Origin of the sequence: Limnohabitans lacus (assembly GCF_030053395.1) — a bacterium.
Taxonomy (GTDB): domain Bacteria; phylum Pseudomonadota; class Gammaproteobacteria; order Burkholderiales; family Burkholderiaceae_C; genus Limnohabitans_A; species Limnohabitans_A lacus.
In genome coordinates this window covers 1-55,696 of the sequence record NZ_JASGBH010000011.1, presented here as the reverse complement: position 1 = coordinate 55,696, position 55,696 = coordinate 1, and the positions used below count along the sequence as shown (strand labels likewise).

Here is a 55,696-nt window from a genome sequence, read left to right as displayed (position 1 = left end):
AACGGGTGCTGCGGGTGTTTTGCCACCGACTTCAAAGAAGGTGTACGACAAAGTGATCGTGGTCACGTCCTTGGACAACTTGGGGTCGATCACGAAAGCCACGGGCCAACGTTTCTTTTCCCCGGGCTCGAGGGTGTACTGGTTGAAACAGAAACACTCGAGCTTGTTGAAGTGACTGGCAGCCTGGTTCGGCGCGTAGCTGGGAATGGCCTGCGCCGCCATGCGACGGTTCTGGACATTTTGGAACTCGTACATGACCGTGTTGAGTTCGCCAGGGTGCACCTGGATCGAACGCTTTTCAGGCTTGAAGTCCCATGGTCCGCGTGCATTGGCATCGAACTCGACTGTGATGACACGGCTCTTGTCAATTTGCGTATTGGATGGCAATTTGACTTGCGCACCTGCTGTGCCGTTGCCGGGCACCAAACGCTCGGAAATCGACAAGATGTTGATCCCGGTCATTTCGCAAATGTGCTTGTAGATCGGAATCAGCGCGTACCCAAAGCAGAACATACCGGCGGTCACCACCGCCAGTTTGCCCACCATCTTCAGGTTTTCGCCGCGCAGATTCATCTTGTCAACTCAACGCTGCAACAGGAGCAACTTGGCCACGAAACCGACCAGGATGGCCAGTGCCACCGAGGCCAAAATCAGGCCCAGGCGCACATTGCTTTTCTTTTGCTCGGGTGTCATGGCCACAATCATCAACCGATCACACGGGTCGCAGTCGCGTCCAGCTTGGGCGGATTTTCAAAAGTGTGGAAAGGTGCTGGCGAGGGAACTTCCCACTCCAGGCCTTCGGCGGCTTCCCAAGGCTTCTGTGGCGCTTTCTCGCCTTGACCACGCATGGCAGGCACCACGATGAACAAGAAGAAGTAAACCTGAGCAAAACCGAAGAAGAAGGCACCCACGGATGCGATCATGTTGAAGTCGGTGAACTGCATAGGGTAGTCGGCATAGCGACGTGGCATACCGGCCAGACCCAAGAAGTGCATCGGGAAGAAGGTGACGTTGAAAGAAATCAGCGACCACCAGAAGTGAAACTTGCCACGGCCTTCGCTGTACATCACACCGGTCCACTTAGGAGCCCAGTAGTAAAAACCTGCGAACAAGGCAAACAAGGAACCGGCCACCAACACATAGTGGAAGTGGGCCACCACGTAGTAGGTGTCTTGCATCTGGATGTCGATGGGGGCCATGGACAAAATCAGACCGGTGAAACCACCCATCGTGAACACGAAGATGAAGCCCACCGCAAACAGCATGGGGGTTTCAAACGTCATCGAACCGCGCCACATGGTGGCGATCCAGTTGAAGATCTTCACAGCAGTGGGCACGGCAATCAGCATCGTGGCGTACATGAAGAACAGCTGGCCAGTCACAGGCATGCCGGTCGTGAACATGTGGTGAGCCCACACGATGAAGGACAAAATCGCGATGGAGGAAGTGGCATACACCATGGAGGCGTAACCGAACAGTTTCTTGCGCGAGAAGGCGGGCACGATCTGGCTGATGATGCCGAAGGCCGGCAAGATCATGATGTACACCTCAGGGTGACCGAAGAACCAGAAGATGTGCTGGTACATCACGGGGTCACCGCCACCGGCGGGGTTGAAGAAGCTGGTGCCAAAGTGGCGGTCAGTCAGCGTCATGGTGATCGCGCCAGCCAACACAGGCATCACAGCGATCAGCAGGTAAGCGGTGATCAACCAAGTCCATGCGAACATGGGCATCTTCATCAAGGTCATGCCAGGGGCGCGCATGTTCAAGATGGTCACGATGATGTTGATCGAGCCCATGATGGACGAAGCACCCAAGATGTGCATGGCAAAAATACCAGCATCCATGGAAGGACCCATTTGCAGGGTCAACGGTGCGTACAGGGTCCAACCGGCAGCGGGTGCGCCACCAGGCATGAAGAACGAACCCACCAGCATCAAAGCGGCGGGGATCATCAGCCAGAAGCTGAAGTTGTTCATGCGGGCAAAGGCCATGTCCGAAGCGCCCACTTGCAAAGGCAGCATCCAGTTTGCAAAGCCCACGAAGGCGGGCATGATCGCACCGAACACCATGATGATGCCGTGCATGGTGGTGAATTGGTTGAACAACTCGGGGTTGACGATCTGCAGGCCCGGCTGGAACAGCTCAGCGCGGATCAGCAAAGCCAAGACACCGCCCACCATCAACATGGCAAAGCTGAACAAGAGGTACAAGGTACCAATGTCTTTGTGGTTGGTCGCGTAGACCCAACGACGCCAGCCCGCAGGTGCGTGCCCGTGGTCGTCGTGGGCATGATCGTGATGGTCGAGAACGGCACTCATCTTGATTTCCTCTTACTTAATGCGGTACTGACTTACTTGCGTGCGGCCAGCACTTCGGCTGGTTGCACGATCTGCCCGGTCTTGTTGGACCAGTTGTTCTTGGTGTAGGTGATCACAGCCGCGATTTCGGTGTCGGACAACTGTTTCCATGCAGGCATGGTGCCGTTGTTTTGACCGTTGAGCAAAACCGCGATTTGCTTGGATTTGTTGGCATCGAGCACAACAGCAGCGCCGTCGAGTGCTTTGATCGGGCCAGCGCCCTTGCCGTTGGCTTGGTGGCAGGCAGCGCAATTGGCGGCATAGACCTTCTCACCACGCTTGGACAAGTCGTCCAAGGCCCACACTTTGGCTGGATCATCGGCCAAGGCTGCTTGCTTTTTCTTCTCAGCATCCACCCAGGCGGTGTAGTCTTGTGCAGACAACACTTTCACATGGATGGGCATGTAAGCGTGTTCTTTGCCACACAGTTCTGCGCACTGGCCATAGAAATCGCCCGTCTTTTCAGCGCGGAACCACGTGTCACGCACAAAACCAGGGATCGCGTCTTGCTTGATGCCGAAGGCGGGCACCATGAAAGCGTGGATCACGTCGTTGGCGGTGGTGATCACACGCACTTTTTGACCGACGGGCACAACCAGAGGATTGTCCACTTTGAGCAGGTAGTTGTCGCCTTCAGGCTTGCCTGCATTGGACATTGCGCGTTGGCTCGAGTCCAGTGTGGAGATGTAGCTCAGGCCTTCGCCTTGACCTTTGATGTAGTCATAGCCCCATTTCCACTGGTAGCCTGTGACCTTGACGGTCAAGTCGGCGTTGGTGGTGTCCTTTTGAGCCACGAGCACCTTGGTTGCAGGCAAAGCCATCAAGATCACGATCAGGAAAGGCGCTGCGGTCCACAAGATTTCGACCGTCACGGATTCGCTGAAGGTCGCAGGCTTGTGACCCACCGACTTGCGGTGCTTCCAGATGGAATAGAACATCACTGCAAAAACAGCAATGAACACCACCGTGCAGATGATCAACATCATCCAATGCAGCCAATGCTGCTCTTCAGCGATTTTGGTCACTGGCGGCGCAAAGTTGAGCTGATTGACGGCGGGACCACCGGGCAAATCGTTGACCGCGTAAGCAGAAGTGGCCAGCCATGCGCCTGCAAAAATGCCTGCGCGGGATAGCAGCGATGCTAATTGGTTGGAAATATTCTTCATGGTTCTCACTAACTTCCAAGACTCTGTTGAACTCACACCTTTGGCAAATGAGGGCCAAACCCCCTTTGCCGCCATGGCATCACGCTGAACGCAAAGCCCTTCTGATTTCTCGCGCCAGCGCTTGCCGGAGCTCAGGACGCACAAAGCGCCCCACCTCAACCGAACGACCCTGGCCTGACAACTCGATCAGACTGTGGTCACCCGACTTTGGCTCGACCCTTACCCATTGACGCGCAAATTCAGCCCGCTCACGGCGGCCAGCGGTTTCCAGCTCCACCACCAAATGCGGTCCTTGCAGGGAAATCCACTCACCGTCGGTGGCGTGGCGGGCATAGGCCAAAAAGGCCACCCCCACCAAAGCCAACTCCAAACCGGCAAACGTCAGCACCAGCGTCGCCCCCTGAAACCAGAAGAATAAGCCAATGCCCAATGAGAGCGCACACAGAGAACCGTAAAACCACCCCAGTTGGGATGGTGTTACCGAGCAATTGCGTCTGAGCCGCCAATCAATGGAGGGACCGGACACCTGTGCGAACTGGTAAGACGGATTTGACACGCGTCAACTTTCAATAACCTAACGCGCTCAAGAGCGCGCACTTTGGCCAAATGTGGCGGGATTTTACCCGAGTTACAAGGGGGTTTTGATAAAAATCAAAGCTTATTGGATCGGGCGCATCAGCGCTTGAGCATCTGCCGCATCTGGGCCAGACCGATTTCGGTTTCGGCCGCCACTTTGGCGCGTGGCTTCGGTTTGAGGGCATGACCGTACACAATTTCAAAGCTCAGTGCCATGCGCCCACCTTCTTGCGGCTGGGCCAAAGTCAACAGCGCCGCATGCAATTGGGCAAGCCATTGGCGACCGCGCAAACCGGCAAAGCGCTGGATGTTCAGGTTGCGGCCCAACTCACGCAACTCCGCGAGCAAACGCTCGGGGGTTTCAAACGTCAGCGTGATGCGCTCCATATCCATCACCGGCTCGGCAAACCCGGCTTGCACCAACATGTCGCCCCAATCGTGCATGTCGGTGAATTCATGGGCCGGTGCGGGCCAACCCAGTTGTGCGTACACCGTGCGCAATTCACGCAAGGTGTCAGGACCGAAGCAGGAGAACATCAAAAACCCATCGACTGCCAACGCCCGGTGCCAGCTTTGGAGCAAAGCTTGCGGCTGGGCCGAAGCGTGCAACTGCATATTGGCCCACAGCATCTGGACCGTGCCTTCGGGCGGCACACCGGTTTGCACACGCGGGCCCGTCCACCTGGCGGGCTGCCACCAAGCGGCTTTCAATACTTTGTCGGCCGCCTCGGCCTCGGCCTGTTGGGCACTGGTGAGCCACACCTGGGCTTGCGGGTAACGCTTTTGCAAGGCTTGGTGCGCTTGCAGCCCGCCCCGCACAGGCTCCCAATGCGCCCATTGCTGAGGCTGCAGCTTGATGAAGTCCAAACGGTCTTGCATGCGTGAGGCCACTTCTTCATGCAGCCAAGGCGATGCGCGGCCCGCCGCAGGGAGGGCGGCCCAACGGGCTGCGGCAATGGGGTCAAGAGAAGGAGGACGTTCGGGTGCAGACATGGCCAAAGCAAACAGGTGGCTGAACTGGGTCACAAACACAGGCCATGCCGGTGCGCTTGTGGTCAGGACGGTGACGGAAGTATATTGACCCCATGGGATGGACGCTGTTCAGGGGGATGGCCAAACCGCCAGTCTTTGAGCGACCCGGCGGCTTTTGGCGTTGGCTGCCCAGCCGCTGTGCCGTCTGTCGGGACTGGCCCCAAGCGCCCTTGTGCGAAGCATGCATCCGCTGTTTTGCCCAACCCATTGCACGGTGCAGCACCTGCGCCCTGCCCTTGCCGGCATCCAATCTGGGGCCCAAGCGCTGCGGGGCCTGCATCAAGTCCCCTCCGCCACTGGACCTGTGCCTGACCGCCACGGCCTACGCCTGGCCCTGGATCGACTTGATTGCGCAATTGAAATTTCACCAGCAGCCGGGCTGGGCTGGGCCTTTGGGCAGCTTGATGCGCCATGCCCCATGGGTCGAAGACGCGGTGGCGATGGCCGATGGCATCTTGCCCATTCCCTTGTCGGCCGAGCGCTTGGCTGAGCGGGGTTACAACCAATCCTTGCTATTGGCGCGTGAGCTTTGCGCCGCCAAAACCCAAGCCGAACTGCTGCTGCGCACGCGCCACACCCCAGCACAAAGAACGCTACCCCGAGCCGAGCGCCTGGCCAATTTGAATGGGGCCTTTGCCATCGACCCCCTGCGAGCGGCCGAAATTCGCGGACGCCGCATCGTGTTGGTGGACGATGTGATGACCAGTGGCGCATCGCTGCACACCGCCGCGTTGGCCTTGCGGGCAGCGGGGGCCAGCCACATCAGCGCCGTGGTGCTGGCCCGCACCGAAGCCGGCGGCGAATGAGCCCCGCGCACAGGGCACAATACCGGCCATGTTTCATATCGTCCTGGTCGAACCCGAGATCCCGCCCAACACGGGCAACGTCATCCGCTTGGCTGCCAACACCGGCTGCACCTTGCATTTGATCGAACCCTTGGGTTTTTCGATGGACGACAAGCACATGCGCCGCGCAGGTCTGGATTACCACGAGTACGCCGCTTTGCGCCGCCACGAAAACTGGGACACTTTTCTGGCGCAAGAAAAGCCGGCCTCTGAGCGCATGTTTGCGCTGACCACCAAGGGCAGCCGCGTGGCGCACACCGTGGCTTTTCAGCCGGGCGACTGGTTGGTGTTTGGCGCCGAAACGCGCGGCCTCTCACCCGAGCTGCGCGAGACCTTTGCGCCCGCACAACGGATCAAGCTGCCGATGCGCGAAGGCCAGCGCAGCCTGAACCTGTCCAACGCGGTGGCGGTCACCGTGTTTGAAGCTTGGCGCCAAAACGGTTTTGGCGGCGCCAGCGCAGACGCGCTTCAAGCGTAAATTCGCGCCAGCGACTCGGCCACGCACACGGGCTTGTCACTGCCCTCGCGCTCTACCGTCACATTCCACTGGATCTGCAAGCCGCCTTCGATGGGCGTGGCCGAATGCAGGTGCAAATGGCCGCGCAAACGGCTGCCCACCAGCACCGGCGCCATGAAGCGCACCTTGTTCAAGCCATAGTTCACGCCCATGCTTTTCTCGACCACATTGACGGTCTTGTCAAAAAACTGGGGCAGCAAAGACAAGGTCAAAAAACCGTGTGCAATCGGTCCACCAAACGGGCCCTTCTTGGCGCGCTCCACATCGACGTGGATCCACTGGTGGTCCCCCGTGGCTTCAGCGAACTGGTTGACCTGTTCCTGGGTGATCTGCACCCACTCGGTAGTGGCCACGTCCTGGCCGACGCATGCGGCCAGATCGGCCAAAGTTTGAAAGTTTTTCATGCCGTCCACTTTAGTCAGGCCGCCCGCATCAAGCTGTCCAGACTGCGACAGCGCGGCTGTGGATGCCGGTTGAATCTGCTGCAACTGCTGGCGCAACTGGTTGAGCTGGTCGCGGTAGTTTTGTGCATCGCCATAGTCCACAAAGCCGCTGTAATGCGGGTGCGCCTGCAAAACCCGCCGCGCATGCTTGATGGGGCACCAGAACTTTTCCGTCAGGCCTACGACCTCGCGGGCATAGGCGATCAAACCATTGCCGTACGAGCAATAGGCGCAGTTGATTTTCTCGACCACATTCAAATAAGCCAGGTGGGTGCGGTCAAACACAAAATAGTCCGAACGCTTGACGCGCGGCATGCGGTACAGCGGAAAACACAGCCACTGGTACAGCGTCACAAACACGTCGAGCAGCAGCATGGGCAAGATCACGGGGTAGATGAAAGGCACCGTCAGCAGGTGCCGCCAGTCGGCGGTCCACACATAGCGCAGAACACCTTCTTTGAAGCGCCTTTGCTGCGCCAACACCTCGACCTCAAAGCGGACCTTGCGCGCTTCAAAATCAGCCTCCAGCGCCTGGCGCTTGCGCTGAAACTCAGCCTCCAGCTGCGCCTCCAGTTGCCCAATGCGCTCTAAAAACGCTGTCATTTTGTCGTCCATGGCTCACCTCCAATTGATGAGCAGGACAACACCTTGGGCGTCATTCACCGCAAGGCCTGCTCTGTGCCGCACCGAAGGGCACCAGAGCACCTTAACACTTCAGGAGGCTTTGGTCGCCTCTTCAGGCTCGGCGTAAATCGTGCCGCCAAATTTCAGGGCCGAATGTTCACGGCGCGACTGCAGCACGGGGAAAAACATCTGGTGGTACCAGCGCTCCTGGCCAAACAGCTTGTCATCGATCAGACCCACCTTGGCCGGGTATTGGCGCGTGATATGTGCGCTGCCAAACAGGATGTCCCAAAAGAAGAGCAAGTTGCCAAAGTTGCCTTTGTAGTGGCCCACACCGTCTTGGTTGGTGATGGCGTGGTGCGCCCAGTGCGTGGCTGGGGTCGAGATGGTGCGTTCCAGCACCCACATGAGGGGATGCAAAGCGCGAATGCGGTACAGCGGTTCGTCCCAGCGCCAAGCGCAGTGGGCGCCCAAAATGACAAAGAGCTTGACGATGATGTAAGAGGCGTAAACCATGCCGCCAAAACCCAAGTACAACAAAGCGCCGCCAAACCACAGGCCCGGCATCATCAGGTAATAAAAGAAATTGTTGCGGAAGGTCACCCGGATGCTCATGTATTCGGCCGAATGGTGAGCACGGTGCAAGGGCCACAGCAGAGGCGAGTGCGACAGACGGTGCCACCAATACTGGGTCATGTCATCGGCCAACAAGAGCACACCCACCATGCCCCACCAGGGCAAGTCGGCCAGCATGCCTTTGGCGTCCGGGAAAAATGCGGCGCCCAGTTTGGAGGTGGCCAAAATGGCCAAGGGCTGGGTGACGGCCAGCAAACTGAGGAACATCAGCAATTCCAGCTTGGTGTCGTTGCTGGTGGCGTGGACATTGGTTTTGTAGCGCCGGGTGGCCCACTCCATCACGGCAAAGCCGACGATCATGCAAACGATCATCGCATTTTGAAACTGCGCGGCATTCATCGGGGATCTCCTATTAATTGTTTCTCGAAACCTATAGTTTTGATTTCCAGATTCAAGAAAGATACCCAAACCCATGCCACCGGGCTATGGGGGTAATCCCCGCGTGACTGACAAATGCGAGACTGCCCCGAATAAGCGAAGGCAGGCCATGAAACCATGAGCACTGGCACAGTGGCTGATAGACCAAGCCTCGTGAAGTCCCGTAGAACTAACGCATCACCGGAGCGGGACACCCATCAATCCGAGAGGGGCTCCACGCGGCTGATGGGCAACACCAACATGAAGTTGGAGCCTTTGCCCAGTTGACTTTCGACGCGCAGCTCGCCCCCATGGCGTTGCGCCACGTGTTTGGTGATGGCCAAGCCCAGTCCCGTGCCACCGGTCTCGCGGGAACGGCTGCGATCGACGCGGTAAAAGCGCTCGGACAAGCGGGGCAAGTGTTCGGGCGCAATGCCTGGCCCCGAGTCTTTCACCGACAAGATCACATGTTCTGGGTCGCGCGACCACGACACATGGACCCGCCCGCCCGCAGGTGTGTAGCGAATGGCATTGCTGACCAAGTTGGAGATTGCACTGTGCAACTCTGAGCGCCCCCCCAAGATGGCCCATTCGGGTGCCGGCTCAAACACGATGTCGTGCACCACATGCCTTTGCTCGGGGTCTTTGTCGCCCAGCACCGCTGACAGTGCCGCCGCATCAGAGGCCACCTGCGCCATCAGGTCTTTGACGGACACTTTTTCGGACGTGCCCGGCGGGAGGCTGCCTTCCAACTGCGACAGGGTCAACAAGTCGGCCACCAGACTTTGCATGCGGCCGGCTTGCACGGCCATCAAGTCCAGGTATTCCTTGCGCTCTGACTCCGCCAGCGGGATCATCTGCAAAGTTTCCACAAAGCCACTGAGCACTGTCAATGGGGTTCTGATTTCGTGAGAGACGTTGGCCACGAAATCACGGCGCATGGCATCGGCCATGGTCATCAAAGTGATGTCGCGGGTCAGCAGCAATTGACGGCCCTCGTCATACGAATGCAACTGCACCGACAGCTTGGTGTTTTGTGCCACCGTCAAAGACCGGCCATCGATGACCACATCGCTGTGGTGTTCTGCTTGCGCAAAATAACGTGAAAAAACAGGATCACGCACCAAGTGCACCACATGCTGCATGCGGTCTCGGACAATGTCCAAACCCAAGTGCGTGGCTGCGGTGTCGTTGAACCATTCGATGCGGCCTTGCTCATCGAGCAAGGTCACACCATTGGGTGAAGCCTGGATCGCCGACAAAAAATCGTTCAGGCGTTTTTCATGGTCCTTGGCCAGCTTGTCACGCTGTTTGAGCAACCGTTGCATGCGCTGGGCGGTCTCCAGCCACACACCCTTCCAGGGCACATCGCGCATCAGGTCTGAACCCGAGATCCAGCGCTCCAGACGGTGGATTTTCCAGAGCATGGCCAATGCGGCCCACAGGGCGCAAGCCAAGGCCAATGCAAGAGCCAGCATCGGTCCTGCCAACCACCAACCCAACAGCGCCATCGAGGCGGTCGAGAAAAGGAACACGAAAATCGAAGAAAACATGCCGTCGATTGTCCGTCAGGGCGCAGGCGATCCGGTCAAACGGTAGCCGGCACCGCGTACCGTCTCGATCATGGTGCCCGCTTCGCCCAAGGACTCGCGCAGGCGCTTGACATGGACATCCACCGTGCGCTCTTCGATGTAGACATGGTCACCCCAAATTTTGTCCAGCAACATGCCGCGTGTGTGCACGCGCTCAGGGTGACGCATCAAATACTGCAAAAGCTTGAACTCGGTGGGGCCCACCTTCAAAGGCTTGTCTTGCCAGCTGACGCGGTAGGTGTCGGCATCGAGTTGCAGCTCGGCAATTTTCACCAAACCGCCCGCAGACTCCGGCACACGACGGCGCAAGACCGCACGGATGCGGGCCAACAACTCACGGGGCGAAAACGGTTTGACGATGTAATCGTCGGCGCCGGCATCGAGACCCGCCACGCGGTCGGCTTCATCGCCTCGAGCCGTCAGCATCAAGATGGGCACAGCCTTGGTCCGCGCAGCAGAGCGCCAGCGCCGTGCCAGCGCCAAACCGCTTTCACCGGGCAGCATCCAGTCCAGCAAGATCACATCGGGCAAGATTTCATCGAGTTCACGTTGCGCAGACTCGGCATCCATCGCCCACACGGGCTGAAACCCGTTGTGGCGCAGGTTGACCGAGATGAGTTCGGCGATAGCCGACTCGTCTTCGACAATCAGAATCCGAGGCAGGCTTCTCATTTGACGGCTTGCTCAATGTCAGACAAAGCGGTGTGGCGCACATCGGCCCCCTTGACCACATAGATCACAAATTCGGCGATGTTCTTGGCGTGGTCACCAATGCGCTCAATGGCTTTGGCCACGAAGAGCAAGTCCAAGCTGGCCGAAATCGTGCGGGGGTCTTCCATCATGTAGGTGACCAATTTGCGCACGAACCCGTTGAACTCGGCATCGATCAAATCGTCTTCTTTCAAAATCACCAAGGCGGTGTTCACATCCAGACGGGCAAAGGCGTCCAAAGACTTGCGCAGCAAACCCGAGGCCAGGTCAGAAGCGATGCGCAATTCAGACGATGGCAAATTGCGGGGGCTGCCCTGTTGCAGGATTTGTTTGACCATGCGGGCAATGCGATCGGCCTCGTCGCCCACGCGTTCGAGGTTGCCGGTGATCTTGGAGATCGCCATCAGCAATCGCAAATCGCGGGCCGTGGGCTGGCGGCGGGCGATGATCGATGCCAGCTCAGCATCGATCTCGACTTCCATGGTGTTGACTTGCTTTTCAGCAGCAATCACCTGGTCAGCGACTTCGGCACTGAATTGGGCCAGGGCATAGACCGCATGGCGGGTTTGCGACTCGACCAAACCGCCCAGCTCCAAAACGCGTGAAGACACGTTGGTCAGGTCGGCATCGAATTGGCTTGAAATGTGTTTGTCCATGGTGTGCTCCTGATCAGCCGAAACGGCCTGTGATGTAGTCTTCGGTTTCCTGGCGGGCGGGCTTCATGAAGATCTGCTCGGTTTGACCAAACTCGACCAACTCGCCCAGGTACATGTAGGCCGTGAAGTCCGACACACGCGCAGCTTGCTGCATGTTGTGGGTGACGATGGCCACGGTGTGGTCTTTCTTCAACTCGGTCACCAATTCTTCGACTTTGGCGGTCGAAATCGGATCGAGTGCCGAAGTGGGCTCGTCCAGCAAAATGACTTTGGGCTTGACCGCCACCGTGCGTGCGATGCACAAACGCTGCTGCTGACCACCGGACAATGACAGGCCGCTTTGGCCCAGTTTGTCTTTGACTTCGTTCCAGATCGCCGCTTTGCTCAGGGCCCATTCCACGCGCTCGTCCATCTCGGAGCGGCTCAGGTTCTCGTACAAGCGGATGCCAAATGCGATGTTGTCGTAAATCGACATCGGGAAAGGCGTGGGCTTTTGGAAAACCATGCCCACACGGGCGCGCAGCAAGTTCAGGTCTTGCTTGCTGTCCAGGATGTTCTGGCCATAAAAGTTGATCTCGCCCTCAGCGCGCTGCCCGGGATACAGGCTGTACATGCGGTTGAGCGTGCGCAGCAGTGTGGACTTGCCGCAGCCCGATGGGCCAATGAAGGCGGTGACCTTGTTTTCGGCGATGTCGAGGTTGACGTTCTTCAGACCTTTAAAAGTGCCGTAAAAGAAATTCAGGTTGCGAATTTCGATCGCGTTTTTCAATGGCAGGTTTTGCGTTGTAGGCATTGGAAATTCCATCCATTCAAAAAATTTAGCCTTGGGCTTTTTCGCGGAAAAACACGCGCGCCAAGATGTTCAGGATCAGCACGGTCAAGGTGATCAAGAGGGCTCCACCCCAAGCCAGTCGCACCCAGTTGTCGTAAGGGCTCATGGCGAACTGGAAGATCACCACCGGCAAGTTCGCCATGGGGGCGTTCATGTTGGTCGAGAAGAACTGGTTGTTCAGAGCGGTGAACAGCAAGGGCGCTGTCTCCCCGCTGATGCGGGCCAGCGCCAGCAGCAAGCCGGTCATCACGCCCGATTTGGCCGCACGCAAGGTGATGAAGGTGGCCACTTTCCAGCGGGGCGCGCCCAAGGCAAAAGCCGCTTCGCGCAAGCTGCCAGGCACCAAGCGCAGCATGTTTTCGGTGGTGCGCACAACCACAGGCACCGCGATCAAAGACAGCGCCAAAGAACCTGCCCAACCCGAGAAGTGCTGCACCTGCGCCACCAGCACCGCATACACAAACAAACCCAGCACGATGGAAGGCGCCGACAGCATGATGTCGGTGACAAAGCGGGTCAGTTCGGCCGTTTTGCTTTGATCACCGTATTCGGCCAGGTACACGCCCGCAAAAATGCCGATGGGCGTGCTCACAAAAGCCGTCACCAAAACCATCATCAAGCTGCCCACAATGGCATTGGCTAAGCCACCGCCTTCAGAACCAGGGGCTGGGGTCGATTGGGTGAACATCGCCCAGTCAAGGGCGGCCAAGCCGTTGGACAGCAGCACGAACAAGATCCACAGCAAGACGAACAGACCCAAGCCCATCGCCGACATGGACAAGGTCAAGCCAATGCGGTTGGCCAACTGTCTGCGTTTGTAAATTTTCAAATCCATCGTATTTCTCCGGTGCGGGGCATCAAGTTTTGGAGCCCTTGGCATTTTCTGCGCGGATCAACATGATCTTGGCCAGGCTCAAGACGATGAAAGTGATCACGAACAGCAAGAAGCCCAATGCAAACAAGGTGGACAAGTGAAAGTCGGCCGCTTCGCCAAACTCGTTGGCCAAAGTCGAAGCGATGGTGGTGCCGGGCGAAAACAGCGAGGCACTCAAACGCTGCGAGTTGCCAATGACAAAAGTGACCGCCATGGTCTCACCCAGCGCACGCCCCAGGCCCAACATGACGCCGCCAATCACGCCCTTTTGTGTGTAGGGCAAGACGATGCTGCGGACCACCTCCCAGGTGGTGCACCCCAGGCCATAGGCCGACTCGCGCAAGATGGGGGGCACGATCTCGAACACATCGCGCATGACCGCGGCAATGAAGGGCACGATCATGAAGGCCAGCACAATGCCTGCAGCCAAAATGCCCACACCATTCATGGCGCCACCAAACAAGCTGCCAATGAGGGGCATCTGGCCCAAGGTCGACTGCAAAGCGGGCTGACCATATTCTGCAAACAAGGGCGCGAAGATGAACAGGCCGAACATGCCGTAAATGATGGAGGGCACCGCCGCCAACAATTCAATGGCCGTGCCCAAGGGGCGGCGCAAGGCGGTGGGGCAGGTCTCGGTCAAAAACAGGGCAATGCCAAAAGACAATGGCACGGCGATCAAGAGTGCAATCAGGGCGCTGACCAAGGTGCCAAAAATGGCAATGGCCGCACCAAATTCTTCGTTGACGATGTCCCACTCGACACGCCAAATGAACTGAAAACCAAACTTGGCCAATGAGGGCCAAGCATTGATCAGCAAGGAAATGATGATGCCCAAGAGGGCAAACAAGACCAAGAGCGAAAAGCTCAGGGTGACCTTGTGAAAAAAGAAGTCCTGAATACGTTGGCGTTTGACGACCGCCAGCATGTTTTGATCGGGCGCTTGGCTGGGCTGATCGATCGATCCCATATTCATTCCTTGTGACAACTGCATATCCTTGCAATCTTTAAAAAAGACCCCTCACCCTTGCGGATGAGAGGCCAGGAAGTCCTCGATGACTTCGCTCAAACCATCACTTGATCTCGGACCAGACTTTGGTGCGGATCTGTGCGGTCAAAGCATCTGGCAGTGGGACATAGTCCAGATCTGCCGCCATTTTCTTGCCGTTCTTGAAAGCCCAGTCAAAGAACTTCAAGACTTCGTCCGAAGAAGCTTTGTCGGCCGGCTTTTTGTACATCAAGATGAACGATGCAGTGCTGATGGGCCAGCTGTCATTGCCCTTGGCGTTGACCATGGACACACCCATGCCGGGCACGCTGAACCAATCGGCGCCAGCAGCGGCTGCGGCAAAGGTCAGGTCATCGGGGCTGACGTACTTGCCAGAAGCGTTGAGCAACTGCAAGAAGTTCATGTTGTTTTTCTTGACGTAGGCGTATTCGACGTAACCCACAGCGCCTTTGACGCGGTTCACGTTGGCGGCCACGCCTTCGTTACCTTTGCCACCGACGGAGGAGTTCGCAGGCCACTTGACCGCTGCGCCCTTGCCCACTTTGTCGGCCCAGTCTTTGCTGACGGCACTCAGGTAGTCGGTGAAGTTGAAGGTGGTGCCAGAGCCGTCAGCGCGGTGCACCACGGTGATGGCTTGGTCAGGCAATTTTTTGCCGGGGTTCAAAGCGGCCAGTTTGGCATCGTTCCACTTGGTGATGGTGCCCATGTAAACCTCAGCCAACACGGGGCCGCTGATGCGCAACTCACCGGGCTTGAAACCTTCCAGGTTCACCACGGGGACGGTGCCGCCGATGATGGCTGGAAATTGCACCATGCCGTCTTTGTCCAAGTCAGCACCCGAGACTGGGGCGTCAGAGGCGCCAAAAGTCACGGTCTTGGCGCGGATTTGCTTCAAACCACCCGAAGAACCGATGGACTGGTAGTTCAGGCCCACGCCAGTGGCTGCTTTGTAGGCTTCAGCCCACTTGGCATACATGGGATAGGGGAAGGTGGCGCCAGCGCCAGTGATGTCGGCGGCCCAGCTGGTGGCGGCCAAAACGCTCAGGCCGACGGCGGCGATCACGGATTTCATTTTCAACATGTCAACTCCTGGTTCAGGGTTTTCAAAGGGTCAGAAGGTCAGACATTGACCGCCTGTTCAAACATGTGTTCGACTGTAAAACCCAATTGTGACAAGAATGTGTCAAACAAAAAACCGCTGTGTTTCAACGCACAGAGCTCCCTGGGCATGGCCGCGATGATGGCAGACCGTTGTCCAGCAGGTGCTGGGGGTCAAAGCCAACCCATGAATCACTTTCTCTACATTTTTCAAGCACCATGTTGACACTCGCCGATCCTGCGGCCTTGATCCCGCTGTCTGTCGCCATGGGCATCGGCCTGCTGGTGGGCGCGGAACGTGAACGGCACAAAGGCTTTGGCCCCCACAGGCGTTCGGCGGGCATTCGCACTTTTGGTGGTGCCGCCTTGCTGGGCTTTGCCGCACAGAGTCTGCAAGCGGCCTTTTTGCTCAGTGCCAGCGTGCTGGCCTTGGGGGCTTTGACGGTCACCGCCTACCAACAGTCCAGGCAACACGACCCCGGCCTGACCTCCGAGGTGGCGATTTTGCTGACTTGCCTGCTCGGGGCGCTTGCCCTGCCCTCGCCCGAGTTGGCCGCCATCATGGGCATCGCCTTGGCCGCCATGCTGGCCGCCCGCGAGGAAATGCACCGCTTTGTGCACCAGGTCATCACCGCCCAAGAACTCAAGGACGTGATCGTCTTCTTGGCGGCGGCCTTGATCCTCTTGCCACTGAGCCCCGACCGTTACACCGGCCCCTACCAGGCGGTCAACCCGCACGACCTGGCCCGTTTTGTGGTGGCGGTCATGAGCATCAGCGCCGTGGGCTACATGGCCAAAAGGACTTTAGGCTTGCGCGCAGGCATGGCGCTGACCGGTTTTGCCGGCGGCTTCGTCTCCAGCACTGCCACCATTTTGGCCATGGGCCAGGCGGCCAGGCAGCAGCCCCAGATGATGGCCGCCGCCGCGATGGGTGCCGTGCTGTCCACCGTGTCCACCATGGTCCAGTTGGGTTTGCTGGTGTCCCTGCTGCTGCCCGGCAGCTTGACCTGGATGGCTCTGCCCATCGGCCTGGGTTGCAGCGCAGCAGGCCTGTATGCCACCTGGTTGTTCCAGCGCCATCAGATCGATGTGGAGACACAGGGCATGGAACTCAAAGGCCATGCCTTTGAACACAAAACCACCTTGATCCTGAGTCTGGCGGTGCTGAGCGTCACGGTCATGACCGCGGCCTTGAACCATTGGATCGGCGAGCTGGGCGTGGTGATCGCCAGCATGTTGGCTGGCCTTGTGGACGCGCATGCCAGCGTGGCCTCGATGAGCAGCCTGGTGAACAAAGGCCAAGCATCCCTGTCACAAGCCCAAATGGCCATCTTGCTGGCGGTGAGCACCAACACCCTGAGCAAGTCGGCGGTGGCCATCGGTGCTGGTGGGCGCTCGTTTGCGATCTTGATCCTGCCCGGGCTCATGCTGGTCATGGCGGCGGTCTGGCTTGGCGCTTGGGCCAGCGCGGCCTTGGCTTTGTGAACATCCCATGCCCATGAATGCCATCAACTGGTCCGACTGGCGCATCCCGGATGGCAAGGCCCTTGACTTGTCGCGCCTGCCCACCTTGCCCAAAGCATCCTCAGAAACAGACAAGCTGCAGTGGCCTGCACGCATGACCGTGCTGGCCGAAGAGCTCAACCGCTTGCAAGCCATGCTGTACGCCAGCAAGACGCGTGGCTTGCTGCTGGTTTTGCAAGGCATGGACACCTCGGGCAAGGATGGCTGCATCCGCACGGTGTTTGCACACATCAGCCCCTTGGGGGTGCGTGCCGAGGCCTTTGGCGTGCCGCAGGCGCTGGAGCAAAGGCACGACTTTTTGTGGCGCATCCATGGCAAAACACCCGCCTTGGGCGAGATGGTGATCTTCAACCGCAGCCATTACGAGGATGTGCTGGTGCCCGTGGTCAAAGGGCAAATCAAGCACGCCGAGTGCGAAAAAAGATGGCACCACATCCGCCACTTTGAGTCCTTGCTGAGTGACAGCGGCATCGCCATCGTCAAATGCTATTTGCACATCTCCAAGGACGAACAAAAGAAACGATTACAAGCTCGCTTGGACGACCCGCTGAAACACTGGAAAGTGCAGGCCTCGGACTTTGAAGACCGCAGGCACTGGCGGGCCTACATGCATGCCTATGCCCAGGCCATCCAAGCCACCAGCAGCGACACATCGCCTTGGTTCGTCGTTCCCGCCGATTCCAAGGCCTACCGCGACCTGATGGTGGCCGAACTGTTGGTGCACACCCTGCAGTCCATGACCTTGTGCATGCCCAGGCCCACCTTGGACGTGCGCGACTTCAAAATGAAGTGAGCCATGCACAAGCGATCCAAAAAAGGGGCTTCGCACAACACGGGACCTGGTTTCGGTGGGCCGGTCCATCCTCATGCAGGCCTGCTGCGGTTGATGCAAACCTCACTGCGCGACACCGCGCATGGGCTCAAGGCTTGGACAAACGCTCCGCACCCAGAAGCCTTGCACCAAGCCCGCGTGGCTTGGCGGCGCTTCAAAGGCTTGCGCTGCTTTTACCGCCCCATGTTGCCCAAACCCCCACAAGCACATCGCGCTGTGCTTCAAGACCTCTGGCGGTGCAGCGGTGCGCTTCGAAATCTCGATGTCGCCCTGGGCAGCACCTTGCCGGTTTGGCGACAAAAGCATCCGGACATCGCACCCCAAGAATGGCCTCAATTGATTCGCCAACTGCAAAGCCAACGCCGAACCACGCGGCGCCACCTCTACCAAGCCCTGAAACAACCCGAAACACAGGCGGGCTGGCGGGCCTGGCGCAGGTGGCTGCAACAAGCCCACTGCGCCAAGACTTGCAGCCCAAAAGATTGGCAAGTCTGGACGGGGCAGCGCTTGCGCAAGCTGCACCAAAAAATCAAGCATGGGCTCAAGGCTACAAAGCCAGAGCCACAACACGCTTGCCGCATCTTGATGAAACAAGAGCGCTATGTGCTCGAAGGGCTGGTGCCAGAAAAACTCGGCCAAACCTTGCGCAGGCGGCTCAAGCGCTTGCGGCAAGCGCAGCGCACGCTTGGCCAGGATCAAGACCAAAGGGCCACACTGGCTTTGATCGAGCAGTCCGGTCAGTTTCCGGTCTTGACGCAGGCATGGCGTGCATCGCTTTGAGGCACTCGATGCGTAGCGCCTCCAACCGTCATCAAATCTTCAAAGAACCGTCACATAATCTGTGGCACCCCTGTCTCAGACTCGCTCATGCTCACCAAGTCCCTTTTCGCCGCCATTGACCTTGGCTCCAACAGCTTTCGCCTGGAAATCGGTCAACTCGAGGCGGGGCATCTGCGGCGCATGGAGTACATCAAGGAAACCGTGCGCCAAGGCAATGGCCTGGATGCCGAGCGCAACCTGAGCGACGAAGCCATGCAACGCGGCTGGGACTGCCTGGCACGGTTTGCCGAACGGATCGCAGGCTTCAAGCCCAGTCAAGTGCGCGCAGTGGCCACCCAGACGCTGCGCGAAGCGCGCAATCGCGAGGTCTTTTTGGCCAAAGCCAAAAGCATCTTGGGCTACCCGATCGAGGTCATCGCCGGCCGTGAAGAAGCCCGCCTGATTTACATGGGGGTATCGCACCTTTTGCCCCAATCGCCCGAGCGTCGCTTGGTGGTGGACATCGGTGGGCGTTCGACCGAATTGATTTTGGGCAAAAACGCCCAGGCCAAAACCCTGGAGTCTTACCGTGTGGGCAGCGTGGCCTGGTCCATGAAATATTTCCCCGATGGTGTTTGGACCCATTCGGCCTTCAAAGCCGCGGAAATTGCCGCCAAAGCGGTGCTGGACGAAGCCCAAATTCAATATCCGCGTCAAAACTGGGACACCTGCTATGGCTCATCGGGCACGGTGGGCGCGGTGGCCGATGTGCTCACCTTGGCCGGCTGGCCCGAAGGCCTGATCACCCGCAGTGGGCTGGACTGGCTCAAAGACAAATTACTCAAAGCACAAAAGCCCGAGTACCTCAAGCTCGAAGGTGTCAAGGAAGACCGCCGTCCCGTCATCGGCGGTGGCCTGGCGGTGTTGCGGGCGGTTTTCGATTTGCTGCAGATCGATGAAATGCATGCCGCCCAAGGCGCCTTGCGCCATGGCGCTTTGTACGACCTGCTGGACCGTGAAAGCCCCCACGACGATGTGCGCACCCAGATGGTGTCCTGGCTCACACACCGTTTTGGCTCGGACCTGACGCAAGCCGAACGCGTCTCGCGCACCGCGCAGACCTTGCTGTCGGCCATGCTGGGCAAAGCCGCCGACGAAGAAGCCCCCAGGCATTTGCGCAAATTGCATTGGGCAGCGCAACTGCACGAAGTGGGCATGCGCATCTCGCACAGTGATTACCACAAGCACGGCGCCTACATCTTGGACAACACCGACTTGCCGGGCTTCACCATCGACGAATTGCACCGACTGAGCCAGCTGGTGCTGGGCCACCGGGGTAAGTTGCGCAAACTCGACGAACCCCTGCAAGACCCCTTGTTTGTCCAGCAGCTGATGGCCTTGCGCATGGCGGTCATCTTGTGCCATGCCCGCCGGGACCCGGACACCAGCGCTTTTGAGTTGAACGTGGATACCTCGCGCAAGGTGGCCAAACTCAAGCTGAGCACGGCCTGGGCAGAGCAATGGCCGCAGTCCGCACACCTCTTGCGCGAAGAAACCATTGCCTGGTTCAAAACCGGCTGGGAACTCAAAGTTCAATTCAATTGATCTGAGGGTAGAGACCCAAGGGTCTAGTCCGTGCGGGCTGTGTTGATTTTAAAAAACGAACGGTATAAACTGTATGCATCGTTTTTTAACAGGAGCCCACATGAGCAAAGCCCAAGCAAAAAGCATCGCACCCTCCAGCGCCGGAACCACCGCCAAAGCCAGCCAGCCTGTGGCCAAAGCGCCTGCCAAAAAACGCACCGCCACGGTCAAAAAAGACCCCTTGAAAGCGAAGACCGTGGTCAAACCTGTGCGCAAAGCAGCGCCTGAAAAGGCAGCGCCAGCCAAAACCCAAGCCCCAGTCAGCGCCAAGCCTGTGACCAAGCCCGTCAAGCCTGTGGTGAACGCGCCTGCAACCCCCAAGGCCAAGGCCGTCAAAGAGAAAAAAGTCAAAGTCGTGCGCGACAGCTTCACCATTCCCAAAGCCGAGTTCGCACAAATCGCCGACATGAAAAAACGCGCCATGGCTTTGGGCGTGGACATCAAGAAAAGCGAACTGATCCGCGCCGGCCTGCAAGCCATCTTTGCCTTGCCCGATGCCGGTTTCAAGAAGGCTTTGGCGGCCGTCCCCACCCTGAAAACAGGCCGCCCCAGCAAGGTCTAAAACGCTTTAAGGCCTTTAAGGCCTTTAGGGCCTTTAGGGCATTGAGGGCACTAAAGCCGCTCAGGCGTGGTGACCGACACGATCACCGTTTGCTCGCTGTCCTCGCGCTGGCGGCTGCGCAACCACCAGACAGCGCCTTTGCGGATGGGGCAAGTGCCCTCCCCCATCTTGAGCAGCTTGGCCGCCAACTCGCCCAAGGTGGGCTGGTGGCCCACCAAGACCACGGGACACTTGGCGTCGGGCCAACCGGCCGCTTCCAGCAGGTCGTCCACCGACGCACCGGGTGACAATGCATCGCGCACTTTGTATTTGCGGCCCAAGGCTTTCACGGTTTGCTCGGCCCGAAGCGCGGGGCTGGTCAAAATGCGCACGCCTTCGGGCAATTGGCGGTCCAGCCACACCGCCATGCGCGTGGCGTGTTTTTCACCTCGGGGGGTCAAGACCCTTCGCAAATCGTCTTGCCCCGGTTCGGCATCGTGGGCTTCCGCATGTCGCCACAAGATCAAGTCCATGCTCACGCCTGCGAAGGTGCGGCGGTGTAACGCGCCATCAAAGCGTTTTGTGCGCCGTGACCCTTTGCATGCAGTCCTACGCGGTGATAACGACCATCGGGGGCCAAGTCCCAAGCGTCTTTGCTGTCGTGTAAATAGGCCAGCAAGCATTCATCGATGATGCGCTGGCGCAGCGCCGGGTCGTCCACGGGCCAAGCCAACTCGACACGGCGCATCATGTTGCGGCTCATCCAGTCGGCACTCGACAGGTACAAAGACTCGGTCTCACCGGCCCGGAAATAAAACACGCGCGAATGCTCCAAAAAGCGGCCAATGACCGAGCGCACCCGGATGTTTTCGCTCACGCCGGGCACACCGGCGGGCAATATGCAGGCCCCGCGGATGACCAAGTCGATCTGGGCACCTTGCTGACCTGCGGCCATCAGGGCTTCCACCATGGGCACATCGGTCAGCGAATTCATCTTCAAAACAATGCGACCGCCCCGACCTGCAGCCGCTGCTGTGCCTGCGGCGCGGATGCGCGAGAGCATGTCGGTGTGCAGCGTGAACGGTGCCACCAGCAAACGCTTCATCTTGGGCAAACTGCTTTGACTGGCCAAGTGACCAAACAACTGGTCCATGTCCAGGGTGATGGCGGGGTCGGCCGTCAGGTAGCTGATGTCGGTGTAAAGCCTGGCCGTGCGAGGGTTGTAGTTGCCCGTGGACAAGTGACCATACCGGCGCAAGCTGCGGCCTTCGCGGCGCGTGACCAACAGCATTTTGGCGTGGGTTTTGAGCCCCACCACGCCATACACCACCTGCGCACCGATCGATTCAAGTTGCTCGGCCCAGTTGATGTTGGCCTCTTCGTCAAACCGGGCCTTGAGCTCGACCACCGCCGTGACCTCTTTGCCCTGACGCACCGCCTCGCGCAGCAGATCGATCATGGCCGGATCGCTGCCGGTGCGGTAGATGGTTTGCTTGATGGCCAGCACGTTCGGGTCGGACACCGCTTCGCGCAAAAAGGCCAGCACGCCGTCAAAGCTTTCAAAGGGTTGATGGATCAGCACATCACCTTCGCGCAAGCGCGACAGGATCGAGCCGTGCGCAGGCAATTGCTGCGGATAGCTGGCCTTGTAAGGCGGAAACAGCAAATGAGGGGCTTGCGCCAGATCGATCAGCTGCATCAGTCGCACCAAGTTCACCGGCCCGTTGACACGGAACACCGACAACTCGGGCAGTTGAAATTCTTTGCGCAAATACTCGGCCAAGCGCAAGGAGCAGTCCGAAGACACCTCCAGGCGAACGGCTTGGCCGTAGTTGCGGTGTTGCAGGCCCTGGCGCAAAGCGGTGCGCAGGTTGCCCACGTCGTCCTCGTCCACCGCCAAGTCGGAATGGCGCGTCACACGGAACTGGGAGAACTGCCCCACCCCACGCCCCGGGAACAATTCGGCCAGATGCGCACGGATCACGCTCGACAGCAGCACGAACGAGGTCGCGCCGCCACACAGTTTGGCCGGCAGCGGGATCAAGCGCGGCAAAACGCGTGGCACTTTGACGATGGCGATTTCATTGGAGCGGCCAAAGGCGTCTTTGCCTGAGAGCTGAACAATGAAGTTCAAAGACTTGTTGGCCACCTGCGGAAAAGGGTGTGCGGGATCGAGCCCCACCGGCACCAGCAAGGGCTGGACTTCGCGCTGGAAATAACTGCGCACCCAGCGGCGCTGCTCGGCGTTGCGTTCGCCGTGCGAGAGGATGCGAAAGCCTTGGCGCTCCAAAGCGGGCAACAAATCGTCGTTGTACAGCGTGTACTGACGAGCCACCATGGCGTTGGCCTGCTCGGTGATGGCCGACCAACTGTCTTGTGTGTAGGGCCCGGTGCGCAGGCCTTGCAAAGCGCCCATCACGTGGGGCTCGGCGCGGACCTCGAAAAATTCGTCGAGGTTGGACGAGACGATGCACAAATAGCGCAAGCGCTCCAGCAAGGGCACATCTGGGCGGTGCGCCCAATCGAGCACCCGCTCATTGAAAGCCAGAATGCTCAAGTCGCGGTCCAACAGGTGCGATGGCGCTTTGTCACTGTGACTTTTGGAGGATTCAGAACTCATGGTTTTTGGTTTTCGTCTCGTTGCGTTCTGATCCTAAGAACCATTCAAGTCAATTTGATGACCATTATGTGAAGCGTTCGCGTCACACTCGGTACGCTGGCGCACATCCACCAGATGAGAAGCAAAGCTTTGCGCCGTCTGAGGCCAGTCAAAGTGCATGGCCCGTCGCCGCGCCTGGGCTCGCGGAATGCGCAGGGCTTGGGTCACGGCTTGCTGAAGGTCTTCGTGCAAAACACCCCCCATCACGCCGACTGTGTCTGCCCCCAAGACCTGCAAGGGGCCATCGACGGGGTAGGCAGCCACAGGCGTGCCGCAAGCCATGGCTTCAAGCATGACCAAGCCAAAGGTCTCGTTTTTCGAAGGGAACACAAACACATCACTGGCGGCATATATCTGCGCCAATTCATGGCGAGGCAAAACGCCCATCCAGACCACACTGGGAAAGCGCTGGCGCAAACTGTCTTCCAAAGGTCCCACCCCGCACACGATACGGGTGCCCGGCAGCTTCATGGACAAGAAGGCTTCGATGTTTTTTTCGTAAGACACACGGCCCACGAACAAAGACAAAGGTCTGGGCAAATGCGCCAGTGCAGGCAAGTCCAGCGGTTTGTCGTGGTACGCGAACAAGCCCAGGTCCACGCCATGCGTCCAAGGCTTGAGATTTTCAAAGCCTCGGCCTTTGAGCATGTCCAGCACGCCCTGGGTGGGCACCATCACCCCCGACGAAGGACGGTGAAAGTGACGGAACAAGGCATAGCCCCACGACAGGGGCACACGCAAAGCGGCATGCAAGATTTCAGGGAACTTGGTGTGAAACGCTGTGGTGAATGCCAAGCGGCGCTTGAGGCCATAGCGGCGACCCGCCCAGCCCAACGGGCCTTCGGTGGCCAAGTGGATGGCATCGGGCTGCATGGCATCGAGCATCTCGGTCAAACGCTTGGCCGGGCGCACCGCCAAATCAATGCCTTTGTAGCCTGGGCAGGGTTTGTTTTCAAAAAGACCGGGGTGGATCACCTCGACCTGCACACCCAGTGGAGCCAAAGCGGCCACCAGCTCGTGCAGCGTGGTGACCACGCCATTGACTTGCGGATGCCAGGCATCGGTGATCAGTGCCAGTTTCATACCAAAGCCTCCACAGCGTTCATCTCGCGCACCGTCATGACCGCGCCTTCGCCCCAATGGATGATCTCCAAACGGCCATCCATGTGCTCGACCAAGGCGCTGCGGCTCTCGACCCAATCGCCATCGTTGCAATACAAGATGCCGTTGATGTCGCGAATCTCGGCGTGGTGGATGTGCCCACACACCGCGCCGTCGAAACCACGGCGCTTGGCCTCTTGCGCCACCGCGACTTCAAAGTCGCTGATGAAGTTGACGGCTTTTTTCACCTTCAATTTGAGGTAAGCCGACAAAGACCAGTAACCCAAGCCCATGCGAGCGCGCCCGGTGTTCAGGTGGCGGTTGAGCTTGAGCGTCAACTCGTACAAGCAGTCACCCACATAGGCGAGCCATTTGGCACACTGGATCACGCCATCGAAATGGTCGCCGTGGATGACCCACAAATTTTGGCCCGTGGCCGTGGTGTGAACCGTGTCGTGAACCACCTCGATACCGCCAAAGGCATGGCCCGCAAAGTGGCGCGCGAACTCGTCGTGGTTGCCCGGCACATAAATCACGCGGCAGCCTTTGCGCGCACGGCGGAGCAACTTTTGCACCACATCGTTGTGACTTTGCGGCCAAAACCAACGGCGGCGCAACTGCCAGCCATCGACGATGTCCCCCACCAGGTACAAGGTGTCGCTGGGGTGGTGCTTCAAGAAGTCCAGCAAGGCATCGGCCTGGAAGCCCGGTGTGCCGATGTGCAGGTCCGAAATGAAAATCGCCCGCAAGCGGGTTCGGCCTGCGGGCGTCTCGTCATCGTCCATGGATTGAGGGGCATCCCCCGTCGAGCGTGCCTTGATCGGTGACGCCTCAAACAACATGGTCGTTTGCAGGTCTGCGGTGGGCACACGCATCAGGCATTCCCTGCAAAGTGGCGGCGGTAACGCGCAGGAATGTCTGCGGTTTGCATCAGCATGGGCAGATCGGCCGTGTTGAAGTCGGGGTCCCAGGCGGGTGCACCCAAAATTTTGGCCCCCAAGCGCAAATAGCCTTTGATCAGCGCGGGGGGGGCAATCGACAAATCGTGTTCCAGCTGGTCCACAGGCAGTGGCAAACGGGGGCGAACATGGTGCTGAATAGGCGCCAAGTGGGTCTCGCGCAATTGGTGCCAAATGCTGGCCGCCGCGTTGCCGGTGACGATGCCGTTGTGCAGCATCGGGATGCTGGCGCAGCCAATCATCACATCCAGGCGATTGCGCTCCATGAATTCAAACAAGGCACCCCACAGGGCCATGATCACGCCGCCTTGGCGGTGATCCGCATGCACACAGCTGCGGCCCAGCTCCACCATGCGGCTGCGCATGTCACGCAGACGGGTCAGGTCAAATTCGGTATCGCTGTAGGTACTGCCTGCGCGCTTGGCTTGCTCGGGCGTCAACACGCGGTAGGTGCCAATCACCTGACCGGTTTCGGTTTCGCGCACCAACAAATGCTCGCAATAGTCATCGAACAAATCGATGTCATGGCCGGGCACCTTGGTGGACAAACGGGCACCCATCTCGGTGCCAAAAATGTCAAACCTCAGACGCTGTGCTTCGCGGACTTCGTCTTGATGCTTTGCCCAACTGACCTCAATAGCGCTTTGGGCGCGGCGAGGCATGAAATCCACAGCGGCGTTCGACTGCGCCGGATGAAGTGACCCCCTGGGCAAATTCAAGGGGGACAGTGCGAAGGTGGGGTTGGGCAACTCTTTCATGAGAACACTCCTTTGGATCTGTGCGTCAATGATCCAAGGCGTGCGTGACAACCCAAAGTCGGATGCATGAAAGTTTCGTGACGTCTTGATCGGCGCGCATGCATCAAAGACTGGGTTTTCAGGACAGGCAAGCAAGAGGACAAGCCCGCCATGAAAAAGGGCCCGCTTGCAACGGGCCCTTTCCACCTTGGAGATCTGTTCGATCAGAAGGTGTAGCGCAGACCGAACAACATGCTCTTTTGCTCAGGCGATGTGGTCAAAGTCGGGTGCTTGATTTTCTCGTTGCCATAGATGCCATACAGGGTTGTGTCCTTGTTCAGGGCGTACCAAACGCTCAACTGCACACCACTCATGTCGGCCTTGGTGGCGGAGTTGGTCAGCTTGGCCTTGCCTTCGCTGATGTTGGCGTTGAAGGTGAAAGCACCCACGGGTACGCGAACACCGACGTTGTTGGTGTCAAACGTGACTTTGGTGGCTTCTGTGCCTTGCTTGGACTTGGTGTTCACAAAGAACAACTTGGCCATGCCCAGGTCGTAGGAAGCGCCCAAAGCATCGTTCTTGAAGTCATCGACAGCCGTCGCTTTGGCCACGGTGTAGCCCGCCACTTTGATGTCTTTGACGGTGTTCTTGACGGTTTCGGTACCGAACTTCACAGCCAGAGGTCCGTTGCTGTAGTTCAAGCCAAAAGCCGTCGAATCGCCCGTTTTACCGTTGTTGGTGGCATCGACAACACCAGCGGCATTGGTTACTTTGGTGGTGGAACCCAAGCCAATTTGCACATCCGCCGAGAAACCGTTGAAAACGGGTGTGGTGTAGGTCACCACGTCATCGCGGCGGGAGTCACGGGCGTAGTTGCCCAAGTAACCTGCAGCGGTGGGGTCCATGTTGACGTCAAAGGTGTATTCGATGTCTTTGATCAATGTGTTGCGGCGACCAAACGTTGCGCCACCCAGACCACCGCTCAAGCCCACAGTGCCTGTGCGTGTTTTGATGGTTTGTGTTTCTGTGCTGGGATCGACCTCAAATTCCATCACGAAATTGGCTTTCAAACCGGGGGCGATTTCACGGTCGCCTTTGAAGCCTACGCGGCTGGCAGACAGGCCATTGGTGATGAAATCGTTGGTCTCAGTTTTGACACCGGCGCTGCTGGTGACGACGGATTTGTTGTAGGCCACGTCAGCGATGCCGTACAAAGTCACGGAGCTTTGAGCTTGTGCTGTGGTGGCGGCCAGAACGGCCAAGGCCAGGAGAGTTTTTTTCATGGTGAGTATTTCCAGTTGTTTCAAAAACTGAACACACGTGAGAATTTGTCTTGCAAACTTCTGTGGGTTCAATCGAGCTTCCTGATTGGAAGTGGCTCTATTGAAACGATGAAAGGTGACAATTCTGTGAATTAATCGGGCCGTTGTTTCTAGGGTTAATCGGGCCTGTTTCACACAGCTTTCACACTCACTGAGTAAAGAAAAATTTTGATGCTTGATCGCCTGGACCATCCAGCTCAATGAAACCCGTCCCACAGCAACTTGGTGCCGGTGAGGAACATGCCTACGTACACCAGGCGGTAAAACATCAACGGCTGGATGCGCCGGGCAATGCGCACGCCCAGCCACACCCCCATGGGCGCTAAAGGCAGCAACACCAAGGAGGTCGCCAGGTTGTTCAGGTCCAGCAAACCCAACCATGCATAGGGCAGCCACTTGGCCATGTTGATGTAGAAAAACAAGTAAGCCATCGTGCCGGCAAAGACCACGGGCTTGAGTTTGAGTGGGATCGCGTAGGCATTGACCGGTGGCCCGCCTGCATGGGCGATGAAGCTGGTAAAGCCCGAGACGGTCAACAAAATGGCGCCCCACCAGCGTGGCGGCGGCGCACTGTCTGGCTGGGGCGGAAACAGCAAGCGCTGCGCTAAAAACAGCAAAGTGAAACCACCCACCAAGCCCGCAACCCAATGCGGGTTCATGGCTTTGAACAAGAGCGTGCCCAGCGCAATGCCCAGCAAGCCAAAGGGCAGCATGAAGGCCAGCAGCCGGCGATCCACGTCATTTTTGTAGGCGGCCATGCCCAGCACATCCATGAGCAAGAGCACCGGCATCAAGATCGCCGCCGCCTGGGGCACCGAAACCGCCAGCGCCATCATGGGCACGGCCAAAGAGCCCAGCCCTGCGCCGAAGCCACTTTTGCTGATGCCCAGCAAAAGCACGGCGGGCACAGACACGAGGTAGAAGAAGGGATCGGTGTTGAAGGGCAAGTCCACAGCAAGCTTTCAGATGGGGCATCTTAGCTGGCGTGTGAACAGGGCCTGACTCGCCTGCTTCAAAGCGTGGCTTGGTTGACCCTTTGAGACAAGGCTTCGGCGGATTCTTTGCGCTCGCTGTAACGGTCCACCAAGTAGGGTGCGACATCACGCGTCAGCAGGGTGAACTTGATCAACTCTTCCATCACATCCACCACCCGATCGAAATACGCCGAGGGCTTCATGCGACCAGCCTCGTCAAACTCCAAAAATGCTTTGGCCACAGAGCTTTGGTTGGGGATGGTCAGCATCCGCATCCAGCGCCCGAGGATGCGCATTTGGTTGACGGCATTGAAGGATTGAGAACCGCCACTGACTTCCATCACAGCCAAGGTTTTGCCTTGTGTGGGTCGCACCGCGCCCACCGACAAAGGGATCCAATCGATTTGGCTTTTCATGATGCCCGTCATCGCACCGTGGCGCTCAGGCGAACACCAGACCATGCCTTCGGACCACGCAGCCAAAGCCCGCAGCTCTTGCACCTTGGGATGGCTGTCTGGCGAAGCATCGGGCTGTGGCAGGTCCAGCGGATCGAAGACCTTGACCTCGGCCCCCATGGCTTGAAGCAAGCGTGCGGCCTCCAGCGTCAACAGCTTGCTGTACGAGCGCTCGCGCAAGGAGCCGTAAAGCATCAGTATTTTGGGTGGGTGCGTGGATGCCGTGGCGGGGCGCAGCAAAGTTTGCTCTGGCAAGCGCCAGCTGGCCTTGTCCACTTGTGGCAGCGATTCTGTGCTCATGATCAATTCTTGTGTTCTTCTGTAGACCGCGATGTCAGCAGGGCATGCAGCCCCAAGCCCACGCCGGCCCCCACCAGCTCAGCCACGATGAACTCGGGCGCATCGGCAGGCCGGATGCCCGCAAAAGTATTGCTCATCATGCGACCAAAAACCGCCGCAGGATTGGCAAAGGAGGTGCTGGCGGTGAACCAATAGGCAGCGCCGATGTAGCAGGCCACCAAGCCCGAGGCCTTGCCTGCAGGCGAACGCAAGATCACGAACAAGAGGCCCGCCGTGGCCACCGCCTCGGCCAGCCATTGGCCGCCCCCCGTGCGCACCTTGCTCGACCACTGAAAGATGTCCAGACCAAACATGGCGTGCGCCAACCAGGCCCCCAAGGCGGCACCGGCCAACTGGGCCAACACATAGCCCGGCAGCAGCTGGACAGGCAGCTCACGGCGCCAGGCCATCACCAGAGAAACCGCCGGATTGAAGTGCGCACCACTGACGGGGCCCAAGACCTCGATCAACACATACAGCGCAAACACCGTGGCCAGCGTGTTGGCGATCAAAGCCACCGCGGTGTTGCCGGCCGACAGGTTCTCGGCCATGACGCCCGAACCAATGACCGCGCAGAGCAAGGCCGCTGTGCCCAAGCACTCGGCGAGAAATGAACGCCCAGCCCTCATGACGCGGCCAAGCCACGTGCCGTGTTTTGCAGCACCATCTTGTCCAAGCTGGCTGCGGGCAGGTTGATGAACATGTCCAAGCGGCGCTTGATCTGCAGCAGGGTTTGCATGAAGGCTTCGAGCTTTTCGGCTTCGCTGCCTTGCTTTTCTGAGGGGTCTGCATAGCCCCAGTGCGCGGTGGCGGGATGGCCCGGCCAGATGGGGCAAACTTCACCGGCAGCGTTGTCGCAGACCGTGATGATCAGGTCCATTTGCGGCGCATCGGGCAAGGCAAAGTGATCCCAGCTCTTACTGCTCAAGCCGTCGATGGAGACGCCTGCTTTTTGCAGTGTGGCCAGCGCCAGGGGGTTGGGGCTTTGGTTCTCACGCGGGCTGCTGCCCGCCGAATAGGCCTTGAAGCGGCCACGGCCCATGTGGTTGAGCATGGCCTCGGCCAAGATGCTGCGGGCAGAGTTGTGGGTGCACAAAAAAAGCACGTTCAAAGTTTGGGGATCGCTCACGGCAGATTCTTTCTCGGTTAACAAGTGGTGCAAAGCGTGCCCGACGAGACTTCGCAGTCAGCGCCTTGGCAGCAGTTTTGGGTCAGGAAGGCCAACACGGCCTGCATGCGGTGGAACTGGGCCCGGTAGATCAGGTGGCGCCCACTGCGCTCCTGGGTGATCAGGTCCGCATGCATCAACGCTTTGAGGTGAAACGAAAGCGTGTTGGCCGGCAAGCCCATGGACTCGGCCAGCATGGCTGGGGTCAGGCCATCAGGGCCTTTGACGACCAATGACCTGAAGATCTGCAAGCGGTTGGGCTGCGCCAAGGCGGCCAAAGCTTGGATGACGTGTTTTTCTTCCATATTTCGACTGTAATGGAAATATGTGACTGTTTCATGACCGTGCTTGATGCAACGCACAGTGGCACGCCGAACACACGCGTAAATTGTCAAAAGTATCCGCATTTTTCAAAGGTTCAGCCATGACATGGTTCAGTCACCCAACCCGGTTTCTTTTTTTCACAGGCAAAGGGGGCGTTGGCAAAACATCGATCGCCACGGCCACCGCCATCGCCTTGGCGGATGCGGGCAGACGGGTCCTGCTGGTGAGCACGGATGCCGCATCGAACCTGGATGAAATGCTGAACATGACGCTGAGCAACCAACCGCTGGCGGTGCCTGGTGTGCAGGGCTTGGACTTGATCAACATCGACCCCGACGATGCGGCAAGGGTCTACCGCCAACGCGTGATCGCGCAGATGGGCCCTGATGCCACCGCTTTGGAACGCACCACGGTGACCGAGCAGCTGTCGGGCGCATGCACCACCGAGATCGCCTCGTTCGATGAGTTTTCATCTTGGCTGGCCGACAAAAACAGCCCCTACGACCACATTGTTTTCGACACTGCGCCCAGTGGCCACACCCTGCGCTTGCTCAGCCTGCCCAAAGCCTGGAGCGGATTTTTGGCGGGCAACGACCAAGGCGCTTCGTGCCTGGGGCCGCACTCGGGCCTGAAGATGCAAGAAGCACGCTTCAACCAAGCCTTGGTGGCCCTGAGCGACCCCGCTCAGACCTGCGTGGTGCTGGTTGCCCGCCCTGAAAGCAGCGCCTTGGCCGAAGCCGCCAGAACCAGCACCGAACTGCAAGCGCTGGGTTTGTCCCACCAGCGTTTGGTCATCAATGGCGTGTTCCATGCCAGCATGCCCGGTGACGCGGTGGCCCAGGCGGTGCAAGCACAAGGCCAAGACGCCTTGGCCCTCATGCCCGAGGCTTTAAAGGTCTTGCCACAAGACCAAGTGCCACTGCGTGCGCTGGACAACGTGGGCCTGCCCGCCTTGAGGGCCCTGCTCTCGCATGCACCGCCCATGGCCAGCGCGACCCACACCGCAACGCAGCCGATGACCGCGCCGCCGCTGAGCGCCTTGGTAGATCAACTGTCCCGTCAGGACCATGGCCTGATCATGGTCATGGGCAAAGGCGGTGTGGGCAAAACCACGGTCGCAGCGGCACTGGCTTTGGGCTTGGTGGCGCGCGGCAAAAAGGTGCACCTGAGCACCACTGACCCCGCGGCCCATCTGGCGCAAACCTTGCAAGCACAGGTGCCAGACCTGCAGCTCAGCCGCATCGACCCCAAAGCGGAAACCCAGCGCTACATTGACAAAATCATGGCCAGTAAAGGCGCGGCACTCGATGCCGATGAAAAGGCCTTGCTGCTGGAAGACCTCCAGTCACCCTGCACCGAAGAAGTCGCGGTGTTCCATGCTTTCTCACACATCGTGGCCCAGGCACGCAGTGGCTTTGTGGTCTTGGACACTGCCCCCACCGGACACTCCTTGCTGCTCATGGATGCCGCAGGCGCCTACCACCGCCAGATGATGAGCAGCTTCGAAAAGCAGACCGGCACCTCGGTGAATGTGGTGACACCTTTGATGCGGATGCAAGACCCCAAGTACACCCAAATCATCTTGGTCACCCTGCCCGAAGTGACACCCGTGTCGCAGGCGGCCGCCTTGCAAGAAGACCTTCGCCGTGCGCACATCGAACCCTATGCCTGGGTACTCAACCGATCGGTGTGGGCCGCTCACACACAAGACCCTTTGCTGGCCGCACGGGTGCAAGGCGAGGTCCGGCAAATCGCGCGGATCGACAAGGGGCTGGCCAAGCAATGGTTTTCCATCCCCTTTCAAGCCACCCCACCGGTGGGTGTGCCAGCCCTGCAGGCGATCTTGCACACCTGAGCTCAGTGGCTCACTCGTCGAAGTCCCAGATCCGGTGCAGGTCCAGGTTGATCAGGGCCCAGCTTTCGACCAATTCCAGCTGCAGTTTTTGACTCTCGCGAAAGCTCTCTTGCGCCAATCGGCGGTTCTGGATCAGCTCGGTCATGCTGTGCTCGCCCATGGCAAAGGCCTTGGTCGATTGCTGCACGGCTTTGGCCTGGGTGCCGGCCGCCGCCTGCAAGCCGGTCACGGCTTGCCTTTGCAAATTCAAGCTCCACCACCGCGCTTCAAAAGCCGAACCCAAGTCCAGCGTCATCTGCTGCACCTGCTCTTCGAGCTGGTTCGCTTCGGCCAGTGCCGCCGCGGCGTGAGCCTGCCTGGCGGTGCCCGGCAAGGCAAAGCCCAGCGACACGCCCACGATGCGCTCGGCCCCAGCACGCTCACGCGCCGCGTACACCCCCAGCACCGGATCGGGCAGGCGGTCGCGGCCCAAGCGCTCGGCCAGCAAGCGCAGGCGCTGCACTTCGGCGCGGTGTAAATTCAGTTCGTGGTGGTTCTGCAAAAACTCTTGCAGCAGCGGCTGCAGGGCGGGCAAATCTGGCACTTCGCTTGACGCTTGGGGCCAGACCGGCTCAGGCAAACCGGGGTAGCGTTTTTGCGCTTGCGCCCACGCGGCCGTCCACTGCGCTTGCGACACGGCCTGGGCGGCTTGTGCCCGCTGCAGCTCGGCCTGCGCCAAGCTCGCGTCCAGTTGCGAGATGTCGCCTTGCTTCAAACGAAGCTGCGCTTGGCGGTGCAGCGCTTGCGACAACTGCGCTTGCACCTGAGCCCCATCGCGGGCCAGCGCCAGCTGGTGCAGCGCAAACCATTGGCGCATCAGCTCGCGGCTGGCCTCGTGCAAGGCGTCGGCATAGCCAATGCCCGCCACCTTGCGGCTTTGTTCGGCCAGATCGGCATCCAGCCCCGCCTTGCCCCACCAGCGCACCGGGCGCTCCAGGCTCAGCAACTGTTCGTTGAAGCGGCCTCCTGGGTCGATGGCGCGGCGACTTTGCTGGCTCATGCGCAGGTTGAACTCACCAGCGCCCGCCTCGGTGGCACGGGCCTTTTGCAACTGGGCCGCCTGCTGCGATTGCGCGGCCAAAATGCCGTGGCTGTTTTTCACAAGGGTCTGCACCCGATCGGCCGGTGGCAACCACAGCGCCAAGCCGTCTTGCGCTTGCGCACTCAGGCAGACGGCAGCCCAAAGGCACATCGTCAAAAGCTGTTTCATGCGGCACTCCTTCGGGGTTGGCGGATTTGCGCCCAGACATCGGCCAGGCTGCCCAAGGCGCCCCAACGCTCAAAGATCAAGGGCAAGAGCAACAAGGTCAAAGCGGTGGAACTGATCAAGCCGCCCGTGACCACAATGGCCAGCGGTTTTTGAATCTCCGAGCCTGGCCCCGTGGCAAACAGCAAAGGGATCATGCCCAGCGCGGTGATCAGCGCCGTCATCAGCACAGGCCGCAAACGGCGCTCGGCACCCAGGCGCACCACTTGCGCCAAGGCCTCGCCGTTTTGCAGGCGTTCGTTGAAATGGGTGACCATCACCACCCCGTTGAGCACCGCAATGCCCAGCAAAGCGATGAAGCCCACCGAAGCCGGCACCGACAGGTACTGGCCCGACACCGCCAAGGCCACCACACCGCCCACCAGCGCAAACGGGATGTTCAAAAAGATGATGCCCGCCTGCACCACCGAGCCGAAGGTGAAGGTGAGGATCAAAAAGATCAGGCCCATGGCTGCGGGGATGACCACGCTCAAGCGGGCCGCTGCGCGTTGCTGGTTTTCAAACTGACCGCCCCACACCACCTGGATGTCTTTGGGCAAGCCCAGCGCCGCCACGGCTTGCTGGGCATCGGCCACAAAGCCGGTCAGGTCGCGGCCTTCGACCGCGACTTGAATCGTCGTCAAGCGTTGGCTCAGCTCGTGGTCGATGCGGATCGGGCCGTCCCCCGCCTGAATGTCAGCCAACGCACTGGCTGGCCAAGCCTTGCCATCGGGCGCGGTGATGGGCAAATTGCGCAAGGCCTCGGGGCTGCTGCGCACCGTGTCGTTGCCCCGCAAAGTGAGCGCGGTGCGGATGCCACGGTCCAGCACATGGCCCACGGTCTCGCCTTCGAGTTGTTGGCGCAGGGCCTGCTGCACCTGGGCCACGCTCATGCCGGCCTGCCCCACGGTGTGGCGGTTCATGCGCACGCTCAGGTACTGCATGCCTTCGGCTTTGGGCGCGATCACCTCGGCAGCGCCTGGGGTCTTGCGCACCGCCTCGGCCACCTGCTGCGCGGTTTTGGACAGCTGCGCCAAGTCCGACCCAAACAGCTTGATCGCCACATCGCCCCGCGTGCCGGTGAGCATCTCCGAGATCCGCATCTCGATCGGCTGGGTGAAGCCATAGACCAAGCCCGGAAAGCCTTCAAGCACTTCGCGCAGCGCAGCGATGATGTCTTCCTTGCTGCCGCGCCAGGTGTCTTTGGCTTGGAGCACCAAGAAAGTGTCGGTCTCGTTCAGGCCCATCGGGTCCAGGCCCAACTCGTCGGAGCCCACCCGCGCGATGGCCGACTTGACCTCGGGCACTTTGGCCAAAATCGCTTGTTGCACACGGGTGTCGATGTCCATCGAGGCCTCGAGCGAGATGGACGCCGTTTTTTGCAACTGCACCAGGATGTCGCCTTCGTCCAGCGTGGGCATGAAGGTCTTGCCGATCTGGGTGTACAGACCTGCGGCCAGCACCAGCGAAGCCAGCGCCACACCCACCAGCCAGCGCGGATGCCGCCAGCTGGCGTCGCGCCACTTCACATAGGTGCGCAGCAGCTGAACCATCACCCACGGCTCGTGCGCGGCTTGCGGCTTGAGCACCAAAGACGCCAGCGCTGGCACCACCGTAAAAGCCAAAAGCAAGGAAGCCGACAAAGCCATGATGATGGTCAGCGCCACCGGTGAAAACAACTTGCCCTCCAGCCCTTGCAGCGTGAGCAGCGGCAAGAACACCACGCAGATGATGAGCACCCCAGCCCCCACCGGCTTGAGCACTTCGCGCACCGCGTGGAGCACCCGCTCGGTGAGGGTCAGATCGTGGCCCTGCGGCGCATGGGCCAGCTGGGTTTCCACGTTTTCCACCACCACCACCGAGGCGTCCACCAACATGCCCAGCGCAATCGCCAAACCGCCCAGGCTCATCAGGTTGGCGGTGATGCCGGTGTAGCGCATGAGCAAAAAAGTGGCCAGCAGCGACAAGGGCAGCGACACCGCCACCACCAGCGCGGGCCGCAAACCACCCAAGAACACATAAAGCACCACACAGACCAGCACCGCGGCTTCGGCCAAAGCCTTGATCACGGTGTTGGCCGCGCGCGAGACCAGCTCGCCCCGGTTGTAGAAGGTCTTGATCGACATGCCCTCGGGCAGGCGTTGTTGCAGATCATTGATCTTTTGGTCGATCGCATCGACCAGCTCACGTGCATTCACGCCGCGCAGACCCAACACCAGGCCTTCGACCGCTTCGCCGCGCCCATCTTGCGTGACCGCGCCATAGCGGGTGAGCGCGCCTTGGCGCACCACGGCCACATCGTCGAGCAAAATTTTCTGGCCCGAGCGCGGCTGCTCGATGCGGATGGCCCGCAAGTCGTCCAGTGTTTTCACCGCGCCTTCGACCCGCACCACCAACGATTCTTCACCGGCGGTCATGCGGCCTGCGCCGTCGTTGCTGTTGTTGTCCGCCAGCGTTTCGCGCAAGCTGGCCATGCTCACGCCCAAGGCGGCCATGCGTTCGGTTTTGGGCAGCACCTCAAAGGTCTGCACCTCACCGCCCAGGGCGTTGACTTCGGCCACACCCGCAATGGTGCGCAGCTCGGGGCGGATGGTCCAGTCCAGCACACGGCGCTTGTCGGCCAAGGAAAAGTTCTCGCCCTCCACCGTGAACATGTACAGCTCGGACAACGGCGTGGTGATGGGCGCCAGCCCCCCGCTCACGCCCGCAGGCAAGTCGCCCATCACGCCGTTCAAGCGTTCAGACACTTGCTGGCGCGCCCAGTAAATGTCCACGCCTTCGTCAAAGTCGAGTGTGATGTCGGCAATGCCGTATTTGGAGACCGAGCGCACCATGCGCTTTTTGGGGATGCTCAAAAGCTCTTGCTCGATCGGTTTGACCACGCGCTGCTCGACCTCTTCGGGCGTCATGCCCGGGACCTTCAGGATGATCTTGGCCTGGGTCGGCGAGATGTCGGGGAAAGCGTCAATCGGCAGTTGCTGCCAGGCCTGCACGCCGGCCAGCATCAAGATGGCGGCCAGCAACAAGCTCAGGTGGCGGTAACGCAGCGCCCAGCGGATCAAGGCGTCCATGCTCATTCGTCCTTTTGCATCAAGGCGCGCAGCGAAGCCAGGCCCGTGACGGCCACCTGGTTTTTAGCGCTCAAGCTGCCTGTCACCACCGACTGGTCGTCGTTGCTGCTCAAAACCTTCACCAGCGTGGGCACAAAACCTTTGGCGCTGGCCACCATGACCCAGCTTTGCATCTGGTGCGAGATGACCGCACGGGCGGGCACTTGCCAGGCCGCTGGGGCACTGGCGCGGGCCGGGTGCAACTGCACCGGCAACACTTCACCTGCGCTCAAGGTGCCAGGTGTGGTGACCCGCGCACGGGCTTGGGCCTGCTGCGCCGCATCGACCGCGCGGCTGATGCCGATCAAGACGGCCCGCGCGTTGCGCGAGGGCACACTGACCGCATCGCCGACTTGCAGCTGCGCCGCCTTGTCGGGCGAGAGCACCACATCGAGCTGCAACTGGCGCGTGTCGGCCACCTTGAACAAGGGCGCGCCCGCCTCCACCCGTTGCCCCACGCTGACCAGCGTCTGCACCAAGCTGCCGCTCAAGGGCGAGGTCAAACTGGCGCCGGCGTCGTCGGCACCGCCGGCAGGCGCTCCCGAGGAGTGCAGCTCCGCCTGTTTGGCTTGCAGTGCCGATTGGGCCGCCAAGAATTTGTTTTGACTGAGCTGCCAGCGTGCCACCGGGATGATGCCGTCGGCCAGCATGGCCTGGTCACGCGAGAGCGCAGCTTGGGCGTTTTGCAGGTCCAGCTGGGCTTCGCGCAGCTGGCGGCGGGTATCGGCCAATTGCGGACTGCGCCACTGGGCCAGCGGCGCACCGGCTTTGACCGCATCGCCCAAACCGGCATCGATGCGCGTGATCACGCCCGCATAAGGCGCGGCCACCGTGACCTCGCGACCCGGTGGCACCGACACCGTGGCCGAGGCGAGCATGACGCCCGACGATGCCACCTGCACGGGCGCGACACGTACACCAAGGGCGGCCTTTTGCTGGGCATCGAGCCACAACTCGGTGGGCACAGCTTGCGCCCAAGCCATGGACGACGCACTGAGGGCGGTGAAGACGAAAGTGTTGAGCAGTCTGGACATGGCCGACTCTCCTGAAAAACTGAAAAGGGAAAAATCACCGGCTTGCGGTGAGCGGCATCGGCGTGGCGCCGAGGGCTTTTGGAAAAATCAGCGCGGCGGTGCCAAGGCCGGTGGCGGCCAGCCCGATTCGTAGGCACAGGGTGCTGGCCCTGCAAAAAGTGGGCGCTGCCGAAGTCGGCGCTGGTGCGCGGGCCGGGCCAAGCAAGCCCACAACACCCAGCCCAGCAGGCCCATGACCCAAGGCCCATCGTCACCCGTGTGCGGCAAAGACAGCGAGACCCCCAGTGCAGGCGACTCTTCGTCCTCCCACGCATGGACCGAGGCCGATGCTGGTGGCGCTTGCATCGAAGCGCTGTGGGCCACATCCATGCCATCCACATGGAAACCACGCACATGCGAGGCGCCCAAGTGCCCATGCAAAAAGGGCGCGAGGGCGAGCAAAGCCATGAGGACGATCACGACCCCTTGGCGAAGGCTGGCGATGAGGGAGTGGTTGGGCACGGTTTCATTGTAATTTGCGAAAACGCTGGGCGCCATACACCTGGAGCGCGGCGCCACCACACCGAAAGGCAGAGGGCTCACGGATAATGGCCTGATGGACGGAATTCAACCTTGGGGCGCGACCCTGATCTTGCTGGTGGAGCTGGCCGCCACCGCGGCCTTTGCGCTGTCGGGTCTGATGGAGGCTGCACGCAAACAGCTGGACGCGGTCGGTGTGTGCGTGGTGGCTTTTTTAGCGGCCTTTGGCGGCGGCACTTTGCGCGACTTGCTGCTGGACCAGCGGCCCTTCTTTTGGGTGCAACACGTCGAAGTGCTGTGGGGCGTGATGGCCCTGTGCGTGCTGGCCATGCTGTTCATGCGCCAGCGCCATTTTGAAGTGACCGAAAAAGCCATCCTCTGGCCCGATGCGCTGGGCTTGGGTCTGTTCACCGCCACCGGTGTACACCATGCGCTGCAAGCGCTCATGCCCGCTGTGGTGGCCGTGCTCATGGGTCTGATCACCGGGGTGTTTGGCGGTGTGTTGCGCGACATGGTGTGCAACGAGATCCCCACCGCCTTCAAGGACCACCGCCCTTATGCCGTCTGCGCCTTTGCAGGCGGCTGGGTCTATGTGGGCTTGTGGCAGATCGATGCACCCGGCTGGCTGGCCCTGCTGGCCTGCTTGGCCGTGACGGTGGGTTTGCGCGTGTTGGCTGTCTGGCGCAACTGGCGGCTGCCCGCCTGGCGCACCTGACAACGCCCGCCCGCCATGCGCGACCGTTCACCCGCCATGCTCAGTGGCATTTTGTTTGCCTTGGCTGCGGGCTTGATGTGGGGCCTGGTGTTTGTCGGCCCACTGATGCTGCCCGAGTACCCTGCGGCCCTGCACACCTTTGGGCGTTATCTGGCCTTTGGCGTGATCGCCCTGCCCCTGGCCTGGTTTGACCGCGCTGAGCTGCGCCGCTTGACGCGTGCAGACTGGTTGGCCGCCTTGCGGCTGGCTGCCATCGGCAATGTGCTGTATTACCTGTTTTTGGCCAGCGCCATCCAGCGCGCAGGCGGGGCCTTGCCCACCATGATCATCGGCACACTGCCAGTGGTGATCGCGGTCTCGGCCAATGTGCTCCACCAGCAGCGCGACGGGCGTTTGCCATGGCGGCAACTGACGCCGGCGCTGGGGCTCATCTTGCTGGGCATCGCCTGCGTGAACCATGTGGAGTGGCAAGCCCTGGTGCAAAACCCGCAAGCCGACAAGCAGCGCTACATCGTCGGCGCGTTGTTGGCTTTGGGCGCGGTGGCTTGTTGGACCTGGTACCCGCTCAAAAACGCCGACTGGCTGCGCAGCCACCCCGACCGCAACCCGCGCGTGTGGGCCACCGCACAAGGCCTGGCCACTTTGCCTTTGTCATTGCTGGGTTATGGGGTGTTTTGGCTTTGGCAAGCGCAAAGCGGCTCGGCGTTCCCCATGCCGCTGGGCCCACAGCCCCTGGCGTTTGTGGGCTTGATGTTGGCCATCGGTTTGTTCGCCTCCTGGCTGGGCACCCTGTGCTGGAACGCCGCCAGCCAGCGCCTGCCCACGGCCTTGGCCGGGCAGCTCATCGTGTTCGAGACTTTGGCGGCACTGGCCTACGCCTTTGCGCTGCGCGGCCACTGGCCCGAACCGCTGACGCTGGCAGGTATGGCCTTGCTGGTGGTGGGCGTCATCGCTGGGGTGCGGGTCAAGCCGGTGCGAGGTTGATATCGGTCTTTCATGGGTGCCGTTTGCAAGCGTTTCATCAAAAAGGATGCCACACCACCAGCCCCACAGAGTGGCGGCCGATGATGGGCGTCAAATAATATTTGTCGGTCCACCATGCCCCCAGCGCCGCACCGGCGGCGTGCGAGGCGATGTCGAGCATCGAGCTGGAGTGCTTGGCCCCCTTGGACATCTGGTGTGCTTCTGAAATCACAATGCCTGCCGTGCTGAGGGCAAAACCGATCCACGCACGGTTTTCGGAGTCGCTGACGTAATTCGTGACGGCGCCTGCCAACAAGGCGCCGCCTGCCGCATGGCTGAGTTCACTGCTCAAACCGTCATAGGCCTGACAGCTGCCGATGGCACCGCACAAAGCGCCGATCCAAAGTTGTTTCATCGCCATCTCCAGGTCAGATGGCTCATCGCTCACATGCCCCATGGCATGCCGGTGATCGCGCATCGGTCAAATGACCTCCCGTGTTTCTCGGGATGCGTTGGATTTTTCAATGAAGCTTCACCGATCACCGTACGACAGAACACACTTGTTCACGACAAGTAATTCTTAAGGAAGGTGAACCACAAGAAACAGATCAAAAGCCGTGGCTTCTATACCCGTTGATGAATGGACTGTAGCTTTTGAAGCCACTAAAAAGAACACTCAAACCATGTTTGCAGTTCGAAACACCACCCCCCAACAACTCCGCGACGCGCTTGCGGACAACGTCCGCCATTACCGTGCATTGAAGGTCCCCCCGCCTGAAAAACCACTGTCGCAAGAAAGATGCGCATGGGCCGCAGGCATCGATCGGACCATGATGAGCAAGATCGAAAGGGCCAAGACCAATCCCAGCCTCGACACCTTGCTCAAATTGGCCAACTACCTCAATGTGAGTGTGGCCGATTTGCTGGCTGAACGCACACCACCCCTTACAGGTCGTAAAAAATGACCTCGATGGATACCGTCTCTGGCGCGCAGTTGTACATCCGATTTTTGAAGTTGGTGCAAGGTGTGCAAATCAGCCCCAACGGCAAAGACCTGACCCCGCCCGAGATGCATTTGCTGGAAGACGTGGCGCTGCGCCACTTTGAAGCCCGCCCCTACACCGTGAGCGAGGCACTGGCACTGCAACACCAGGGCTCACCAGCCACCTTGCACAAACGGCTCAAGCGCTTGCGCGATTGGGGCTTGCTCAGGTTCGAGCAGCACCCTTCGGACCACCGCACCAAATACCTGGCGGCCACCCCTTTGACCATCGCCCATTTCGAACGCATGAGCGATGCGATGGCACTGGCTTTGAAAAGCTGAGCGCAGCGCTGGCACTGCGCTCGGAGGGTTTCAATACACCGGTTGGTGCTGCTTCAAGCTGGCAAGCACATCGGCTGTCAACGCAAAACCCGCCCCATACAACGCCGCCAATTCAGCACACCGCTTGGCAAACGCATCCACCCCTTGGCCGTAGATGAACTGCAGCGCCCCACCCGTCCAGGCCGGAAAGCCAATGCCGAAGATGGAGCCGATGTTGCCGTCGTGCACCGAAGTCAGCACGCCCTCTTGCAGGCAGCGGGCGGTCTCCACGGCTTGGCGGTACAGCAGACGGTCTTTGATGTCTTGCGGGTTGTAGGCCACATCCGCTTTTTCAAAGCGGGTTTTGAGTTCGGGCCACAGCACTTTTTTCTGCCCTGCGGGGTAGTCGTAAAAACCACCGCCTGCGGCGCGGCCGGGGCGCTTGAGCTCTTTGACCATGCGCTCGACCAGCAACTCGCCGGGTGTGGCGGTGTGGGTTTTGCCTTCTTTGGCGAAGTCTTCGCGGGTTTGGTCCAGCACATGCACCGACAACGACAGCGCCGTTTCGTCCAGCACGGCCAGCGGGCCCACGGGCATGCCCACTTGCATGGCCAGGTTTTCGATCACGGGGGCGGGGATGCCCTCGCCCAGCATGGCCGCGCCTTCCATCACAAAGGTGCCAAAGGTGCGGCTGGTGTAAAAGCCGCGCGAGTCGTTCACCACAATCGGCAGCTTGCCCAGCGCCTGCACGTAGTCGTAGGCACGGGCGATGGTTTCGTCGTCGGTCTGTGCACCGCGAATGATCTCCACCAGCTGCATCTTGTCCACCGGGCTGAAGAAGTGGATGCCGACAAATTTATTCGCGTTGGCGCTGGCCGTGGCCAGGCCGCTGATGGGCAAGGTGGAGGTGTTGCTGGCAAAGAAACCACCTTCGGCGAGCATGGGCTCGGCCTCTTGCGTGACACGGGCTTTGAGTTCGCGGTTTTCAAACACGGCCTCGATGATCAGGTCGCAGCCCTTGAGGTCTGCGGCGCTGGCGGTGGGCTGGATGAGTGACAACAAAGCCGCTTGTTTGTCCGCCGCCATGCGGCCTTTGTCCACGCGTTTTTGCGTGAGCTTGTGGCTGTAGGCCTTGCCTTTTTCAGCGGCTTCCAAGCTCACGTCTTTGAGCACCGTGGCGATGCCCCGGCTGGCTTGTGAATACGCAATGCCCGAGCCCATCATGCCCGCGCCCAAGATGCCCACTTTTTGGGGCTTGTAGCGCGGTGCAGCTTTGGGGCGGCTTTGGCCACCCTTGATGCTGTTCATGTTGAAGAAGAAGGTGTTGATCATGTTGCGCGCCACCTGGCTGGTCATCAGACCTGCGAGGTAACGGCTTTCGATGCGCATGGCGGTGTCAAAGTCCACCATCGCGCCTTCGACCATGGCGGCCAGCGCCGCTTCGGGTGCTGGATAAAGGCCGCGTGTTTTTTGCTTGAGCACGGCCGGGGCCACACTCAGCATGCCCGCGATCTTGGGGTTGCTGGGCGTGCCGCCGGGCATTTTGTAGTCCTTGCGGTCCCACAGGTGTTGGGCCGCTTCGGGCTGGCCTTGGCTTGCAGCAATGTGCGCCAAAGCGCGGGGGCGCAACTCGTCGTCACTGGCCACGATCTCGTGCACCAGGCCCAACTCTTGTGCCTCTTCGGGGCCAAAGAGTTTGCTCTCCAGCACATAGGGCTGCGCGGCCAGCAAACCCAACTGGCGCGTCATTTTGGTGATGCCACCACCGCCAGGGATCAAACCCAGCGTGACTTCGGGCAAACCAAACTGCGTTTTGGGGTTGGCGGTGGCGATGCGGTGGTGGCCGATCAAGGCCACTTCCCAGCCGCCGCCCAGGGCCGAGCCATTGAGGCAGCTGACCACGGGCACGCCCAAGGTTTCAATGGTGCGGAAAGCCTTCTTGATGCCTTCGATGTCGGCAAAGACACGCGGGCCGTCTGAGGCTTGGGAGCGCATCACGCCCTTGAGGTCGGCCCCCGCAAAAAAGGTCGACTTGGCAGAGGCCAGGATGACGCCTTTCAATGCCGCCTTGTCTTTGGCCACTTGCTCGGCCGCCTGGGCCAGATCAGCCTGCCATTGCAGGCACATGGTGTTGACCGGCGAGCCCTGCTCGTCAAAGGTGATGGTGGCGATGCCGTCGGCCAGTTCGTAGCGCAGTGTTTTCAAAATCATGGTGCTGTCTCCCCGGTCAAACGCGTTCAACGATGGTGGCAATGCCCATGCCGCCGCCCACACACAAAGTGGCCAAGCCGTAGCGCAGCTTGCGGCGGTGCAGCTCGTCAATCAAGATGCCCAAAATCATCGCGCCCGTAGCCCCAAGCGGGTGGCCCATGGCGATCGCGCCACCGTTCACGTTCACTTTGTCGTGCGGCACACCCATCTCTTGCATGAACTTCATGGGCACAGCGGCAAAGGCTTCGTTCACTTCGAACAAATCGATCTGGTCAATCGTCAGACCCGCCTTGGCCAGCGCCTTGCGCGCGGCGGGCATGGGGCCTGTCAGCATGATGGTCGGGTCAGCCCCCGACAAGGCCACCGACACGATGCGGGCGCGAGGTGTGAGGCCGTGTGTTTTACCTGCGGCTTCCGAACCGATGAGCACCGCCGCCGCACCGTCCACAATGCCGGACGAGTTGCCCGCGTGGTGCACATGGTGGATGCGCTCGACCTGCGGGTAACGCTGCAAGGCCACCGCGTCAAAGCCCATGGCGCCCAGTTGCTCAAACGAGGCTTTGAGGCCGCCCAGTGTTTCCACTGTGGTGCCCGGCTTGATGAATTCGTCTTGCGCCAGGATGACCTGGCCCAGCTTGTCTTTGACCGGTACGACCGAGCGGTCAAAGTAGCCCGCCGCACGTGCGGCCGTGGCACGCTTTTGTGACTCCACCGCAAAGGCATCCACATCGTGACGGCTGAAACCGCTCATGGTGGCGATCAGGTCGGCGCCGATGCCTTGGGGCACAAACAGCGTGGCGCTGTTGGTCTCGGGGTCTTGTGCCCAAGCGCCGCCGTCCGAGCCAATCGGCACGCGGCTCATGCTTTCCAGGCCACCGGCCACGACCAGGTCCTCCCAGCCACTGCGCACCTTCATGGCCGCGGTGTTGACCGCCTCCAGACCCGAGGCGCAAAAGCGGTTGAGCTGCACGCCCGAGCAGCGCCAGTCCCAACCCGCCGCCAGCGCGGCTACTTTGGGGATGACCGAGCCTTGTTCGCCAATGGGCGAGACCACGCCCATGACCACATCGTCCACCGCAGCGGTGTCCAGGTCGTTGCGGCTTTGCAGTTCGCGCAGCACACCGCTCAGGAGGCTGATCGGTTTGACTTCGTGCAGGCTGCCGTCTTTTTTGCCCTTGCCACGCGGGGTGCGTATGGCGTCATAAACAAATGCTTCGCTCATGCTGTCTCCTGGGGGTCATCAGGGGGTTTGCCCTGTGTTGCGGGGGTTTTCAATCAGTATAGACTTTTACCAAGCAAACGCTTTGTATAAATCAAACCCTTCAGTCCAACAGGTGACAGCCATGATCGAACGCACGCTTTTCAACGCCGACCACGAAGCCTTCCGCGACAGCTTTCGCCGCTTCATGGACAAGGAAATCGCCCCCCACCACGACGCTTGGGAAGAGCAAGGCTATGTGGACCGCGCCGTCTGGAACAAGGCCGGTGACAACGGCTTTTTGTGCATGACCCTGCCCGAGGCCTATGGCGGCTCAGATGCCGACAAGCTGTATTCGGTGGTGCAGATGGAGGAACTCTCACGCGCTGGTTTCAGCGGCATTGGCTACGGCCTGCACAGCGAAATCGTCGCCCCTTACATCCTGCATTACGGCACCGAAGCGCAAAAACAAAAGTACCTGTCCAAGCTGGCCAGTGGCGAGATGGTGGGCGCGATCGCCATGAGCGAGCCGGCGGCGGGCTCCGACTTGCAGGGCGTCAAAACCACGGCGCTCTTGCAAGCAGACGGCACGTATTTGATCAACGGCAGCAAGACCTTCATCACCAACGGCTGGCACGCCGACTTGGTGATCTTGGTCGCCAAGACCGACCCGGCCGCAGGCGCCAAGGGCACTAGCTTGTTCCTTATTGAACGCGGCATGCCCGGCTTTGAAAAAGGCAAGCGCTTGAAAAAACTGGGCCTCAAAGCACAAGACACCTCCGAGCTGTTCTTTGACAACGTCAAGGTCAGCGCCGACCAACTGCTGGGCGGCACGACCATGCAGGGCAAGGGCTTTATTTGTCTGATGGAGCAGCTGCCTTGGGAGCGCCTGCAAATCGCCATTGGCGGCATTGCCGCTGCGCAAGGTGCGATCGACTGGACGGTGCAATACGTGAAAGACCGCAAGGTGTTTGGCCAAGCCGTGGGCAACTACCAAAACACCCGCTACACCTTGGCCGAATTGCAGACCGAGGTGCAGGTGGCCCGCGTGTTTGTGGACAAGTGCTCTGAACTGCTGCTGCAAGACAAGCTCGACACCGCCACGGCCAGCATGGCCAAGTACTGGTGCTCGGATTTGCAATGCAAGGTGATGGACGAATGCGTGCAACTGCACGGCGGCTATGGCTACATGTGGGAATACCCCATCACACGCGCCTATGCCGACGCCCGCGTGCAACGCATCTACGGCGGCACCAACGAGATCATGAAAGAAGTGATTTCGCGCAGCATGGGTTTGGCGGGGCGCTGAAACGCATGAGCGAACTGGCCGAACCCAAACGCGCACGTGGTCGCCCCAAAAAGACCGAGGGCGAGCGAGACGACGGCAACCGCCGCCAAGCGCTGATTTCGGCGGCGGCGCAGCTGTTCAAGCGCCAAGGTTACGACGCGACCAGCACCCGCGAGATCGCCACGCAAGTGGGCATGCAGTCGGGCTCGCCATTCTACCACTTTGGCAACAAACAAGACCTTTTGCTGGCCGTGATGGTCGAGGGCATGAAGCAAGCCATTGCGCGGCAAATGGCCGCCTGCGGGCAAGCCAGCCCCGGCCAGAGCGCCCGCGAGCGCCTGCGCCAACTGATCCGCCACCACTTCGATGTGCTGCTGGGCCCCGACAGCGATTTCATTCCGGTGATGCTCTACGAGTGGCGATCACTCGCCCCCGCGCAACGCAAAGCCATCACCGAACTCAAAGACGACTACGAGGCCGCCTGGATCCCGGTGCTGCAAGCCCTGCACGACGCGGGGCAACTGCAAGCACCGGTGGGCCTGGCGCGCTTGATGATTTTTGGTGCCCTCAACTGGTCGGTGCAGTGGTACGAACCTGCGCGCAAAAACAGCCGGGCCACACGCGCCTCGCTGGACGAGTTGACCGACACCGCCTTGCAACTTTTTTTACGAGACAAACCATGAGCCCATCGCCTGCAAGCACTTACCAATCGGTTTTCTCCCCCGGCTTGCTGGCAGGGCAAGTGATCGTGGTCACCGGTGGCGGCTCGGGCATTGGCCGCTGCACCGCACACGAGCTGGCCAGCCTGGGCGCACACGTCGTGCTGGTGGGCCGCAACCCCGACAAACTGACCGCCACAGCGCAAGAGATCACTGGCGACGGTGGCCAAGCGAGTTGGCACAGCTGCGACATCCGGCGCGAAGACGATGTCCAAGCCATGGTGGCGCAAATCGTGCAGCAGCACGGCCGCCTCCACGGCTTGGTCAACAACGCAGGCGGGCAATACATCTCACCCCTGGCCAGCACCAGCGCCAAAGGCTGGCAAGCGGTCATCGACACCAACTTGACGGGTGGCTTTTTGGTGGCGCGGGAATGCTTCAACCAGAGCATGAACACACACGGCGGCGCGGTGGTCAACATCGTGGCCGACATGTGGGGCTCCATGCCCGGCATGGGCCACAGCGGCGCCGCGCGGGCGGGCATGGTCAGCTTCACCGAAACGGCCGCGCTGGAATGGGCCGCAAAGGGCGTGCGCGTGAATGCCGTGGCCCCGGGCTACATCGCCAGCAGCGGCATGGACCACTACCCACCCGAAGCGGGAGACATGCTGCGCGAAATGCGCAACACGGTGCCGCAAGGCCGCTTTGGCACCGAAGCAGAGACTTCGGCGGCGATTGTGTTCTTGCTCTCGCCCGCTGCCAGCTTCATCAGCGGCACCGTGCTGCGTGTGGACGGTGCCCGCCCGCAAATGCGGATGGGCTGGCAACAAGGTGTGGCCAAGCCCGATGTGCAAACACGCGACGCCGTCAAAGCCTTTGACGGCTTTCACCGAGCCGTCACACCCAAGGTTTTCCAATGACTTTTGAATCCACCTGGAACCCGCACAGCCCTGTGGCCCAGCAGCGGCGAGAAGCGGCGCTGGCCCGCTTGGCGCAGTGGCAGGCCTTGCAAGAGCGGGCCGCGCAGGCCTCAGCCCAATCCAAACCCGTGTTCGACAAACGCGGGCAGTTGCTGCCGCGTGAGCGTGTGGCCTTGCTGCTGGACCCGGGTGCGCCCTTCTTGCCGCTGTGTGCGCTGGCAGGCTTCATGCAGGACACACCTGACCCAGCCAAGTCGGTGCCCGGCGGCGGCATGATCGCGGGCATCGGTTTCATCAACGGCGTGCGCTGCATGGTGGTGGCCAGCGACTCGGGCATCGAGGCCGGGGCCATTCAGGCGCGGGGCCTGGAAAAGATCTTGCGCGTGCAAGAGCTGGCCCTGGAAAACAAACTCCCTTTTGTGCACCTGGTCGAAAGCGCCGGGGCCAATTTGATGCAGTACAAGGTCGAAGGCTTTGTGCTGGGCGGCAGCCTGTTCCGCAACCTGGCCCGATTGTCGGCAGCAGGCCTGCCAGTGCTCACCGTGCAACACGGCTCGGGCACCGCAGGCGGGGCCTACATGCCGGGCCTGTCTGACACAGTGATCATGGTGCGTGGCCGCTCGCGGGCTTTTCTGGCGGGGCCGCCCCTGCTCAAAGCGGCCACCGGTGAAGTGGCCAGTGAAGAGGAACTGGGCGGGGCCGAGATGCACACCAGCGTGTCGGGCCTCGGTGAATACCTGTGCGAAGACGACCGCCACGCGCTGGGCACGGCTCGTGATGTGGTGGCGCGTTGGGACTGGACTGCGCGCACAGCGCAACGACAAGGCAAGCCCCCGCGCCTGGACGCCGAAGAGCTGCTGGGCCTGATGCCCGCCCACCACCGCGAACCGATCGACATGCGCGAAGTCATCTTGCGGCTGGTGGACGATTCGGATTTTCTGGAATTTAAACCATTGTTTGGCGCGGCCACGGTGTGTGCGCAAGCCCGCATCGGCGGGCATGCGGTAGGTATCATCAGCAACAACGGGCCGATCGACGTGGCCGGTGCCAACAAGGCCACACACTTCATCCAGTGGATGTGCCAGCTGGGCCACCCCATCGTTTACTTGCAAAACACCACCGGCTACATGGTGGGCAAAGACAGCGAACAAGGCGGCATGATCAAACACGGCTCCAAGATGATCCAGGCCGTGACCGGTGCAACCGTGCCGCAAATCACCATCCAGTGTGGGGCCTCGTTTGGCGCGGGCAACTACGGCATGTGCGGGCGCGGCTATGCACCGCGCTTTCTGTTCAGCTGGCCGGGTGCCAAGACCGCCGTGATGGGCGGCGAGCAAGCCGCACGCACCATGCAGATCGTGGCCGAGGCGGGCATGGCCCGCAAAGGCATCACACCCGACCCCGACAAGATGCAGGCCCAGTTCGACAAAATCGTGGCCCTGTTTGAAGCGCAAGCCGACGCTTTCTACACCAGCGGCCTGGTGCTGGACGACGGCGTGATCGACCCGCGTGACACCCGCAGCGTGCTGAGCTTTTGCCTCGACACCTGCAGCGAGGCCGCAGCCCGCCAGCCCCGCGCCATGCCCTTTGGCGTGGCCCGCATGTGAAACATCAACCCCTCGGAGACACACCATGCAATACACCCACGAGCACCGCGAGATCCAGAACACGCTCAAGCGTTTCATCGAGACCGAGATCAACCCCCATGTGGACGAGTGGGAGGCGGCCGAGATTTTCCCTGCGCATGAGGTCTTCAAGAAGATGGGCAACTTGGGCCTCTTGGGTCTGACCAAGCCCGAGGCCTATGGCGGCGCGGGCCTGGACTATTCCTACAGCATGGCCATGGCCGAGGCGCTGGGGCACATCGACTGTGGCGGCATCCCCATGGCCATTGGCGTGCAGACCGACATGGCCACACCCGCCTTGGCACGCTTTGGCAGCGACGAATTGCGCGCGCAATTTTTGGCCCCAGCCATTGCAGGCGACATGGTGGGCTGCATTGGCGTGAGCGAGCCCGGCGCGGGCAGCGATGTGGCAGGCATCAAAACCGTGGCGCGCAAGGACGGTGACGACTACGTGATCAGCGGTCAAAAAATGTGGATCACCAACAGCCTGCAGGCCGATTGGATGTGCATGCTGGTCAACACCGGCGAGGGGGCGATCCACAAAAACAAGAGCCTGGTCATGGTGCCCATGCGCGAAAACGGCAAGCTGCTGCCCGGCATCGAGGTGGGCAAGAAGATCAAAAAAATCGGCATGAACAGCAGCGACACCGGCCTGATTTATTTCGACGAAGTGCGGGTGCCGCAGCGCTACCGCATCGGCGCTGAAGGCCAAGGCTTCATCTACCAGATGCAGCAGTTCCAAGAAGAGCGCCTGTGGTGCGCGGCCAGCACGCTGCAGTCACTGACCAACTGCATCCAGTGGACGGTGGAGTGGGCGCAAGAGCGCAAGTTGTTTGGCAGCACGCTGGCCGACCAGCAGTGGGTGCAGTTCAAGCTGGCCGAACTCAAAGCCGAGGTGGAATGCCTGCGTGCCCTGACCTACCAGGCCTGCGAGCATTACATCGCTGGCGAAGACGTGACCGAATGGGCGACCATGGCCAAACTCAAAGCCGGACGACTGAACCGCACCGTGCCCGACACCTGCCTGCAGTTTTGGGGCGGCATGGGCTTCACTTGGGAGAACAAGGTCTCGCGCATGTACCGCGATGGCCGCTTGGCCTCGATCGGTGGCGGCGCGGACGAAGTCATGCTGGGCATCTTGTCCAAGATGATGGGCATTGCCAAGCGGCCCCAAAAATGAGCAGCACTTTATTGATCGAGCGCCAGGGCGCTGTCGAGACCTGGACGATGAACGACCCGGCCACGCGCAACGCCTTGAGCGATGCGGTGGTGGACGGCTTGATCCAAGCCTGTGCGCGGGCCGCACAAGACGCCTCGCTGCGGATTGTGGTGCTGACCGGTGCCGGCGGGGCCTTTTGTGCGGGCGGCAGTTTGGGCGGCTTTGCCAGCCTGATTGGCCAGCCCTTGCAAGACGGGCAAACCGACCCGCTGCTGGCCATGAACCGCCGCTTTGGGGACCTGCTGCACGCGCTGTGCGCCATGCCCCAACTGTTGGTGTGCCGGGTCGATGGTGCGGCCATGGGCGGCGGTTTTGGTTTGGTGTGCTGCGCCGACCATGTGGTGGCCACAGCCCGTTCGGTGCTGGGCACGCCCGAGGTCACACTGGGCTTGCCACCAGCGCAGATTGCGCCTTTTGTGTGGCAGCGCTTGGGCGAGAGCGCGGCGCGGCAATGCTTGCTGCAAGGCCTGAGCTACAGCGCCGCGCAAGCGATGCAAGTGGGCTTGGTGAACGAGGTCATCGATGAGGAAAACGATGCTGCGTGGGGAAAAACACTCACGCGCCTGATGCGCGCAGCACCCGGCGCGGTGGCCAGCACCAAACAACTGCTTCGGCAACTGCGTGGCCCTGTACCCGACCTGCGCGATGCCGCAGCCCAAGCGTTTGCCCAAGGCCTGCGCAGCGCCGAGGCCGCGCAGGGCCTGGCCGCGTTTGCGCGCAGGCAGCCTGCACCCTGGACACTTTCTGACAAGGAAAAGGCATGAACCCCCAGGTCTCTCGCCTGCTGATCGCCAACCGGGGCGAGATTGCCCGCCGCGTGATCCGCACCGCACAGCGCATGGGCATTGCAACGGTGGCAGTGTATTCAGACGCTGACCAGGGCGCCCTGCATGTGCACGAAGCCGATACCGCGGTGGCCCTGGGCGGCACGCTGTCGGCCGACTCCTATTTGCGCATCGAAAAGCTGCTGAAAGCGGCGCGCGACACGGGTGCCGATGCGGTGCACCCGGGTTATGGTTTTCTGAGCGAGAACGCCGAGTTCGCGCAAGCCGTGATCGACGCAGGCCTGACCTGGGTCGGGCCTCCACCCGAGGCCATCCGCGCCCTGGGCAGTAAGTCGGCCGCCAAAGCGCTGGCCCTGCGGCATGGCGTGCCTTGCCTGCCGGGCTACTTGGGTGCGGACCAAAGCGATGCCACCTTCACGGCACAAGCCAAGCAGCTGGGCCTGCCGCTGATGGTGAAAGCCGTGGCCGGGGGCGGCGGTCGCGGCATGCGCTTGGTGACCGACATGGCGCAGCTGCTGCCCGCGCTGCACAGTGCGCGGTCTGAAGCGCTGGCCGGGTTTGGCAACGGCGACTTGTTGGTGGAACGCGCCTTGCTCAGGCCCCGTCACATCGAGGTGCAGATCATGGCCGACAGCCACGGCCACTGCATCCACCTGGGTGAGCGCGATTGCTCGGTGCAGCGCCGTCACCAAAAAATCATCGAAGAATCACCCAGCCCGGCCGTGGATGCTGCGCTGCGCGAGCAGCTCGGGCAGGCCGCCGTGGCACTGGCCCAGTCAGCGGGCTATGTGGGCGCGGGGACGGTGGAGTTTTTGCTGGACGAAGCGCAAAGTGACAAGCCTTTTTATTTGATGGAGATGAACACACGGCTGCAGGTGGAACACCCGGTGACCGAGATGCTCACCGGGCTCGACTTGGTGGAGTGGCAACTGCGCATCGCACGTGGCGAGCCGCTGCCGCTGGCGCAAGCCGATGTGCGCTGTCAAGGCCACGCCATCGAGGTTCGGCTGTGCGCCGAAGACGAACACTTCACGCCACAAACCGGCACCGTGTTGGCCTTTGCAGCGCCTGAGGGTTTGCGCTTTGACCACGCCTTGCAGATGGGCAGCGTGGTCACGCCGCACTACGATTCGATGCTGGGCAAACTGATCGCCCACGCGCCCACACGCGCCGAAGCCATCGACCGCCTGTGCGCGGGCCTGAATCAGACCGCCGTGCTGGGCCTGCCCACCAACCGCGCTTTTTTGGCTGCGTGTATTCAGCACCCGATATTCCGCGCCGGTGATGCTTTGATTCCTTTCCTGGCCGAGCAGGTCGACACCGTGCGCGAGCGCTTGCATGCCAGCGCCGATGCACAGACCGTGGCCGCGCTCGCGGTGCTGTATGCCCAACACCCGCCCGCGCAGCACATGGCCAGCCCCTTTGCGCGTCCGGTGCGTTTGGGCTTTGCGGGCCAGGCCAACATTTGGCAAGCGGCGGTGCATGAACTTGGACAAGGTCAGGTGCGGGTGCACCAAGGCGATGACACATACACAGCACAGATCCAACATGCCCCCACCACAGACCAAAGTGGCTCGGTTCACCACGCGCTGCGGATCAACCTGAACGGTGAGCATTGGCAAGTGCAAGCAGCCCACACAGGCGGCACGCCTGAGCGTTGGCATGTGCAAGTGCAAGGCCCACACCACGCCGAGCTCTGGCTGAGCGACCAAAGCCACAGCGCCCCGGCCAGCGGCCCCAACGCACAAGCGGCCACAATGCTGCGGGCGCCCTTCAATGGCAAGCTCATCGCGCTGCATGTGCGTGAGGGGGACAGCGTCAAACAAGGTGACGCGCTGCTGGTCATCGAATCCATGAAGCTCGAACACACCCTGACCGCAGCACGCGACGCCGTGGTGCACTGCGTGCCGGTGTCGGCAGGCCAGCAAGTGGGCCCCGGACAGGTGCTGGTGCAATGGCAGGAGGCCACATGAACGACACTGATTTCACAAGCGAAGACCTGCAAAGCCTGCACACCACGGTCGAGCGTTTTGCCAAGCAGGCCATCGCGCCCCATGTGGCGGCTTGGGAAGAAGCCGGTCAATTTGACCGCTCGCTGTACACCCAAGCCGCGCAGCTGGGCTTGCTGGGCCTGGGCTACCCCGAACACCTGGGCGGCACGCCCGCGCCTTGGCGTGCGCGCAACCTGCTGTCACAAACACTGGCGCGCTACGGCGGCAGCGGTGGCGTGATGGCCAGCCTGTTCTCACACAACATCGGCTTGCCGCCCGTCATGGCGCATGGCAGTGACGCGTTGCAAGCCGAGGTGGTGCCGCCTGTGCTGCGCGGTGAGCGCATCGCGGCCTTGGCCATCACCGAACCGGGAGGCGGCTCGGACGTGGCCAGCTTGCGCACGACGGCGCGTGCCGACGGCGCCGACTATGTGATCGATGGCGAAAAGGTCTTCATCACCTCGGGCCTGCGTGCCGACTGGATCACGCTGGCCGTGCGCACCGATGCAGCCAGCAAGGGCGCGAGCGGCATCTCGATGGTCGTGGTGCCGGGTGACACGCCCGGCATCTCGCGCACGCGACTGCACAAAATGGGCTGGCACAGCTCGGACACGGCGCAGCTGCGCTTTGAGGGCGTGCGCGTGCCGCAGCGTTACCGCTTAGGCGACGAAGGCGCAGGCTTCAAGATGATCATGGGCAACTTCAACGGCGAGCGCCTGGCCATGTCGGCCATGGCCCTGGGTTTTTCGCAGGCTTGCTTTGACGAAGCATTGGATTGGTCACGCCAACGGCAGACCTTTGGCGCGGCCTTGGTCGAGCGCCAAGTGGTCCGCCACAAACTCATGGACATGCAAATGCGCATCTCGTCCACCCAAGCCTGGGTGGATGCCGTGACGCAGCAAGCCGATGCAGGGCAGACCGGTGCCGAGTGGGTGGCGCAAGTCTGTCTCTTGAAAAACCACGCCACCCAAACCATGCAGTTTTGCGCCGATGCGGCTGTGCAAATGCTGGGCGGTATGGGCTTCATGCGGGGCACCGTGAGCGAGCGGGTTTACCGCGAAGTCAAGGTGATGATGATTGGCGGCGGCGCCGAAGAGATCATGAAAGAGCTGGCGGCCAAACAAATGGGCATCTGAACTGGGTGGGATTTCCCCACCATTTGCTCTTATGTTGGCAGTGTCATCGAGAAGCCGCATTACAGATACGGGTCGTCCATTAAGTAGCTCGACACTCTGCAAACAGTTTCCGCACCTCACATTGCTTTGCAACCACCAGACAGGTCCTTTTTACAAGGCAAAAAGGGCATTTCCACGCAATAGAATTTAACGATTTTTTCAATTTTCTCCTTCGAAAATTGCAGGGTAGCATTTTCATGTGATTTTCAAATTCATTCTTTTGAAAAATAATAAATATAAGAAAAATAATTCACTGAAATTTGTGACTAACCCAGATTCTTATTCAGTCTTGCTTATTGATGATGATGCCTTCTTCCGAGCAACCATTGAACGCGTGCTGAGGAATTTGGACGGCATTTGGCAGCTCAACACTACGCCAGACGGATTGAGCGCATTGGCAGCCCTCAGCGAACAAGGACCGTGCATCAGCCTTGCACTGATAAACATCGATCTGCCAGACCTATCTGGTATTGAGCTGATCGCGGCGGCCAGTAGACACTTTCCCAACTTGCCAATCCTGGTGATCACCGGCGTTACCGATGAAGGGAAATTTCTATCCGCCATTCGAGCAGGTGCGCATGGTTACCTCACCAAGGGCATAGACGAGATCTTCCTTCAGGACTCGATCATTCAAGTGATGCAAGGTCAACACCCAGTCTGCTCATCACTTACAAGGCATCTATTTCGGCTGGCAGGGTCGCCGATAGCGGCAACTGATAGAAAAAAATCGAATCTGACGCCGCGTGAATTGGAGCTGCTGCGCTTACTCTCTATCGGAAACAGCTATGCAGCTTGCGCTGACCAGATGCGCATATCACTTTCCACCATACAAACACACATCCGGAACATGTACCGGAAGCTCAACGTTTCCAATCAGCGTCAAGCCATCGCAAAGTTCAATTCTTCGGAATGCTGAATTTTTAACAAACGCAAGTGATGCTCAAGATTTTTTCACTGCTGTCGAAACTGCTGCTACGCCCGATAAGAATGCATTGAGCCACTCACTTGTGAGTGCTTGCCGGAAAATTTGGATGGTTGCAGGAAGACTCTGATCCCTGATGGCCACCCAAATTCCCCCACTTATGGCCACCTCAAACTCCCCCACCTGAATTGATCGGGGACAGGGTCTCAACGCCGACACCGTCGGCACCTGTGGGCAGGACGCATGTTCCGGC

General features: G+C 60.3%; 54 protein-coding genes (1 of these 54 cut by a window edge). 21 read left to right on the top strand and 33 right to left on the bottom strand.

The annotated features are described in order from the left end of the window. The 6 genes from QLQ16_RS14035 to QLQ16_RS14010 all read right to left on the bottom strand — a co-directional run. A protein-coding gene (locus QLQ16_RS14035) for a cytochrome c oxidase assembly protein (protein WP_283225288.1) crosses the window boundary here: on the bottom strand, positions 1-573 show its 5' portion. It extends 39 nt beyond the left edge of the window; only the first 573 of its 612 coding nucleotides appear in the window; its start codon is at positions 571-573; the stop codon falls past the left edge of the window. Between the two features lie 9 nt (positions 574-582). Further along, positions 583-693, bottom strand: a complete 111-nt coding sequence (locus QLQ16_RS14030) for a cytochrome oxidase small assembly protein (protein WP_283225287.1) — start codon at positions 691-693, stop codon at positions 583-585. An 11-nt stretch (positions 694-704) separates the two neighbouring features. Further along, on the bottom strand, positions 705-2,321 hold the full coding sequence (ctaD, locus tag QLQ16_RS14025) for a cytochrome c oxidase subunit I (protein ID WP_283225286.1): 1,617 nt from the start codon (positions 2,319-2,321) through the stop codon (positions 705-707). A gap of 32 nt (positions 2,322-2,353) precedes the next feature. After that, a complete protein-coding gene (gene coxB, locus QLQ16_RS14020) occupies positions 2,354-3,526 on the bottom strand; it encodes a cytochrome c oxidase subunit II (RefSeq protein WP_283225285.1) in 1,173 nt (390 codons plus the stop codon). A 79-nt stretch (positions 3,527-3,605) separates the two neighbouring features. Then, on the bottom strand, positions 3,606-4,082 hold the full coding sequence (locus QLQ16_RS14015; RefSeq protein ID WP_283225284.1) for a DUF2244 domain-containing protein: 477 nt from the start codon (positions 4,080-4,082) through the stop codon (positions 3,606-3,608). 119 nt (positions 4,083-4,201) lie between these two features. Beyond that, positions 4,202-5,095 (bottom strand): biotin synthase, encoded by an 894-nt coding sequence (locus tag QLQ16_RS14010; RefSeq protein WP_283225351.1) that lies wholly within the window; start codon positions 5,093-5,095, stop codon positions 4,202-4,204. Positions 5,096-5,211: 116 nt separating this feature from the next. On the opposite strand from QLQ16_RS14010, the gene QLQ16_RS14005 reads away from it, so the two are divergent. Beyond that, complete coding sequence (locus QLQ16_RS14005) at positions 5,212-5,940, top strand: ComF family protein (protein WP_283225350.1); 729 nt, start codon at positions 5,212-5,214, stop codon at positions 5,938-5,940. Positions 5,941-5,968: 28 nt separating this feature from the next. After that, a complete protein-coding gene (trmL, locus tag QLQ16_RS14000; protein WP_283225283.1) occupies positions 5,969-6,457 on the top strand; it encodes a tRNA (uridine(34)/cytosine(34)/5-carboxymethylaminomethyluridine(34)-2'-O)-methyltransferase TrmL in 489 nt (162 codons plus the stop codon). On the opposite strand, the gene QLQ16_RS13995 is transcribed toward trmL, so the two are convergent. From QLQ16_RS13995 to pstS, 9 genes are all read right to left on the bottom strand, one after another. Next, positions 6,448-6,900: a MaoC family dehydratase gene (locus QLQ16_RS13995; RefSeq protein ID WP_283225349.1), complete on the bottom strand. Its 453-nt coding sequence runs from the start codon at positions 6,898-6,900 to the stop codon at positions 6,448-6,450. The two genes, trmL and QLQ16_RS13995, sit on opposite strands and share 10 nt — an antisense overlap. Before the next feature lie 753 nt (positions 6,901-7,653). Then, positions 7,654-8,538, bottom strand: a complete 885-nt coding sequence (locus tag QLQ16_RS13990) for a sterol desaturase family protein (protein ID WP_283225282.1) — start codon at positions 8,536-8,538, stop codon at positions 7,654-7,656. Positions 8,539-8,774: 236 nt separating this feature from the next. Further along, entirely contained in the window at positions 8,775-10,109 is a 1,335-nt protein-coding gene (phoR, locus tag QLQ16_RS13985) for a phosphate regulon sensor histidine kinase PhoR (protein ID WP_283225281.1), read from the bottom strand. A 15-nt stretch (positions 10,110-10,124) separates the two neighbouring features. Then, complete coding sequence (gene phoB / locus QLQ16_RS13980) at positions 10,125-10,820, bottom strand: phosphate regulon transcriptional regulator PhoB (RefSeq protein ID WP_283225280.1); 696 nt, start codon at positions 10,818-10,820, stop codon at positions 10,125-10,127. Further along, on the bottom strand, positions 10,817-11,515 hold the full coding sequence (gene phoU, locus QLQ16_RS13975; RefSeq protein ID WP_283225279.1) for a phosphate signaling complex protein PhoU: 699 nt from the start codon (positions 11,513-11,515) through the stop codon (positions 10,817-10,819). The genes phoB and phoU overlap by 4 nt, the downstream gene beginning before the upstream one ends. A gap of 13 nt (positions 11,516-11,528) precedes the next feature. Next, positions 11,529-12,308: a phosphate ABC transporter ATP-binding protein PstB gene (pstB, locus tag QLQ16_RS13970; protein ID WP_283225278.1), complete on the bottom strand. Its 780-nt coding sequence runs from the start codon at positions 12,306-12,308 to the stop codon at positions 11,529-11,531. Between the two features lie 25 nt (positions 12,309-12,333). Continuing rightward, positions 12,334-13,182, bottom strand: a complete 849-nt coding sequence (pstA, locus tag QLQ16_RS13965) for a phosphate ABC transporter permease PstA (RefSeq protein WP_283225277.1) — start codon at positions 13,180-13,182, stop codon at positions 12,334-12,336. A 22-nt stretch (positions 13,183-13,204) separates the two neighbouring features. After that, complete coding sequence (gene pstC, locus QLQ16_RS13960; protein ID WP_283225276.1) at positions 13,205-14,191, bottom strand: phosphate ABC transporter permease subunit PstC; 987 nt, start codon at positions 14,189-14,191, stop codon at positions 13,205-13,207. Between the two features lie 103 nt (positions 14,192-14,294). Beyond that, entirely contained in the window at positions 14,295-15,311 is a 1,017-nt protein-coding gene (pstS, locus tag QLQ16_RS13955) for a phosphate ABC transporter substrate-binding protein PstS (protein ID WP_283225275.1), read from the bottom strand. A 236-nt stretch (positions 15,312-15,547) separates the two neighbouring features. Between pstS and QLQ16_RS13950 the strand changes: the two genes are divergently transcribed. The 5 genes from QLQ16_RS13950 (at position 15,548) to QLQ16_RS13930 (ending at position 20,649) form a co-directional block, all read left to right on the top strand. Beyond that, entirely contained in the window at positions 15,548-16,813 is a 1,266-nt protein-coding gene (locus tag QLQ16_RS13950) for an MgtC/SapB family protein (RefSeq protein WP_283225274.1), read from the top strand. Positions 16,814-16,826: 13 nt separating this feature from the next. Then, the gene (locus QLQ16_RS13945) at positions 16,827-17,645 is read left to right on the top strand and encodes a PPK2 family polyphosphate kinase (RefSeq protein WP_283225273.1); all 819 of its coding nucleotides are present in this window, start codon (positions 16,827-16,829) and stop codon (positions 17,643-17,645) included. A 3-nt stretch (positions 17,646-17,648) separates the two neighbouring features. After that, complete coding sequence (locus tag QLQ16_RS13940) at positions 17,649-18,464, top strand: CHAD domain-containing protein (RefSeq protein ID WP_283225272.1); 816 nt, start codon at positions 17,649-17,651, stop codon at positions 18,462-18,464. 87 nt (positions 18,465-18,551) lie between these two features. Further along, on the top strand, positions 18,552-20,048 hold the full coding sequence (ppx, locus tag QLQ16_RS13935) for an exopolyphosphatase (RefSeq protein ID WP_283225271.1): 1,497 nt from the start codon (positions 18,552-18,554) through the stop codon (positions 20,046-20,048). Between the two features lie 100 nt (positions 20,049-20,148). Next, positions 20,149-20,649 (top strand): hypothetical protein, encoded by a 501-nt coding sequence (locus QLQ16_RS13930; protein ID WP_283225270.1) that lies wholly within the window; start codon positions 20,149-20,151, stop codon positions 20,647-20,649. A 50-nt stretch (positions 20,650-20,699) separates the two neighbouring features. On the opposite strand, the gene QLQ16_RS13925 is transcribed toward QLQ16_RS13930, so the two are convergent. From QLQ16_RS13925 to QLQ16_RS13875, 11 genes are all read right to left on the bottom strand, one after another. Further along, positions 20,700-21,161: a SixA phosphatase family protein gene (locus tag QLQ16_RS13925; RefSeq protein ID WP_283225269.1), complete on the bottom strand. Its 462-nt coding sequence runs from the start codon at positions 21,159-21,161 to the stop codon at positions 20,700-20,702. A gap of 2 nt (positions 21,162-21,163) precedes the next feature. Next, a complete protein-coding gene (ppk1, locus tag QLQ16_RS13920) occupies positions 21,164-23,248 on the bottom strand; it encodes a polyphosphate kinase 1 (protein WP_283225268.1) in 2,085 nt (694 codons plus the stop codon). Between the two features lie 33 nt (positions 23,249-23,281). Beyond that, positions 23,282-24,370 carry a glycosyltransferase family 4 protein gene (locus tag QLQ16_RS13915; protein ID WP_283225267.1) on the bottom strand — a complete coding sequence of 363 codons (1,089 nt, stop codon included), beginning with the start codon at positions 24,368-24,370 and terminating at the stop codon, positions 23,282-23,284. After that, positions 24,367-25,173 carry a UDP-2,3-diacylglucosamine diphosphatase gene (locus tag QLQ16_RS13910; protein WP_283225348.1) on the bottom strand — a complete coding sequence of 269 codons (807 nt, stop codon included), beginning with the start codon at positions 25,171-25,173 and terminating at the stop codon, positions 24,367-24,369. The genes QLQ16_RS13915 and QLQ16_RS13910 overlap by 4 nt, the downstream gene beginning before the upstream one ends. A gap of 89 nt (positions 25,174-25,262) precedes the next feature. Next, positions 25,263-26,105, bottom strand: coding sequence for a GNAT family N-acetyltransferase (locus tag QLQ16_RS13905; protein WP_283225266.1), 843 nt, complete (start codon positions 26,103-26,105; stop codon positions 25,263-25,265). A 203-nt stretch (positions 26,106-26,308) separates the two neighbouring features. Next, on the bottom strand, positions 26,309-27,367 hold the full coding sequence (locus tag QLQ16_RS13900) for a porin (RefSeq protein WP_283225265.1): 1,059 nt from the start codon (positions 27,365-27,367) through the stop codon (positions 26,309-26,311). A 236-nt stretch (positions 27,368-27,603) separates the two neighbouring features. Further along, on the bottom strand, positions 27,604-28,359 hold the full coding sequence (locus QLQ16_RS13895; protein ID WP_283225264.1) for a sulfite exporter TauE/SafE family protein: 756 nt from the start codon (positions 28,357-28,359) through the stop codon (positions 27,604-27,606). A 59-nt stretch (positions 28,360-28,418) separates the two neighbouring features. Beyond that, positions 28,419-29,135: an arsenical resistance protein ArsH gene (gene arsH, locus QLQ16_RS13890; protein WP_283225263.1), complete on the bottom strand. Its 717-nt coding sequence runs from the start codon at positions 29,133-29,135 to the stop codon at positions 28,419-28,421. Positions 29,136-29,137: 2 nt separating this feature from the next. Beyond that, a complete protein-coding gene (locus tag QLQ16_RS13885; RefSeq protein WP_283225262.1) occupies positions 29,138-29,803 on the bottom strand; it encodes an aquaporin in 666 nt (221 codons plus the stop codon). Beyond that, positions 29,800-30,303 (bottom strand): arsenate reductase ArsC, encoded by a 504-nt coding sequence (locus tag QLQ16_RS13880; RefSeq protein ID WP_283225261.1) that lies wholly within the window; start codon positions 30,301-30,303, stop codon positions 29,800-29,802. Before QLQ16_RS13880 ends, QLQ16_RS13885 begins: the two co-directional genes overlap by 4 nt. A 17-nt stretch (positions 30,304-30,320) precedes the next feature. Next, positions 30,321-30,647, bottom strand: coding sequence for an ArsR/SmtB family transcription factor (locus QLQ16_RS13875; protein ID WP_283225260.1), 327 nt, complete (start codon positions 30,645-30,647; stop codon positions 30,321-30,323). Positions 30,648-30,766: 119 nt separating this feature from the next. On the opposite strand from QLQ16_RS13875, the gene arsA reads away from it, so the two are divergent. Then, positions 30,767-32,521, top strand: coding sequence for an arsenical pump-driving ATPase (gene arsA / locus QLQ16_RS13870; protein WP_283225259.1), 1,755 nt, complete (start codon positions 30,767-30,769; stop codon positions 32,519-32,521). A gap of 10 nt (positions 32,522-32,531) precedes the next feature. Here arsA and QLQ16_RS13865 read toward each other — a convergent pair whose 3' ends face one another. From QLQ16_RS13865 to QLQ16_RS13850, 4 genes are all read right to left on the bottom strand, one after another. Beyond that, positions 32,532-33,770: a TolC family protein gene (locus QLQ16_RS13865; protein WP_283225258.1), complete on the bottom strand. Its 1,239-nt coding sequence runs from the start codon at positions 33,768-33,770 to the stop codon at positions 32,532-32,534. Continuing rightward, the gene (locus QLQ16_RS13860; RefSeq protein WP_283225257.1) at positions 33,767-36,883 is read right to left on the bottom strand and encodes an efflux RND transporter permease subunit; all 3,117 of its coding nucleotides are present in this window, start codon (positions 36,881-36,883) and stop codon (positions 33,767-33,769) included. Before QLQ16_RS13860 ends, QLQ16_RS13865 begins: the two co-directional genes overlap by 4 nt. Further along, positions 36,880-37,950, bottom strand: coding sequence for an efflux RND transporter periplasmic adaptor subunit (locus tag QLQ16_RS13855; RefSeq protein WP_283225256.1), 1,071 nt, complete (start codon positions 37,948-37,950; stop codon positions 36,880-36,882). Before QLQ16_RS13855 ends, QLQ16_RS13860 begins: the two co-directional genes overlap by 4 nt. A gap of 87 nt (positions 37,951-38,037) precedes the next feature. Continuing rightward, positions 38,038-38,451 carry a hypothetical protein gene (locus QLQ16_RS13850; protein ID WP_283225255.1) on the bottom strand — a complete coding sequence of 138 codons (414 nt, stop codon included), beginning with the start codon at positions 38,449-38,451 and terminating at the stop codon, positions 38,038-38,040. A gap of 94 nt (positions 38,452-38,545) precedes the next feature. Between QLQ16_RS13850 and QLQ16_RS13845 the strand changes: the two genes are divergently transcribed. Then, complete coding sequence (locus QLQ16_RS13845; protein ID WP_283225254.1) at positions 38,546-39,184, top strand: trimeric intracellular cation channel family protein; 639 nt, start codon at positions 38,546-38,548, stop codon at positions 39,182-39,184. Positions 39,185-39,220: 36 nt separating this feature from the next. After that, a complete protein-coding gene (locus tag QLQ16_RS13840) occupies positions 39,221-40,168 on the top strand; it encodes a DMT family transporter (RefSeq protein ID WP_283225347.1) in 948 nt (315 codons plus the stop codon). Positions 40,169-40,205: 37 nt separating this feature from the next. Here the strand turns inward: QLQ16_RS13840 and QLQ16_RS13835 are convergent, their stop codons facing one another. After that, on the bottom strand, positions 40,206-40,562 hold the full coding sequence (locus QLQ16_RS13835) for a hypothetical protein (protein ID WP_283225253.1): 357 nt from the start codon (positions 40,560-40,562) through the stop codon (positions 40,206-40,208). A 268-nt stretch (positions 40,563-40,830) separates the two neighbouring features. Between QLQ16_RS13835 and QLQ16_RS13830 the strand changes: the two genes are divergently transcribed. Beyond that, positions 40,831-41,112, top strand: coding sequence for a helix-turn-helix domain-containing protein (locus tag QLQ16_RS13830; RefSeq protein ID WP_283225252.1), 282 nt, complete (start codon positions 40,831-40,833; stop codon positions 41,110-41,112). A gap of 5 nt (positions 41,113-41,117) precedes the next feature. Further along, complete coding sequence (locus QLQ16_RS13825; RefSeq protein WP_283225251.1) at positions 41,118-41,471, top strand: helix-turn-helix domain-containing protein; 354 nt, start codon at positions 41,118-41,120, stop codon at positions 41,469-41,471. Positions 41,472-41,501: 30 nt separating this feature from the next. On the opposite strand, the gene QLQ16_RS13820 is transcribed toward QLQ16_RS13825, so the two are convergent. Then, positions 41,502-43,655 (bottom strand): 3-hydroxyacyl-CoA dehydrogenase NAD-binding domain-containing protein, encoded by a 2,154-nt coding sequence (locus QLQ16_RS13820; protein ID WP_283225346.1) that lies wholly within the window; start codon positions 43,653-43,655, stop codon positions 41,502-41,504. Positions 43,656-43,677: 22 nt separating this feature from the next. Then, positions 43,678-44,883, bottom strand: a complete 1,206-nt coding sequence (locus QLQ16_RS13815) for an acetyl-CoA C-acetyltransferase (RefSeq protein WP_283225250.1) — start codon at positions 44,881-44,883, stop codon at positions 43,678-43,680. 121 nt (positions 44,884-45,004) lie between these two features. Here QLQ16_RS13815 and QLQ16_RS13810 point away from each other — a divergent pair, with 121 nt between their 5' ends. The 9 genes from QLQ16_RS13810 to QLQ16_RS13770 all read left to right on the top strand — a co-directional run bounded on the left by QLQ16_RS13810 (position 45,005) and on the right by QLQ16_RS13770 (position 55,437). Continuing rightward, positions 45,005-46,168: an acyl-CoA dehydrogenase family protein gene (locus QLQ16_RS13810; protein ID WP_283225249.1), complete on the top strand. Its 1,164-nt coding sequence runs from the start codon at positions 45,005-45,007 to the stop codon at positions 46,166-46,168. Positions 46,169-46,173: 5 nt separating this feature from the next. Further along, positions 46,174-46,830 (top strand): TetR/AcrR family transcriptional regulator, encoded by a 657-nt coding sequence (locus QLQ16_RS13805; RefSeq protein ID WP_283225248.1) that lies wholly within the window; start codon positions 46,174-46,176, stop codon positions 46,828-46,830. Beyond that, positions 46,827-47,726: an SDR family oxidoreductase gene (locus QLQ16_RS13800; RefSeq protein WP_283225247.1), complete on the top strand. Its 900-nt coding sequence runs from the start codon at positions 46,827-46,829 to the stop codon at positions 47,724-47,726. Before QLQ16_RS13805 ends, QLQ16_RS13800 begins: the two co-directional genes overlap by 4 nt. After that, the gene (locus tag QLQ16_RS13795; RefSeq protein WP_283225246.1) at positions 47,723-49,333 is read left to right on the top strand and encodes an acyl-CoA carboxylase subunit beta; all 1,611 of its coding nucleotides are present in this window, start codon (positions 47,723-47,725) and stop codon (positions 49,331-49,333) included. Before QLQ16_RS13800 ends, QLQ16_RS13795 begins: the two co-directional genes overlap by 4 nt. Before the next feature lie 25 nt (positions 49,334-49,358). Beyond that, positions 49,359-50,531, top strand: a complete 1,173-nt coding sequence (locus QLQ16_RS13790; protein WP_283225245.1) for an acyl-CoA dehydrogenase family protein — start codon at positions 49,359-49,361, stop codon at positions 50,529-50,531. Further along, entirely contained in the window at positions 50,528-51,334 is an 807-nt protein-coding gene (locus tag QLQ16_RS13785) for an enoyl-CoA hydratase/isomerase family protein (protein ID WP_283225244.1), read from the top strand. The genes QLQ16_RS13790 and QLQ16_RS13785 overlap by 4 nt, the downstream gene beginning before the upstream one ends. After that, positions 51,331-53,328, top strand: a complete 1,998-nt coding sequence (locus QLQ16_RS13780) for an acetyl/propionyl/methylcrotonyl-CoA carboxylase subunit alpha (RefSeq protein WP_283225243.1) — start codon at positions 51,331-51,333, stop codon at positions 53,326-53,328. Before QLQ16_RS13785 ends, QLQ16_RS13780 begins: the two co-directional genes overlap by 4 nt. Beyond that, on the top strand, positions 53,325-54,482 hold the full coding sequence (locus QLQ16_RS13775; RefSeq protein ID WP_283225242.1) for an acyl-CoA dehydrogenase family protein: 1,158 nt from the start codon (positions 53,325-53,327) through the stop codon (positions 54,480-54,482). The genes QLQ16_RS13780 and QLQ16_RS13775 overlap by 4 nt, the downstream gene beginning before the upstream one ends. Positions 54,483-54,720: 238 nt before the next feature. Further along, a complete protein-coding gene (locus QLQ16_RS13770; RefSeq protein ID WP_283225241.1) occupies positions 54,721-55,437 on the top strand; it encodes a response regulator in 717 nt (238 codons plus the stop codon). Positions 55,438-55,696: the final 259 nt, after the last annotated feature.

Excerpts from the sequence above, each read along its gene's own strand:
- QLQ16_RS13930 (WP_283225270.1), top strand. The coding sequence starts at position 20,149 with ATGAGCAAAGCCCAAGCAAAAAGCATCGCACCCTCCAGCGCCGGAACC.
- QLQ16_RS13875 (WP_283225260.1), bottom strand. The coding sequence starts at position 30,647 with ATGGAAGAAAAACACGTCATCCAAGCTTTGGCCGCCTTGGCGCAGCCC.
- QLQ16_RS13860 (WP_283225257.1), bottom strand. The coding sequence starts at position 36,883 with ATGAGCATGGACGCCTTGATCCGCTGGGCGCTGCGTTACCGCCACCTG.
- phoB (WP_283225280.1), bottom strand. The coding sequence starts at position 10,820 with ATGAGAAGCCTGCCTCGGATTCTGATTGTCGAAGACGAGTCGGCTATC.
- QLQ16_RS13785 (WP_283225244.1), top strand. The coding sequence starts at position 50,528 with ATGAGCAGCACTTTATTGATCGAGCGCCAGGGCGCTGTCGAGACCTGG.
- QLQ16_RS13915 (WP_283225267.1), bottom strand. The coding sequence starts at position 24,370 with ATGAAACTGGCACTGATCACCGATGCCTGGCATCCGCAAGTCAATGGC.
- pstS (WP_283225275.1), bottom strand. The coding sequence starts at position 15,311 with ATGTTGAAAATGAAATCCGTGATCGCCGCCGTCGGCCTGAGCGTTTTG.
- QLQ16_RS14010 (WP_283225351.1), bottom strand. The coding sequence starts at position 5,095 with ATGTCTGCACCCGAACGTCCTCCTTCTCTTGACCCCATTGCCGCAGCC.
- ctaD (WP_283225286.1), bottom strand. The coding sequence starts at position 2,321 with ATGAGTGCCGTTCTCGACCATCACGATCATGCCCACGACGACCACGGG.
- QLQ16_RS13905 (WP_283225266.1), bottom strand. The coding sequence starts at position 26,105 with ATGAAAGAGTTGCCCAACCCCACCTTCGCACTGTCCCCCTTGAATTTG.
- QLQ16_RS13885 (WP_283225262.1), bottom strand. The coding sequence starts at position 29,803 with ATGAGGGCTGGGCGTTCATTTCTCGCCGAGTGCTTGGGCACAGCGGCC.
- QLQ16_RS13910 (WP_283225348.1), bottom strand. The coding sequence starts at position 25,173 with ATGGACGATGACGAGACGCCCGCAGGCCGAACCCGCTTGCGGGCGATT.
- QLQ16_RS13835 (WP_283225253.1), bottom strand. The coding sequence starts at position 40,562 with ATGAAACAACTTTGGATCGGCGCTTTGTGCGGTGCCATCGGCAGCTGT.
- pstC (WP_283225276.1), bottom strand. The coding sequence starts at position 14,191 with ATGGGATCGATCGATCAGCCCAGCCAAGCGCCCGATCAAAACATGCTG.
- QLQ16_RS13810 (WP_283225249.1), top strand. The coding sequence starts at position 45,005 with ATGATCGAACGCACGCTTTTCAACGCCGACCACGAAGCCTTCCGCGAC.
- QLQ16_RS13790 (WP_283225245.1), top strand. The coding sequence starts at position 49,359 with ATGCAATACACCCACGAGCACCGCGAGATCCAGAACACGCTCAAGCGT.
- QLQ16_RS14005 (WP_283225350.1), top strand. The coding sequence starts at position 5,212 with ATGGCCAAACCGCCAGTCTTTGAGCGACCCGGCGGCTTTTGGCGTTGG.
- pstA (WP_283225277.1), bottom strand. The coding sequence starts at position 13,182 with ATGGATTTGAAAATTTACAAACGCAGACAGTTGGCCAACCGCATTGGC.
- QLQ16_RS13830 (WP_283225252.1), top strand. The coding sequence starts at position 40,831 with ATGTTTGCAGTTCGAAACACCACCCCCCAACAACTCCGCGACGCGCTT.
- QLQ16_RS13995 (WP_283225349.1), bottom strand. The coding sequence starts at position 6,900 with ATGAAAAACTTTCAAACTTTGGCCGATCTGGCCGCATGCGTCGGCCAG.
- QLQ16_RS13780 (WP_283225243.1), top strand. The coding sequence starts at position 51,331 with ATGAACCCCCAGGTCTCTCGCCTGCTGATCGCCAACCGGGGCGAGATT.
- QLQ16_RS13940 (WP_283225272.1), top strand. The coding sequence starts at position 17,649 with ATGCACAAGCGATCCAAAAAAGGGGCTTCGCACAACACGGGACCTGGT.
- ppx (WP_283225271.1), top strand. The coding sequence starts at position 18,552 with ATGCTCACCAAGTCCCTTTTCGCCGCCATTGACCTTGGCTCCAACAGC.
- trmL (WP_283225283.1), top strand. The coding sequence starts at position 5,969 with ATGTTTCATATCGTCCTGGTCGAACCCGAGATCCCGCCCAACACGGGC.
- ppk1 (WP_283225268.1), bottom strand. The coding sequence starts at position 23,248 with ATGAGTTCTGAATCCTCCAAAAGTCACAGTGACAAAGCGCCATCGCAC.
- QLQ16_RS13815 (WP_283225250.1), bottom strand. The coding sequence starts at position 44,883 with ATGAGCGAAGCATTTGTTTATGACGCCATACGCACCCCGCGTGGCAAG.
- pstB (WP_283225278.1), bottom strand. The coding sequence starts at position 12,308 with ATGCCTACAACGCAAAACCTGCCATTGAAAAACGCGATCGAAATTCGC.
- QLQ16_RS13805 (WP_283225248.1), top strand. The coding sequence starts at position 46,174 with ATGAGCGAACTGGCCGAACCCAAACGCGCACGTGGTCGCCCCAAAAAG.
- QLQ16_RS13795 (WP_283225246.1), top strand. The coding sequence starts at position 47,723 with ATGACTTTTGAATCCACCTGGAACCCGCACAGCCCTGTGGCCCAGCAG.
- arsH (WP_283225263.1), bottom strand. The coding sequence starts at position 29,135 with ATGAGCACAGAATCGCTGCCACAAGTGGACAAGGCCAGCTGGCGCTTG.
- QLQ16_RS13840 (WP_283225347.1), top strand. The coding sequence starts at position 39,221 with ATGCTCAGTGGCATTTTGTTTGCCTTGGCTGCGGGCTTGATGTGGGGC.
- coxB (WP_283225285.1), bottom strand. The coding sequence starts at position 3,526 with ATGAAGAATATTTCCAACCAATTAGCATCGCTGCTATCCCGCGCAGGC.
- QLQ16_RS13825 (WP_283225251.1), top strand. The coding sequence starts at position 41,118 with ATGGATACCGTCTCTGGCGCGCAGTTGTACATCCGATTTTTGAAGTTG.
- QLQ16_RS13800 (WP_283225247.1), top strand. The coding sequence starts at position 46,827 with ATGAGCCCATCGCCTGCAAGCACTTACCAATCGGTTTTCTCCCCCGGC.
- phoU (WP_283225279.1), bottom strand. The coding sequence starts at position 11,515 with ATGGACAAACACATTTCAAGCCAATTCGATGCCGACCTGACCAACGTG.
- QLQ16_RS13855 (WP_283225256.1), bottom strand. The coding sequence starts at position 37,950 with ATGTCCAGACTGCTCAACACTTTCGTCTTCACCGCCCTCAGTGCGTCG.
- QLQ16_RS13925 (WP_283225269.1), bottom strand. The coding sequence starts at position 21,161 with ATGGACTTGATCTTGTGGCGACATGCGGAAGCCCACGATGCCGAACCG.
- QLQ16_RS13845 (WP_283225254.1), top strand. The coding sequence starts at position 38,546 with ATGGACGGAATTCAACCTTGGGGCGCGACCCTGATCTTGCTGGTGGAG.
- QLQ16_RS13865 (WP_283225258.1), bottom strand. The coding sequence starts at position 33,770 with ATGAAACAGCTTTTGACGATGTGCCTTTGGGCTGCCGTCTGCCTGAGT.
- arsA (WP_283225259.1), top strand. The coding sequence starts at position 30,767 with ATGACATGGTTCAGTCACCCAACCCGGTTTCTTTTTTTCACAGGCAAA.
- QLQ16_RS13775 (WP_283225242.1), top strand. The coding sequence starts at position 53,325 with ATGAACGACACTGATTTCACAAGCGAAGACCTGCAAAGCCTGCACACC.
- QLQ16_RS13990 (WP_283225282.1), bottom strand. The coding sequence starts at position 8,538 with ATGAATGCCGCGCAGTTTCAAAATGCGATGATCGTTTGCATGATCGTC.
- QLQ16_RS13950 (WP_283225274.1), top strand. The coding sequence starts at position 15,548 with ATGTTGACACTCGCCGATCCTGCGGCCTTGATCCCGCTGTCTGTCGCC.
- QLQ16_RS13900 (WP_283225265.1), bottom strand. The coding sequence starts at position 27,367 with ATGAAAAAAACTCTCCTGGCCTTGGCCGTTCTGGCCGCCACCACAGCA.
- phoR (WP_283225281.1), bottom strand. The coding sequence starts at position 10,109 with ATGTTTTCTTCGATTTTCGTGTTCCTTTTCTCGACCGCCTCGATGGCG.
- QLQ16_RS14030 (WP_283225287.1), bottom strand. The coding sequence starts at position 693 with ATGACACCCGAGCAAAAGAAAAGCAATGTGCGCCTGGGCCTGATTTTG.
- QLQ16_RS13945 (WP_283225273.1), top strand. The coding sequence starts at position 16,827 with ATGAATGCCATCAACTGGTCCGACTGGCGCATCCCGGATGGCAAGGCC.